52 protein-coding genes (2 of these 52 cut by a window edge) are annotated in these 55237 nt (G+C 68.2%); 27 read left to right on the forward strand and 25 right to left on the reverse strand.

What is annotated here, in order from left to right:
- Together AC3A6M_RS16450 and AC3A6M_RS16455 are read left to right on the forward strand one after the other, a co-directional pair.
- Positions 1-79, forward strand: the end of a protein-coding gene (locus tag AC3A6M_RS16450) for a cyanophycinase (RefSeq protein ID WP_487853803.1). It extends 1193 nt beyond the left edge of the window; 79 of the gene's 1272 nt are visible here — the last part of the coding sequence; its start codon lies off the left edge, out of view; its stop codon occupies positions 77-79.
- A gap of 228 nt (positions 80-307) precedes the next feature.
- Complete coding sequence (locus AC3A6M_RS16455) at positions 308-2716, forward strand: WD40/YVTN/BNR-like repeat-containing protein (RefSeq protein WP_487853804.1); 2409 nt, start codon at positions 308-310, stop codon at positions 2714-2716.
- A gap of 1 nt (position 2717) precedes the next feature.
- Here the strand turns inward: AC3A6M_RS16455 and AC3A6M_RS16460 are convergent, their stop codons facing one another.
- The 7 genes from AC3A6M_RS16460 to AC3A6M_RS16490 are packed head-to-tail and all read right to left on the reverse strand — an operon-like array spanning position 2718 to position 10351.
- Complete coding sequence (locus tag AC3A6M_RS16460) at positions 2718-3113, reverse strand: RidA family protein (protein WP_487853805.1); 396 nt, start codon at positions 3111-3113, stop codon at positions 2718-2720.
- Entirely contained in the window at positions 3113-4261 is a 1149-nt protein-coding gene (locus AC3A6M_RS16465) for an acyl-CoA dehydrogenase family protein (RefSeq protein ID WP_487853806.1), read from the reverse strand. Before AC3A6M_RS16465 ends, AC3A6M_RS16460 begins: the two co-directional genes overlap by 1 nt.
- A gap of 1 nt (position 4262) precedes the next feature.
- Positions 4263-5117 carry an enoyl-CoA hydratase family protein gene (locus AC3A6M_RS16470; protein ID WP_487853807.1) on the reverse strand — a complete coding sequence of 285 codons (855 nt, stop codon included), beginning with the start codon at positions 5115-5117 and terminating at the stop codon, positions 4263-4265.
- Positions 5118-5129: 12 nt separating this feature from the next.
- Complete coding sequence (locus AC3A6M_RS16475) at positions 5130-5531, reverse strand: MarR family winged helix-turn-helix transcriptional regulator (RefSeq protein ID WP_487853869.1); 402 nt, start codon at positions 5529-5531, stop codon at positions 5130-5132.
- Positions 5532-5572: 41 nt separating this feature from the next.
- Positions 5573-6331, reverse strand: coding sequence for an SDR family NAD(P)-dependent oxidoreductase (locus tag AC3A6M_RS16480; RefSeq protein ID WP_487853808.1), 759 nt, complete (start codon positions 6329-6331; stop codon positions 5573-5575).
- A complete protein-coding gene (locus tag AC3A6M_RS16485) occupies positions 6328-8718 on the reverse strand; it encodes a bifunctional salicylyl-CoA 5-hydroxylase/oxidoreductase (protein WP_487853809.1) in 2391 nt (796 codons plus the stop codon). The genes AC3A6M_RS16480 and AC3A6M_RS16485 overlap by 4 nt, the downstream gene beginning before the upstream one ends.
- A gap of 7 nt (positions 8719-8725) precedes the next feature.
- Positions 8726-10351, reverse strand: a complete 1626-nt coding sequence (locus AC3A6M_RS16490; protein ID WP_487853810.1) for a benzoate-CoA ligase family protein — start codon at positions 10349-10351, stop codon at positions 8726-8728.
- Positions 10352-10487: 136 nt separating this feature from the next.
- On the opposite strand from AC3A6M_RS16490, the gene AC3A6M_RS16495 reads away from it, so the two are divergent.
- Positions 10488-10865 carry a YybH family protein gene (locus AC3A6M_RS16495; RefSeq protein WP_487853811.1) on the forward strand — a complete coding sequence of 126 codons (378 nt, stop codon included), beginning with the start codon at positions 10488-10490 and terminating at the stop codon, positions 10863-10865.
- A 95-nt stretch (positions 10866-10960) separates the two neighbouring features.
- A complete protein-coding gene (locus tag AC3A6M_RS16500) occupies positions 10961-11914 on the forward strand; it encodes an IS1595 family transposase (protein ID WP_487853812.1) in 954 nt (317 codons plus the stop codon).
- 12 nt (positions 11915-11926) lie between these two features.
- Here AC3A6M_RS16500 and AC3A6M_RS16505 read toward each other — a convergent pair whose 3' ends face one another.
- Positions 11927-14122 carry a TonB-dependent receptor plug domain-containing protein gene (locus tag AC3A6M_RS16505; RefSeq protein ID WP_487853813.1) on the reverse strand — a complete coding sequence of 732 codons (2196 nt, stop codon included), beginning with the start codon at positions 14120-14122 and terminating at the stop codon, positions 11927-11929.
- A 198-nt stretch (positions 14123-14320) separates the two neighbouring features.
- On the opposite strand from AC3A6M_RS16505, the gene asd reads away from it, so the two are divergent.
- The gene (gene asd, locus AC3A6M_RS16510) at positions 14321-15181 is read left to right on the forward strand and encodes an archaetidylserine decarboxylase (protein WP_487853814.1); all 861 of its coding nucleotides are present in this window, start codon (positions 14321-14323) and stop codon (positions 15179-15181) included.
- 69 nt (positions 15182-15250) lie between these two features.
- Here the strand turns inward: asd and AC3A6M_RS16515 are convergent, their stop codons facing one another.
- Entirely contained in the window at positions 15251-15688 is a 438-nt protein-coding gene (locus tag AC3A6M_RS16515; protein ID WP_487853815.1) for a response regulator, read from the reverse strand.
- 235 nt (positions 15689-15923) lie between these two features.
- Here AC3A6M_RS16515 and AC3A6M_RS16520 point away from each other — a divergent pair, with 235 nt between their 5' ends.
- Positions 15924-16337 (forward strand): response regulator, encoded by a 414-nt coding sequence (locus tag AC3A6M_RS16520; RefSeq protein WP_487853816.1) that lies wholly within the window; start codon positions 15924-15926, stop codon positions 16335-16337.
- Positions 16338-16465: 128 nt separating this feature from the next.
- On the opposite strand, the gene AC3A6M_RS16525 is transcribed toward AC3A6M_RS16520, so the two are convergent.
- Positions 16466-17401 carry a LysR family transcriptional regulator gene (locus AC3A6M_RS16525; RefSeq protein ID WP_487853817.1) on the reverse strand — a complete coding sequence of 312 codons (936 nt, stop codon included), beginning with the start codon at positions 17399-17401 and terminating at the stop codon, positions 16466-16468.
- Positions 17402-17528: 127 nt separating this feature from the next.
- Between AC3A6M_RS16525 and AC3A6M_RS16530 the strand changes: the two genes are divergently transcribed.
- From AC3A6M_RS16530 to AC3A6M_RS16540, 3 genes are all read left to right on the forward strand, one after another.
- Positions 17529-18122, forward strand: a complete 594-nt coding sequence (locus AC3A6M_RS16530) for an FMN-dependent NADH-azoreductase (protein ID WP_487853818.1) — start codon at positions 17529-17531, stop codon at positions 18120-18122.
- 100 nt (positions 18123-18222) lie between these two features.
- Complete coding sequence (locus AC3A6M_RS16535) at positions 18223-19104, forward strand: pirin family protein (RefSeq protein WP_487853819.1); 882 nt, start codon at positions 18223-18225, stop codon at positions 19102-19104.
- 24 nt (positions 19105-19128) lie between these two features.
- The gene (locus AC3A6M_RS16540) at positions 19129-19602 is read left to right on the forward strand and encodes a hypothetical protein (RefSeq protein WP_487853820.1); all 474 of its coding nucleotides are present in this window, start codon (positions 19129-19131) and stop codon (positions 19600-19602) included.
- On the opposite strand, the gene AC3A6M_RS16545 is transcribed toward AC3A6M_RS16540, so the two are convergent.
- Positions 19583-20728, reverse strand: a complete 1146-nt coding sequence (locus AC3A6M_RS16545) for an acyltransferase family protein (RefSeq protein WP_487853821.1) — start codon at positions 20726-20728, stop codon at positions 19583-19585. The genes AC3A6M_RS16540 and AC3A6M_RS16545 overlap by 20 nt on opposite strands.
- Positions 20729-20831: 103 nt before the next feature.
- On the opposite strand from AC3A6M_RS16545, the gene AC3A6M_RS16550 reads away from it, so the two are divergent.
- Complete coding sequence (locus AC3A6M_RS16550) at positions 20832-21809, forward strand: succinylglutamate desuccinylase/aspartoacylase family protein (protein ID WP_487853822.1); 978 nt, start codon at positions 20832-20834, stop codon at positions 21807-21809.
- Between the two features lie 5 nt (positions 21810-21814).
- On the opposite strand, the gene AC3A6M_RS16555 is transcribed toward AC3A6M_RS16550, so the two are convergent.
- Genes AC3A6M_RS16555 through AC3A6M_RS16570 form a run of 4 tightly spaced genes read right to left on the reverse strand, consistent with a single transcriptional unit; the run spans position 21815 to position 25635 of the window.
- Entirely contained in the window at positions 21815-22093 is a 279-nt protein-coding gene (locus tag AC3A6M_RS16555; RefSeq protein ID WP_487853823.1) for a lipid-A-disaccharide synthase N-terminal domain-containing protein, read from the reverse strand.
- On the reverse strand, positions 22086-22940 hold the full coding sequence (locus AC3A6M_RS16560) for a phosphatase PAP2 family protein (RefSeq protein ID WP_487853824.1): 855 nt from the start codon (positions 22938-22940) through the stop codon (positions 22086-22088). The genes AC3A6M_RS16555 and AC3A6M_RS16560 overlap by 8 nt, the downstream gene beginning before the upstream one ends.
- A 5-nt stretch (positions 22941-22945) precedes the next feature.
- Positions 22946-24613, reverse strand: a complete 1668-nt coding sequence (locus tag AC3A6M_RS16565) for an ArnT family glycosyltransferase (protein WP_487853825.1) — start codon at positions 24611-24613, stop codon at positions 22946-22948.
- Positions 24610-25635 carry a glycosyltransferase family 2 protein gene (locus AC3A6M_RS16570; protein WP_487853826.1) on the reverse strand — a complete coding sequence of 342 codons (1026 nt, stop codon included), beginning with the start codon at positions 25633-25635 and terminating at the stop codon, positions 24610-24612. The genes AC3A6M_RS16565 and AC3A6M_RS16570 overlap by 4 nt, the downstream gene beginning before the upstream one ends.
- Positions 25636-25884: 249 nt before the next feature.
- Here AC3A6M_RS16570 and AC3A6M_RS16575 point away from each other — a divergent pair, with 249 nt between their 5' ends.
- Positions 25885-26661: a substrate-binding periplasmic protein gene (locus AC3A6M_RS16575; protein WP_487853827.1), complete on the forward strand. Its 777-nt coding sequence runs from the start codon at positions 25885-25887 to the stop codon at positions 26659-26661.
- On the opposite strand, the gene sugE is transcribed toward AC3A6M_RS16575, so the two are convergent.
- Positions 26662-26982 carry a quaternary ammonium compound efflux SMR transporter SugE gene (gene sugE, locus AC3A6M_RS16580; protein WP_487853828.1) on the reverse strand — a complete coding sequence of 107 codons (321 nt, stop codon included), beginning with the start codon at positions 26980-26982 and terminating at the stop codon, positions 26662-26664.
- Between the two features lie 169 nt (positions 26983-27151).
- On the opposite strand from sugE, the gene AC3A6M_RS16585 reads away from it, so the two are divergent.
- From AC3A6M_RS16585 to AC3A6M_RS16595, 3 genes are all read left to right on the forward strand, one after another.
- Entirely contained in the window at positions 27152-28216 is a 1065-nt protein-coding gene (locus tag AC3A6M_RS16585) for an alkene reductase (protein ID WP_487853829.1), read from the forward strand.
- Between the two features lie 202 nt (positions 28217-28418).
- On the forward strand, positions 28419-31064 hold the full coding sequence (gene pepN, locus AC3A6M_RS16590; protein WP_487853830.1) for an aminopeptidase N: 2646 nt from the start codon (positions 28419-28421) through the stop codon (positions 31062-31064).
- Positions 31065-31082: 18 nt separating this feature from the next.
- Complete coding sequence (locus AC3A6M_RS16595; protein ID WP_487853831.1) at positions 31083-31835, forward strand: hypothetical protein; 753 nt, start codon at positions 31083-31085, stop codon at positions 31833-31835.
- A 3-nt stretch (positions 31836-31838) separates the two neighbouring features.
- On the opposite strand, the gene AC3A6M_RS16600 is transcribed toward AC3A6M_RS16595, so the two are convergent.
- Positions 31839-32207 carry a hypothetical protein gene (locus AC3A6M_RS16600; protein WP_487853832.1) on the reverse strand — a complete coding sequence of 123 codons (369 nt, stop codon included), beginning with the start codon at positions 32205-32207 and terminating at the stop codon, positions 31839-31841.
- Between the two features lie 329 nt (positions 32208-32536).
- On the opposite strand from AC3A6M_RS16600, the gene AC3A6M_RS16605 reads away from it, so the two are divergent.
- Positions 32537-33034, forward strand: coding sequence for an acyl-CoA thioesterase (locus AC3A6M_RS16605; RefSeq protein WP_487853833.1), 498 nt, complete (start codon positions 32537-32539; stop codon positions 33032-33034).
- On the opposite strand, the gene AC3A6M_RS16610 is transcribed toward AC3A6M_RS16605, so the two are convergent.
- Complete coding sequence (locus tag AC3A6M_RS16610) at positions 33018-34265, reverse strand: AMP-binding enzyme (protein ID WP_487853834.1); 1248 nt, start codon at positions 34263-34265, stop codon at positions 33018-33020. The two genes, AC3A6M_RS16605 and AC3A6M_RS16610, sit on opposite strands and share 17 nt — an antisense overlap.
- 179 nt (positions 34266-34444) lie before the next feature.
- Between AC3A6M_RS16610 and AC3A6M_RS16615 the strand changes: the two genes are divergently transcribed.
- Genes AC3A6M_RS16615 through AC3A6M_RS16625 form a run of 3 tightly spaced genes read left to right on the forward strand, consistent with a single transcriptional unit; the run spans position 34445 to position 37927 of the window.
- On the forward strand, positions 34445-34837 hold the full coding sequence (locus tag AC3A6M_RS16615; RefSeq protein WP_487853835.1) for a phosphonate transporter: 393 nt from the start codon (positions 34445-34447) through the stop codon (positions 34835-34837).
- Positions 34834-36159, forward strand: coding sequence for a sensor domain-containing diguanylate cyclase (locus tag AC3A6M_RS16620; protein WP_487853836.1), 1326 nt, complete (start codon positions 34834-34836; stop codon positions 36157-36159). The genes AC3A6M_RS16615 and AC3A6M_RS16620 overlap by 4 nt, the downstream gene beginning before the upstream one ends.
- 1 nt (position 36160) lies before the next feature.
- Positions 36161-37927 carry a putative bifunctional diguanylate cyclase/phosphodiesterase gene (locus tag AC3A6M_RS16625; RefSeq protein WP_487853837.1) on the forward strand — a complete coding sequence of 589 codons (1767 nt, stop codon included), beginning with the start codon at positions 36161-36163 and terminating at the stop codon, positions 37925-37927.
- On the opposite strand, the gene AC3A6M_RS16630 is transcribed toward AC3A6M_RS16625, so the two are convergent.
- Complete coding sequence (locus tag AC3A6M_RS16630; protein ID WP_487853838.1) at positions 37924-38772, reverse strand: aldo/keto reductase; 849 nt, start codon at positions 38770-38772, stop codon at positions 37924-37926. The two genes, AC3A6M_RS16625 and AC3A6M_RS16630, sit on opposite strands and share 4 nt — an antisense overlap.
- A 140-nt stretch (positions 38773-38912) precedes the next feature.
- On the opposite strand from AC3A6M_RS16630, the gene AC3A6M_RS16635 reads away from it, so the two are divergent.
- Positions 38913-40061, forward strand: coding sequence for a DUF1565 domain-containing protein (locus AC3A6M_RS16635; RefSeq protein WP_487853839.1), 1149 nt, complete (start codon positions 38913-38915; stop codon positions 40059-40061).
- Between the two features lie 144 nt (positions 40062-40205).
- On the opposite strand, the gene arsC is transcribed toward AC3A6M_RS16635, so the two are convergent.
- A complete protein-coding gene (gene arsC / locus AC3A6M_RS16640) occupies positions 40206-40553 on the reverse strand; it encodes an arsenate reductase (glutaredoxin) (protein WP_487853840.1) in 348 nt (115 codons plus the stop codon).
- 172 nt (positions 40554-40725) lie between these two features.
- On the opposite strand from arsC, the gene AC3A6M_RS16645 reads away from it, so the two are divergent.
- Positions 40726-41352 (forward strand): 1-acyl-sn-glycerol-3-phosphate acyltransferase, encoded by a 627-nt coding sequence (locus AC3A6M_RS16645; RefSeq protein ID WP_487853841.1) that lies wholly within the window; start codon positions 40726-40728, stop codon positions 41350-41352.
- 15 nt (positions 41353-41367) lie between these two features.
- On the opposite strand, the gene AC3A6M_RS16650 is transcribed toward AC3A6M_RS16645, so the two are convergent.
- From AC3A6M_RS16650 to AC3A6M_RS16660, 3 genes are read right to left on the reverse strand one after another with little or no spacing between them, the layout of a single operon-like run.
- Complete coding sequence (locus tag AC3A6M_RS16650; protein WP_487853842.1) at positions 41368-41568, reverse strand: hypothetical protein; 201 nt, start codon at positions 41566-41568, stop codon at positions 41368-41370.
- Positions 41569-41625: 57 nt separating this feature from the next.
- On the reverse strand, positions 41626-43278 hold the full coding sequence (locus tag AC3A6M_RS16655; RefSeq protein WP_487853843.1) for a SulP family inorganic anion transporter: 1653 nt from the start codon (positions 43276-43278) through the stop codon (positions 41626-41628).
- A 13-nt stretch (positions 43279-43291) separates the two neighbouring features.
- Positions 43292-44755 (reverse strand): GGDEF domain-containing protein, encoded by a 1464-nt coding sequence (locus tag AC3A6M_RS16660; RefSeq protein ID WP_487853844.1) that lies wholly within the window; start codon positions 44753-44755, stop codon positions 43292-43294.
- 156 nt (positions 44756-44911) lie between these two features.
- Between AC3A6M_RS16660 and AC3A6M_RS16665 the strand changes: the two genes are divergently transcribed.
- The 3 genes from AC3A6M_RS16665 to AC3A6M_RS16675 are packed head-to-tail and all read left to right on the forward strand — an operon-like array spanning position 44912 to position 47293.
- Entirely contained in the window at positions 44912-45895 is a 984-nt protein-coding gene (locus AC3A6M_RS16665) for an SDR family oxidoreductase (protein WP_487853845.1), read from the forward strand.
- Positions 45896-45913: 18 nt separating this feature from the next.
- On the forward strand, positions 45914-47011 hold the full coding sequence (ku, locus tag AC3A6M_RS16670; RefSeq protein ID WP_487853846.1) for a non-homologous end joining protein Ku: 1098 nt from the start codon (positions 45914-45916) through the stop codon (positions 47009-47011).
- Positions 47012-47293: a hypothetical protein gene (locus tag AC3A6M_RS16675; RefSeq protein WP_487853847.1), complete on the forward strand. Its 282-nt coding sequence runs from the start codon at positions 47012-47014 to the stop codon at positions 47291-47293.
- Positions 47294-47449: 156 nt separating this feature from the next.
- On the opposite strand, the gene ligD is transcribed toward AC3A6M_RS16675, so the two are convergent.
- Together ligD and AC3A6M_RS16685 are read right to left on the reverse strand one after the other, a co-directional pair.
- On the reverse strand, positions 47450-50143 hold the full coding sequence (ligD, locus tag AC3A6M_RS16680) for a DNA ligase D (RefSeq protein ID WP_487853848.1): 2694 nt from the start codon (positions 50141-50143) through the stop codon (positions 47450-47452).
- A 113-nt stretch (positions 50144-50256) separates the two neighbouring features.
- Positions 50257-51951 (reverse strand): M28 family metallopeptidase, encoded by a 1695-nt coding sequence (locus AC3A6M_RS16685; RefSeq protein WP_487853849.1) that lies wholly within the window; start codon positions 51949-51951, stop codon positions 50257-50259.
- A gap of 130 nt (positions 51952-52081) precedes the next feature.
- On the opposite strand from AC3A6M_RS16685, the gene AC3A6M_RS16690 reads away from it, so the two are divergent.
- The 4 genes from AC3A6M_RS16690 to AC3A6M_RS16705 all read left to right on the forward strand — a co-directional run.
- Positions 52082-53347 carry a M28 family metallopeptidase gene (locus tag AC3A6M_RS16690; RefSeq protein WP_487853850.1) on the forward strand — a complete coding sequence of 422 codons (1266 nt, stop codon included), beginning with the start codon at positions 52082-52084 and terminating at the stop codon, positions 53345-53347.
- A gap of 119 nt (positions 53348-53466) precedes the next feature.
- A complete protein-coding gene (locus tag AC3A6M_RS16695; RefSeq protein ID WP_487853851.1) occupies positions 53467-53820 on the forward strand; it encodes a hypothetical protein in 354 nt (117 codons plus the stop codon).
- A gap of 101 nt (positions 53821-53921) precedes the next feature.
- Positions 53922-54866, forward strand: coding sequence for a D-2-hydroxyacid dehydrogenase (locus AC3A6M_RS16700; RefSeq protein ID WP_487853852.1), 945 nt, complete (start codon positions 53922-53924; stop codon positions 54864-54866).
- A gap of 56 nt (positions 54867-54922) precedes the next feature.
- Positions 54923-55237, forward strand: the 5' portion of a protein-coding gene (locus AC3A6M_RS16705; protein WP_487853853.1) for a group III truncated hemoglobin. The gene runs 66 nt beyond the window's last position; the window shows 315 of its 381 coding nt (coding positions 1-315); its start codon is at positions 54923-54925; the stop codon falls past the right edge of the window.

Raw genomic sequence — 55237 nt, forward strand, 5'->3', positions numbered from 1 at the left:
TGGCGATGGCTCGTCGCTGAACGGTCCCTATTATTACGGCACCGCGGATGGGGCGGTGCTGGGGAATGCCGTGCATTGAGATGGTCCGGCGCCCGGTCGCGGCCGGGCGCCGATCCTCGTGCCGATTCAAACCATTTGTCAATTGTCCTCGCATACTCAAGTCGCTTACGCCTGCTGAGTTGTTTTTTCGTCTACTTCACGAAAACTTACGGAACGCCCGAGCGGGAAAGCAGTAGCCTCGGCAGTTCCGCATCATGGCGGAATTGGCCGGCTGCGGACCACGACAACCACGACAAATGGAGACACGATGGCTTCGTTACTTTCAGGAAAATGGCTCGCCGCTATCCTTGCCGCAGCCAGTGCAGTATCCGCGGCCCAGGCCCAGACCGCGACCGATGACAGCGGCTACCGCAGCGCCCAGGATTTCCGCTCGTTCCAGAACGCGGGCGGGGACGAGGAGGCGCGTCCGACCGTGATGGGCCGGCTCGAATGGCTCAAGGCCCGCTATGGCGCTACCCTGCCCGCCGATTTCTCGCGCCGCATGGCGCAGGAATGGGCGAAGCAGCGAAGCACCTGGCCGCAGCTGGCCCCGGGCGCCACGCCGCCCGCCGGCGTGCCGCAATGGCAGTCGATCGGCCCGACCCGCGCCGTCAAGACCGAGAACGGCTACAAGCTGAGCGTGACCGACAGCGGCCGCGTGCGCAATATCCTCCCCCATCCGACCGACCCGAACACGGTCTACCTGCTGTCGTCCTCGGGCGGCATCTGGAAGACCACCAACTTCGAAGCGCCCTACCCGAGCTGGACGCCGATCACCGACAAGGTCATCACCACCAGCGGCGGCGCGGCGGCGCTCGGCCGCGACCCGCAGACGCTGTACTACGGCACCGGCGATCCTTTCGACGGCATCCCGCTGGTCGGCGGCGCCATGCTGAAGACCACCGACGGCGGCAACACCTGGTCGCCCTTCACCTTCCTCGGCAATTCGGGCATGGTGCTGGACGTCAAGGTCGACACCCGCGGCGCGAAAGACGTGGTGCTGGTGGCCACCGACGCCGGCGTCTATCGCTCGGCGGACGGCGGCAACACCTACGCCAGCGTGCTGAATGCCGGCCGGGTCTGGAGCCTGGCGCGCACGAATGTCGGCTGGCTGGCGACGGTCGCCACCAGCGGCTATTACAGCCCGGCCACGCTGTATCTCTCCAGCGACGGCGTCAACTGGTCGCCGCTGTCCGCGCCCAACCTGACCAACGGGGCCGGCCGCATCACGCTGGCGGTGGGTGCGCCGGGCGATGCGGTGGTCTACGCCTATGCCGCCCGCTCCTGCGACGCCGGCTGCGACCAGAAGGACCTGTACCGTTCGGCCGACGGCGGCTATACCTGGACCGCGCTGGGCCTGAAGACCAAGGCGCCGGTCAATCCGAACGAGGAAAACCCGACCATGGAGCTGATGGGCGGCCAGGGCTTCTATAACCACATGATCGTGGTCGACCAGACCGACCCGTCGCGTAATACCGTCTACCTGGGCGGCCAGCTCAACACCGGCAAGACCACCGACGGCGGCAAGACCTGGCGCCTGCTCACCAACTGGCTGGCCCAGTTCGGCATGCCCTACGCCCACGCCGACCACCATACCGCCGTGGTCTCGACCGCGGGCGGCAGGAAGCGCGTGATGTTCGGCACCGACGGCGGCCTGTTCCTCAGCTACGACGAGGGCAAGACCTGGACCGACCAGAAGAACACCGGCATCGTGGATCACCTGATCTATTCGATGGCGACCTCGGGCGCCGATCCGAACAGCGTGCTGGTCGGCCTGCAGGACAACGGCACCCGCATCCGTGCCGGCAACACCAGCGTGTTCAACCAGAGCTTCGGCGGCGACGGCTTCGGCGTGGGGTGGAGCCAGTCGAAGACCAACGTGACCGCGCTCGGCAGCTATGTCTACGGCTATATCTACTCGGCGCAGAAGGACCCGAACATCCAGCGCAAGTGGACCGACCCGGCCTTCGACGATGCGACCTGCACCTACAACGGCATCAACGCCTGCAACGCCTACTTCGTGACGCCGATCGCCACCCCCAGCGCCATGGCCGATCCGGGCGGGAAGACCTACTTCACCAACACCGCCAGCCTGGTCTACCGGACCGACGACGCGGGCGCGTCCTGGCGTCCTATCTTCAAGGGCAACACGGCCTACACCTACGTTCGCGGCGCGTCGCACAGCGTGGCGGTCAGCCCGATCGACCTGAACCATGTAGCGGCGGTCTCCCCCGGCGGTGCGCTGCTGCTGACTTCGGACGGCGGCGCCCACTGGGCCTTGCGCAGCACGCTGGTGCCGGGCCACAGCGGCTATAACAGCACCGTCGCCTGGGCCAACAATTCCGTGCTGTATGTCGGCTCGGAGAATCCGTTCGGCCAGGGCGTATGGGTGGTGAAGTCGACCGACGGCGGCGCGACCTGGAGCGCGGCCAGCAACGGCCTGCCGAACGTGCCGATCCAGAAGCTGCTGGCGGCGCCGAACGACTTGAGCGGCAACACGGTGTATGCGGCGACCTGGCTGGGCGTGTATCGCACCACCAACGGCGGCATCAGCTGGAGCCAGTTCGGCGCCGGCCTGCCGACCGTCGAGGTGAGCGACCTCTACATGCCGGCCGACGGCAGCTTCCTGCGCGCCTCGACCTACGGCCGCGGCGTGTGGGACTTGCCGCTGCGCTGACCTAGACTTCCGGCACGACGGCCGTCACCTCGATCTCGACCCGCGCCCTGTCTTCGATCAGGGCGCGGACTTCGACGGCCGTCATGGCCGGGTAGTGCTTGCCGATGATCTCGCGGTAGGCGGCGCCCAGCTCGCCCGAGGCGGCCAGGTACTCGCGCTTGTCGAGCACATACCAGGTCATGCGCACGATGTGTTCGGGCCGCGCCTGGGCCTCGCGCAGCACCTCGACCACGTTCAGCAGCGCCTGGCGCGCCTGCAGGGCGAAATCGTCGCTCTCGAAATGGCCCTGCGCGTTCCAGCCGATCATGCCGCTCACGAAGACCTGGCGGCCGCTGGCGGCGACGCCGTTCGAATAGCCGCGCGGGCGCGGCCAGCCCGGGGGTTGGAGGATGTCCATCAATGCTTCTCCTTCAGCAGTTCGCGCGCGATGATCAGTTGCTGCACCTCGGTCGCGCCCTCGTAGATGCGCAGGGCGCGGATCTCGCGGTACAGCTGTTCGGCCGGGTGGCCGCTCATGACGCCCAGGCCGCCGAACATCTGCACGGCCGCGTCGATCACCTGCTGCGCCGACTCGGTCGCCGTCATCTTCGCCATCGCCGCTTCCTTGGTGACCCTGGCGCCGCGGTCGCGCTGCCAGGCTGCGCGGTAGGTCAGCAGCGCGCTGGCGTCGATCCTGGTCGCCATCTCGGCGAGCTTGGCCTGCGTGAGCTGGAAATCGGACAGGGTCTGGCCGAACATCTTGCGCCGGGTGGCGTGCGCCAGCGCTTCGTCGAAGGCGCGCCGCGCGAAGCCCAGCGCCGCGGCCGCGACCGAGGTGCGGAACACGTCCAGGGTCGCCATCGCCACCTTGAAGCCCTGGCCGGCCTCGCCGACGCGCTGGGATGCCGGTATCCTGCAGCCGTCGAAGCGCAGGCGCGCCAGCGGATGCGGGGCGATCACCTCGATGCGCTCGGCGATCCCGAAGCCGGGGGCGCCGGCATCGACGATAAAGGCGCTGATGCCGCGTGCGCCCGGCGCCTCGCCCGTGCGTGCGAACACCACGTAGAAGTCGGCGATGCCGCCGTTCGAGATCCAGGTCTTTTCGCCGTCCAGCACATAGCTGTCGCCGTCCAGGCGCGCCGCGCATTGCATGGCCGCGACATCCGAACCGGCGCCCGGTTCCGACAGCGCGAAGGCGGCGATCGCCTCGCCGCGCGCGACCCGCGGCAGGTAATGCTCGCGCTGGGCCTCGCTGCCGAACAGGCTGATCGCGCCCGATCCCAGTCCCTGCATGGCGAAGGCAAAGTCGGCAAGGCCGTTGTGGCGCGCCAGCGTCTCGCGGATCAGGCAGATCGCGCGCGTGTCGATCGCTTGCGCATCCCCCGCGATCGCATGGCGCAGCCAGCCGCCCTCGCCCAGCAGGCGCACCAGCCGCCGGCAATCGTCATCGACGTCAGGCGAATGCACGCCGCGCACGTTCTGGGCCGCCCATTCGTCGAGCGCCGCTTCGAGGTCGGCGTGGCGGCCGTCGAAGAACGGCCACGCCAGGTAAGACTTGTCGGCCATCTCAATCCCCTTCGAAGACCGGTTTCTGTTTCGCCACGAAGGCGTGGTAGGCGCGGTGGAAGTCGTTGGTCGCCATGCAGATGGCCTGGGCCTGGGCCTCGGCTTCGATGGCTTCGTCAATCCCCATGTTCCACTCCTGCTGCAGCATCTTCTTGGTCATCCCGTGCGCGAAGCTGGGGCCTTCGGCCAGGCTGCGCGCGAGAAGCTGGGCCTCGGTCAAGACGGCATCCGGCTCGCACAGGCGGTTGAAGAAGCCCCAGCGTTCGCCCTCCTCGGCCGACATCGAACGCCCCGTGTACAGCAGTTCCGCGGCGCGGCCCTGGCCGATCAGGCGCGGCAAGATGGAACAGGCGCCCATGTCGCAGCCGGCCAGGCCGACCCGCGCGAACAGGAAGGCGGTCCTGGTGCGCGGCGTGGCGAGGCGCAGGTCGGAGGCCATCGCCAGGATCGCGCCGGCGCCGGCGCATACGCCGTCCACCGCCGCCACGATCGGCTGCGGGCAGGCGCGCATCGCCTTCACGGTATCGCCGGTCATGCGGGTGAAGGCCAGCAGGCCGGGCATGTCGAGCTGGGTGAGCGGGCCGATGATCTCGTGGACGTCGCCGCCGGAACAGAAATTCCCGCCCGCGCCGGCGATCACCACCGCCTTCACGTCGTCCGCGTAGGCCAAGGCGCGGAACAGGTCGCGCAGCTCGGCATACGAATCGAAGGTCAGCGGATTCTTGCGCTCCGGGCGGTTCAGGGTGATGGTGGCGACGCCGTTGGCGGCCTCGTACAGGAAATGCTCGGCGCTGTAGCCCGAGAGCTGCGCGCGGTTGCGCGGCAGCGAATGCGGGTCGCCCTGCAGGTAACGCATGGTGTGCTCCTTTTACTGATCGTTCAAATGCTGCTTCATCTTGTCGAGCAGCGAAATCATCAATGCCTTGTCGGCGGCGGGAATGTCGCCGAACAGCTCCGCGACCCAGGCTTCGTGCACGGCGGCCATCTCGGCGAAGGCGGCCTGGCCCGACGGGGTCAGCCTGACCACGAAGGCGCGGCCGTCCTGCGGATCGGGCACGCGCGCCACCAGTCCCTCGCGCTCGAGCTGGTCGGCGATGCCGGTGACGTTGCCGCCGGTGACCATCATGCGCTTCGACAGCTCGCCCATCCGCAAGCCATCCGGCTGGCGCTCCAGCTGGGCCATCATGTCGAAGCGCGGCAGGGTGATGCCGAAGCTGGTGCGCAGGCGGCTGCGGATCGCGCTCTCGACGCGCGTGGTGCAGACCATCATGCGCAGCCACAGCTTGAGCGCCTGGTGCTCTTCGCGCGGCTTCACATCACCTCCCCGCCGGCCACCGCGATCGACTGGCCGTTCAGGGCCGCGGCCCCGGGCATGCACAGCATGGCGACGGCATGCGCCACCTCCTCGGGCCGCACCAGCCGTCCCTGCGGATTGCCGGCCGCCAGTTCCGCGCGCGCCTGCGCCTCCGTACGGCCGGTCTTGCGCACGATGTTGGCCACGGCGTCCTGCACGATATCGGTCTCGGTATAGCCCGGGCAGACCGCATTCACGGTGATGCCCTTGTTTGCCAGCTCGAGGGCCAGCGCGCGCGTCAGGCCGACCAGTCCGTGCTTGGCGGCGCAATAGGCGGCGACGTAGCGGTAGCCGGTGAGCCCGGCGGTGGACGCGACGTTGACGATGCGTCCCCAGCCCGCTTCCAGCATCGCCGGCAGGGCCGCCTGGATGCAGTGGTAGGCGCCGCCCAGGTTCACGTCCAGCATGCGCTGCCACGTCGCCGCATCGGTTTTCAGGAATGCGCTCGACGCGGCCTGGCCGGCGTTGTTGACGAGGATGTCGGCCGCGCCCGCGCGCGCGAAGGCCCCGGCCACGCTGGCCTGGTCGGCCACATCCACCACCTGCCAGGCGACCCCGCCGCCCAGTTCGGCCGCCGCCGCTTGCAGCGCGGCCCCGTCGCGCGCCATCAGGGTCACGCGCGCGCCCTCCTCGATCAGCCTGCGCGCGACCGCCAGTCCGATGCCCCGGCTGGCGCCCGTCACCACCGCATGCTTGCCCTTGAGCGTGTCCATCATCCCTCCAGCAGCCGCGCCGCCACCTGCTGCGGCGACAGGCCCGTATTCGCGGCCGCGACCTGGCGTTCGCGTTCCAGGTTGCGCTCCAGTTGGGCCTTGCCGGCCAGGTACTGCTTCGGCCAGGCGATCGCCGTGAACCCGATCTTCGCCGCTTCCGTGAGGGTCCAGGCCGGATTCGCCAGGTGCGGCCGGCCCACCGCGCACAGGTCGGCGCGCCCGGCGGCGATGATGCTGTTGGCGTGGTCGGCCTCGAAGATGGAGCCGACCGCGATGGCGGGAATGCCGGCCTCGTTGCGGATGCGGTCGGCGAACGGGGTCTGGTACATGCGGCCGAACACCGGTTTTTCCTGCTTGCTGACCTGGCCCGACGAGCAGTCGATCATGTCGGCCCCCGCTTCCTTGAACAGGCGCGCGATCTGGACCGCGTCGGAGGGCGTGATGCCGCCCTCGACCCAGTCGTGGGCCGAGATCCGCACGCTCATCGGCTTCCCCGCCGGCCAGGCGGCCCGCATGGCGCGGAACACGCGCAGCGGATAGCGGCAGCGGTTTTCCAGGCTGCCGCCGTAATCGTCGGTGCGGCGGTTGGTCAGCGGCGAGATGAAGGACGACAGCAGGTAGCCGTGCGCGCAGTGCAGTTCGAGCCAGTCGAAACCCGCCTCCTCCGCAGCCAGCGTGGCGCGCACGAAGTCCGCTTCGACCCTTTCCAGATCCGCTTCGGTGGCCGCGCGCGCCACTTGCGACACGCCGGGCAGGTACTGTTCGCTTGATGCCGCGATCAGCGGCCAGTTATCGTCCGGCAGCGGCTGGTCGATCCCCTCCCACATCACGCGCGTCGAGCCTTTCGGGCCGGCGTGGCCGAGCTGGATGGCGATGCGGGCATCGGTCTGGCCATGCACGAAGTCGACGATGCGCTTCCAGGCCGCCGTGTGTGCGGGCGCGTACAGGCCGGGGCAGCTCGGGGTGATGCGGGCGTCGGCCGAGACGCAGGTCATCTCCGCGAACACCAGCGCCGCGCCGCCCAGCGCGCGCGCGCCGAGATGCACCAGGTGGTAGTCGCCCGGCACGCCGTCGACCGCGGAGTACTGGGCCATCGGCGAGACCACGATGCGGTTCTTCAGCACCAGCCCGCGCACGCGGAAGGGCGTGAGCATGGGCGGCACGCGCGCGCCCGCGGGCATCGGCAAAGGTAAAGCTGGAAACCCGGCCTGTGCGCATGCGCGCCGCGCGAACCAGTCCTCGAAACGCGCCACGTAGCCGGGGTCGCGCAGGCGCAGGTTCTCGTGCGAGATGCGCTGGCTGCGGGTGAGCATCGAGTAGGCGAACTGCTCGGCTTCCAAAGCGCTGTAGCGTTCGACGTTCTCGAACCACTCCATCGAATTGCGCGCCGCCGACTGGATCTTCAGGACCTCGACCGAGCGGCTGGCCTGGTAGGCGGCCAGCGCCGCACGCAGGTCACCGGGCTGCGCCGCACAGCAGCGCGCCAGCTCGATCGCATCCTCCAGCGCCAGCTTGGTGCCCGAGCCGATCGAGAAGTGCGCCGTATGCGCGGCATCGCCCATCAGCACGACGGGAACATTCCCATTCCAGTGCACCCACTCTTCGCAGACGATGCGCGGAAAGGCGATCCAGATCGCCGAGCCGCGCAGGTGGCCGGCGTTCGACAGCAGCGGATGGCCGTCCAGGTGTTCGGCGAACAGTCGCTCGCAGAAGGCAATGCCCTCTTCCTGCGGCATGTCGTCCAGGCCGGCCTTGCGCCACACCTCCTCCGGCGTCTCGACGATGAAGGTCGAGGTGTCGCCGTCGAACTGGTAGATATGGGCCTGGAACCAGCCGTGCTCCGTTTCCTTGAACACGAAGGTAAAGGCGTCGAACTTCTTCTTCGTGCCGAGCCACACGAAGCGGCAGCGGCGCGTCTCGACCGAAGGCCGGTAGGTATCGGCATGTCGGGCGCGGATGCGGCTGTTCAGGCCATCGGCGGCGATCACCAGGTCGGCCTTGTAGCGCGCGGCGATCGCCTGGTCGTCCTGCACGTCGGTCTCGAACACCAGCTCCACGCCCAGTTCCTCGCAGCGCGCCTGCAGGATGTTCAGCAGGCGCTTGCGGCCGATCCCGCAGAAGCCGTGGCCGCCCGACGTGACGCGGCTGCCCTTGTAGAAGACGTCGATGTCGTCCCAGTGGTTGAAGGCCTGCAGGATGGCGCGCGCGGTGGGCTCGTCGCTGGCCACCAGGTTGCCCAGGGTCTGGTCGGAAAACACCACGCCCCAGCCGAAGGTGTCGTAGGGCCGGTTGCGCTCGACCACGACGATGCGGTGGGCAGGATCCTGTTTTTTCATCAGGAGCGCGAAATACAGGCCGGCCGGGCCGCCGCCGATGCAAACGATATTCATACGGTGTTCAAAGCTCACGTAATTTGAAGCGCTGCAGCTTGCCCGTTTCGGTGCGCGGCAGCTTGTCGGTGAAGCGCACGGCGCGCGGGTATTTGTACGGAGCGATGCGCTCCTTGACGAAGTCCTGCAGCGCGCGCACCAGTTCGGGCGATTCGTCCACGCCGGGCTTGAGCACGACATGCGCTTCGACGATCTGGCCGCGCTCCTCGTCGGCGCGGCCGACCACGCCGCATTCGGCCACCGCCGGATGGCGCAGCAGCACGTCCTCGACTTCCGCCCCGGCGATGTTGTAGCCGGCCGAGATGATCATGTCGTCGGTGCGCGAACGATAGTAAAAGTAACCGTCGCCGTCCATCTCGTAGGCGTCGCCGGTCAGGTTCCAGCCGTTCAGCACGTACTTGCGCTGGCGCTCGTCCGCCAGGTAGCGGCAACCGGTCGGGCCCTTGACCGCGAGGCGCCCGATGACGCCGGGGCCGACCGGTTCTCCCTTCGCATCGAGGATGCAGGCGCGGTAGCCCGGCACCGGCTTGCCGGTCGCGCCGGGCCGGATGTCCGCGCCGCTGGCGGAGATGAAGATATGCAGGATCTCGGTGGCGCCGATCCCGTCGATCATGTCGATCCCGGTGGCGGCCTTCCAGGCGTCGCGGGTGGCCAGCGGCAGCGCCTCGCCGGCCGACACGCAGGCGCGCAGCGAATCCAGGTCGTGCTGCGGCGCCAGCGGCGTCATCTGGCGGTAGAAGGTCGGCGCCGTGAAGCACACGGTGGCGCGGAAGCGGTCGATCGCCGCCAGCAGGCCTTCCGGCGTGAGCCTTTCCAGCAGCACCCCGGCCGCGCCCACGCGCAGGGGGAACAGCAGCAGTCCGCCGAGGCCGAAGGTGAAGGCCAGCGGCGGCGTGCCGATGAAGATGTCGTCTTCGCGCGAGCGCAGCGTGTGCGCCGGGAAGCAGTCGCAGATCGCCAGCACGTCGCGGTGGAAGTGCATGGTGCCCTTCGGGACGCCGGTGGTGCCGGACGTGAAGCTGATCAGGCAGACGTCGTCGGCCGCCGTGTCCAGCGCATGGAAGGGTTGGTCGTGGCGCGCCATCAGCACCTCGATCCCTTCCGCATGGCCGGGATCGTCGAACCAGACCACCGGCGGATGGCCCGCCACCTGTTCCAGTTCGCCGGCCAGGGAGCGCGCGCACAGCACCGCGTTCACCTGCGCCTTGTCGAGGATGACGCCGAGCTCGCGCGCGCGCAGCAGCGGCATGGTCGGCACCGCGATCAGGCCGGCCTTGAGCACGGCCAGGATGCTGGCGGCCATCATCGGACAGTTCGCGCCGCGCAGCAGCACCCGGTTGCCCGGCACCAGGCCCATGTCGGTGCGCAGCACATGGGCGATGCGGTCGACCTGGCGCTGCAGTTCGGCATAGCTCCAGCTCAGGTGCTCGCCCAGCACGGCGGTGCGCGCGCCGCGGCCCTCGGCCACGTGGCGGTCGAGCAGCTCGGCCACGCAGTTCAGGCGCGCCGGGTACCGGAGTGCGGGAAGGTCGAAGATGAAATCGGGCCATTCGCCGGCCGGCGGGAGATGGTCCCGCGCGAAGCTGTCGACGTAGGCCGAAGGGCTCAACTCTGCAGCGGACAGGCTTGTCATTGGAGCGCTCCGGAGAAAAGGATAGGTCGGTGGGGCCGGCAGATACTTTAAACCTAAAGCAAATTCAAGACAAGCCAGGTTGTTTTTTTAATAAAGATCGGCGTATGATTCCCTGCACCTGACGAAAGGATGATCAATGGCCCTGAAAGACGAGATCCAGGCGGCGCAAGACCGCCTTGCCGACGCCGTGTCGGCGCGCGACGCCGAGCGCGCCGCATCGCTCTACTCCGAGGACGCACGCCTGATCCCGCAAGGCGCGCCCGCCTGCACGGACCGTGGCGCGATCGCCGCCTTCTTCGCCGGCGCCTTTGCCAACGGCATCGTCGGCGCGCGCTTCATCACCGAAGACGTGGACGGCGACGAGGCGCGCGCGAGCGAGGTCGGGCGTTACGAACTGTACGCCGCGGGCCCGGACGGCAACCAGGTCCGCGCGGCGGAAGGACGCTACCTCATCGCCTGGCGCAAGGCCGGCGGCGAGTGGCGCATCCACCGCGACATGTTCAACTCGCAGTAGGAGCAGCCTAGAACTTGGCGCTGTTCGCATTAAGTGTGGAATCTTTTTCGCAAGCGCCCGGTCCAACGTCGACCTGAACCGTTGACGGAGGCGCCATGCAAGCCCGGCAGTTCGAGCAATTTCTCCAGCGTCTACCGAGCCTCACCCGGCGCCAGCGCGGCCGGCTGCTGGCGCTGCTGCAATCGGCGGCCGGGCTGGACCGGGCTCTCGACGTCATCGAACAACCAGGACAGGCGCCTTGCTGCCCGCGCTGCCAGGCCGATCGTCCTTATCGTCACGGCCATGCGAATGGCCTGCAGCGTTATCGCTGCCGCATCTGCTTTCGTACCTTCAACGCCCTGAGCGGCACGCCGCTGGCCCGGCTGCGCCACAAATCGCGCTGGATCGACTACCTCGACGGCATGCTCGACTCGCGCAGCGTGCGCCGCGCGGCGCTGGAAACGGGCGTGGCCAGCGCCACCAGCTTTCGTTGGCGGCATCGCTTCCTCAGCGTGACCAAGGACGACCGGCCCGAGCGGTTAAAGGGAATCGCCGAAGCCGACGAAATGTATGTGCTCGAATCGCACAAAGGCGCCAGGAAACTCGACCGCCCGCCACGAAAACGTGGCGGCAAAGCGTCAAAGCGCGGCATTTCGAACGAGCAGATGTGTATTTTGGTCGCACGCGACCGCAGCGGGCAGACCATCGATGCCGTCACCGGCAAGGGCGCGCTGCGCAAGCAGCATTTGCTCGAGCACCTGGGACCGCGCATCGAGCGCGACGTGCTGCTGGTGACCGACAGCCATGCCGCTTATCCGGCATTCGCCCGTGAAGCCGGGATCGCCCATGAAGCCGTGAACGTGAGCGCAGGCATCCGCAAGCGCGGCGCCCTGCACATCCAAAACGTCAACGCCTATCACAGCCGCATGCGCGCCTGGCTGGTGCCGTTCCGCGGGATCGCCAGCCGTTACCTGTCCCACTACTTCGGCTGGCGCTGGGCGCTGGACGGGCAACGCATCGCCAGTGCGGACGCCTTCCTGAGAGCGGCGCTGGGCAGATTCAACACTTAACGCGAACAGCGCCTAGAACTTCATCTCCATCGTCGCCCGCACGCTGCGGTGCACCGGATTCAGCGTACGGCTGGTCTGGGTGCCCACGCCCGGCGTCGTGTAGCTGCTCTGGCTGATCGTGTCCTGGGCCAGCAGGTTCGCGGTCGCCACGCGCAGCTGCAGTTTCGGGGTGAACTTCCACAGCGCATACAGGTCGAGGTCGCGCCGCACCGACTGGTAGCTGACCTGGTTGCCCGAGATGCGCACGAAACCGCCGTTCTTGAAGACATAGCTGCCGCCCAGGGTCAGCGGGCCGGTCTTGTAATCGGCGCCCAGAGTGGCCGACAACGGGGTCTGGCCATCCAGGCGGTTGTCCGGTCCCGGCACCGATTCCACGGTCGACCAGTTGCGAGACAGGCTGGCGCGCAGGTCGAGGTTGGTGGTGGTCTGCATCACGGCCTTCAGCGGGAACTTGGCTTCCAGTTCGAGGCCGTAGGTGCGCGCGTTGCCGCTGTTGGTCGGCGACGAGATCCAGCGCGTGCCGTCGAAGCTCACCAGGTTGCGGATGTAGTCGGTGATGTGGCGGCTCGACACGCTGGCCGACAGCAGCGCGCCCTCGCCCCAGTAATGCTCGTAGGAGGCGTCGATGCCCAGCGCCAGCTCCGGCTTCAGGTTCGGGTTGCCGATCGAATCCGGTTCGGTCTGGCTGTTGTTGACCGAGGTGAAGCGGTGCGGAATGATCTGCTGCTGGCCCGGCGCCTTGTAGGTGCGGGTCACGGCCAGGCGCACCTGGTCGCCCTTGGTGCCCGGCAGCTTGTACAGGGTCTGCGCGATCGGGCTCAGGACCGACGACGTGTTCTTCACCCGCGCGTAGGTGTTCCCTTCGGTCGAGGTGCGGATCCCTTCCCAGCGCGCGCCCAGGTACACCGACCAGGCAGGCGTCACATTCCACTCGTCCTGTCCGTACACGGCCACGCGCGAGACCGTCGACTCGTAGAACTCGTCGCCGCCCGGCAGCGACACGGTCGGCGCCGCGGCGTCGCGTTCGAGACGCCTGTCGTCGCCGCTCTGGTAGCCGCCATCCCAGCCGAAGGCCAGCGCATGGCCTTCGAAGCGGCTGCTGGTGTACTTGCCGGTCGAGGTCAGCCCGCGCACGGCGGCATCGGACTCGATGAAGGCGCTCAGCGGCCTTGCCGCCGGGTTGCCGCTGCCGAAACGGTACATCGAGTTGCCGGCGCCGACATACAGGCCGCTCAGCTTGGCGTCCAGCTTGGCGCCGGATTCGAACTTGTGCACCCAGTTCAGCTCTTCGCGGAAGACGTGGTTATGGTTGGTCATGCTCTGGTCGAGCCGCGGATAGGCGGGCAGCGGACCGACCAGCGTGTCGATGTGCCCCGCTTCGACCTGGCTGAAATTGGCCCAGTTGGCGAAGGTCTGCGAGGTCAGCGCATCGCCATTCTCGAAGGTGTAGTTCAGGCGCGGCGTCAGGTTCACCACGCTGATCCTGGCGTCCTGCGGCGTGTTTCCCCGGCGCAGGCCGGTCAGGACGCCGGCCGTGTTGACGAAGGTTTCGGTGGTCTCGGGATGGTTGGTGAAGCGGTTCTGGAACACGTTCGCCGCAAACGAGTAGGACAGCTTGCCGAGCTTGTCGGACAGCTGCAGGCTGGCGGTCGGGCTGTTCATGGCGGCGCCGTGGCCGTAGCCGAGCTTCAGCTCGCGCTGGGCGGCCTTGACCGACTTCTTCAGCACGATGTTGACGGTGCCGGCGATCGACTGGGTCGAGAACTCGGCGCTGGCGGCGCGCAGCACTTCGATGCGCTCGATCACGTCGGGCGACAGCGAGCTGATGTCGAAGCCCTGGGGCGCGCGCTCGCCGTTGATCAGCACCTGGGTATAACCATTGCCGAGGCCGCGCATGCGGATCTCGCCGCCGCGGCCGCTGCCGCTGATGGTCACGCCCGGCACGCGCTTGAGCACGTCCAGCACATTGGTATCGCCGTATTTGACGATCTCTTCGTTGTTCACGACGATCTTGCTGGCGGTGTCGTCGCGGCGTGGATCGTAGGATGCGGCGGCGCCCTTCACCTCGACCTGCTGGATCTTGCCATCGCCGGCAGGCTTGACGTCGCTGGTGACGGGTCCCTGCTGGGCATGGACGGGTGTGGCCAGGGCGGCCGCGACGGCGGCTGCGGCCAGGCTCAGGCGGAACGGAATGCGGTAGGCTGGCATGTCAATCTATTCAAAGTTGAAATGGGACGGCCATTCTCCACCAGATTTCGCCCATTTCATTGCCAGCCCGTAAATATTTTTGATATGCATGCACCAATTTCGTATGCATGCATATTAAAAATGATGTCAAAATGCAACCATAGCCCACTTGGCCGGGCTGACCGTTATAATCAGACATCTTTTATTCGAGGTTTCCCCGTGTCCGATCGCATCAAAGTCCTGCCGCAATACCTGCTGCCCAAGCAGCGCCTGACGAACCTCGCCGGCCGTGTCGCCGGCGCCAAGGGCGGCTCGATGACGACCAGGCTGATCCGCTGGTTCGTCGGCAAGTACGAGGTCAACATGGACGAAGCCGAGAATTCGGACATCGCCAGCTACACCAGCTTCAACGATTTCTTCACCCGGCCGCTGAAGGCCGGCGTGCGGCCGCTCGCGGATGCCGCCTTCGTCTGCCCGGTCGACGGCGCGATCAGCCAGTTCGGCGCGATCGACGACCACCACATCCTGCAGGCCAAGGGCCACCGTTTCACCACCACCGAACTGGTGGGCGGCGATGCCGAACTGGCGAAGCAGTTCCAGCACGGCAGCTTCGCCAACCTGTATCTGTCGCCGAAGGATTACCACCGCCTGCACATGCCCTGCGACGGCAGGCTGACCCGCATGATCTACGTGCCGGGCGCGTTGTTCTCGGTGAACCCGACCACGGCGCGCGGCGTGCCCAACCTGTTCGCCCGCAACGAGCGCGTGGTCTGCGTGTTCGACTCGGCGCAGTACGGCCCCTTCGTGATGGTGCTGGTCGGCGCCACCATCGTCGGCAGCATGGCCACCGTGTGGCACGGCGTGGTGAACCCGAAGCGCCCGCAAAAGATCAGCGAATGGCGCTATGACGACCAGGACATCGTGCTGAAAAAGGGCGAAGAGATGGGCCGCTTCCTGCTCGGCTCGACCATCGTGATGCTGTTCAAGGCGAATACCATCGCCTTCAACCAGGACTGGGCGCCGGAGCGTTCGGTGCGGCTCGGTGAAAAGATGGGCGATTTCGTCGGCGCGCGCGCCTGAGCGGGCGCGCATGCGGGATCTGCGGTGCGCGGGACCGGGTACGCCGCTGCGTGCCCGTTGCCCGGCCGTCTAGCTTCGGAGCATCTGGAGAATGTCGTCGATCCTGTAGGGTTTCGCGGCAAACAGGTAAGGCCGTTCACGGTTCTTCAGCAGTTCGGGCACCACGTACCCGGAGGTCAGTACGATCTTGACCGTCGGGTACATATTGCTGACGGCGTCCGCCAGTTCAAGCCCGTTCATCCCGGGCATCATGATATCCGTGAACATCGCATCGATGTCCTTGTCGTCCTGAAGGATCCGCAGGGCTTCGTCCGCCGAGTGGGCGAGCACGACCTCCAGGCCGTTGGCGCTCAACAGGGTCGCCGCCAATTCCGCGCCGTCGGATTCATCTTCCACGAGAAGTAACTTGTGCAACATGCTGACCGGGCCGTCTGTCGACGACGTTCCGGAACGCGGCGATCGATTCTCGGGCAATTCGCCGCCAGTCTTTCCTGACGTGCTGTTCATATTCATTCTCCCGTGAGCGGATGATCTATTTTACCCATTCCTCCGGACGTTAATAGTGTAATTCGCCAACGCCCCAGCCAACTTCCAGGAAATGCCGGCAAAACATGCAGCCGGAATGAACCCGATTTACCTGCCATTCAAAAACCCGTTTGCCTTTTCAACTGGATTATAATCGCTCCGATTATTCCGCAATTCCAGATTTCAAACCACGAAAAGAATGCCCGGGGATGGAAGCATGAAGTATGCACTGGTTCTGGAAAAAGATACTGCGCGCTGCAACAAGACTTCCAACGTTCTTTCATCAATGGGCTACCTGATAACGCCGGTATTCAATCCCAAGAAAGCCTTGCATGCCGTCCATATGATCCAGTTCGATCTGATCGTTACCTGCACGGCAGTCAATCCCGGCGATCGGCGCTCCCTTACCGGCGAATTAAAACGCTGTTCGCCGGATTCCATCCTCATATTATTGGCCGACCCGGAAACCGGGCCTCATTTCAACAGCAACCATGACGGTACCGACGCAATCCTGGAACGGCCGCTGACAGTCCCCAGCCTCAACAACGTTCTCGATTTCAACCTTCATGACGGCTTCTCGGTGTCGGCTTTCGCCCGGCGATTCGAAAGGCGAAGCCGGGCGATCGATTAAGCGATGCCTTTCGCCTCCGGGCAAATACCATGGCCATTTCTCGCGGATAGATTCGGCAGCCAAACGAATCAACGGCGGATCGCGCCGGCAAGCAGCGGGTGCCGCGATGCCATGCATTGCGCCGCCGATCAGCCGTGCTGCACAGTCCGGCCCGCTTCCTGCCCGCGCGCCCGCGCGCAGCACGCCTCTTCCAGCATGTCCAGGAAAGCCCGCGTCTTGGCCGGCATCAGCCGCCGGCCCGGGAATACCGCCCAGCCGGTCGCGGCCGGGAATTCCCATTCCGGCAGCACCCGCACCAGCTCCCCGTCCTGCAGGTACGGCTGCACGAACAGCGTCGAACTGGCGGCGATGCCTGCGCCGCCGGCGGCGATGCGCGCCAGCAGCTCCGGTGAATTCGCGGTCAGTCGGGCCCGCACCGGGTGTTCCCAGCGCACCTTGCCGCGTTCCAGCACCCAGGGGGCGGCGCCGCCGTTGCGGCTCAGGATGCACAGCAGGTCGTGCCGGTTCAGGTCGTCCGGATGCTCGGGCAGGCCATGCTGGGCGATGTAGGAAGGCGCCGCGTACAGGCCGAAACGCTCCAGTGAGACCCGGCGCGCGTGGAGGCTCGAATCCTCGGGCAGGTCGCCCATGCGGATCGCGATGTCGAAACCTTCGGCCACCAGGTCGACCCGGCGCGGCGACAGGTCCAGCTCCAGCGACACCGCCGGATAGCGCGCCGTGAAGCGTGCGATCAGGTCGGTCAGGTAGAGGTTCGCGAAATCGCCCGGCATCGAAATCCGCAACTTTCCGCTGGGCTCGGCCTGGCGGTGCTGGGCCAGCGCCCCGGCCGCCTCGACCTCGTCGGCCACCTTGCGCGCGTGCTCGAGCAGGCTTTCGCCGAACTCGGTCAGCACCAGGCGGCGCGTGGTGCGCTGCAGGAGCCGCTCGCCGAGGCCGGCTTCCAGCAGCGCGATGCGGCGCGAGACCGTCGATTTCGGCAAGTCCAGGCGCTGCGCGGCCATGCTGAAACTGCCTGCCTCGACGATGCGCGCGAACAGCAGCATGTCGTTCGCTTCAATATCCATGATCGCTCCTGATTGTTCCATCGGTTGAATAATGTTATCCATTTTATCGTCTTCCGCACGATAGATGGAACCGTTAAAGTGTCTCCATCGACACACCAACCGATACTACAAACACCAAGGAGCCACCATGAACATTCTGCAGATCAATTCCAGCGTCCGCGGCGCCAATTCCGAATCGAGCCGCGTGGCCGGCAACATCGTCGCCAAACTGAGCGCGGCCAACCCGGGCGCCACCGTCACCGTGCGCGACCTCGGCGCCAACGCCCACCCGGTGCTGGACGAAGCCGCACTGGGCGCCCTGTTCACCCCGGCCGACCAGCGCACGCCCGAGCAGGCCGCGCGCGTGGCCCAGGACGATGCCCTGATCGCCGAAGTGCAGGCCGCCGACGTGGTCGTGATCGGCGCCCCGATGTACAACTTCGGCATGCCGATCCAGCTGAAAGCCTGGTTCGACGCCATCGCCCGCGCCGGCGTGACCTTCCGCTACACCGAGTCCGGCCCGGAAGGCCTGCTGAAGAACAAGAAGGTGTTCGTGGCCACGTCGCGCGGCGGCATCTACCCGGAAGACGCGGATCCGCAAGTGCCGCACATCCGCATGCTGCTGAACTTCCTGGGCATGAGTGACTCGACCTTCGTGTACTCGAACGCCCAGGCGATGGGCCCGGATGCGGCCGGCAAGGGCCAGGCCGACGCCGACGCCGCGGTCGCCGCACTGGCCTGATCGCAGGCCCGCAGCAGGGGCCTGCAGCAGCAGCCTGACGCATCGGCATGATGCGTGCGCCGCGGCCCCGGCCGCGGTTTTACTTCATGAGGAGATCGAGATGGAACAGCAAACGACAGTGATGACCGAAGAAGAACGCGTCGAACGCAGCCGCCGCATCGAGCGCGTGCTCGGCGGCCAGTTCGTGATGGATGGCGCCGGCGTCAAGATCAATCGCGTCCTGACCCAGACGCTGCAGCGCCGTCTCGACCCCTTCCTGATGCTGGACGCCTTCGGCAGCGACAAGGCGGGCGACTACATCGCCGGCTTCCCGGAGCACCCGCACCGCGGCTTCGAGACCGTCACCTACATGCTGGCCGGCCGCATGCGCCACCGCGACAGCGCCGGCAACGAAGGCCTGGTGAGCGACGGCGGCGTGCAGTGGATGACGGCCGGACGCGGCGTGGCCCACTCCGAGATGCCGGAGCAGACCGAGGGCCTGATGGAAGGCTTCCAGCTGTGGCTGAACCTGCCCGCGAAGGACAAGATGAGCGCGCCCTGGTACCGCGACATCCCGCACGAGGAAGTGCCGCGCTTCAGCCTGCCCTCCGGCGCCGCCGTGAAGGTGATCGCCGGCAGTTCGCACGGCGTGGATGGCGCCGTGCAGCGCGAAGCGACCCAGCCGCTCTACCTCGACATCGCGCTGCCGCAAGGCGCCGAATTCGAGCAGCCGCTGCCGGCCGGCCACAACGCCTTCTTCTACGTCTACCGCGGCGAGGTCGTGGTCGACGGCAAGGCGGTGCCGCAGGCGCGCATGGCCATCCTCGACAATGCGAAGGAGGCCGATGGCGTGCGCATCAAGGCGGACGTGGACAGCCGCCTGGTCCTGATCGCCGGGCGCCCGCTGAACGAGCCGATCGCGCAGTACGGTCCCTTCGTGATGAACACGAACGCCGAGATCTTCCAGGCGGTCGAGGATTTCCGCGCGGGCCGCTTCGCCTGACCGCTGTTCGGCTACACTAGCGGCATGCCGCTGCTACCTGTCATCTCCAACCTGCTCGGGCGCGCCAGCCGCGCGCTCGGGCTGGAAACCATCGACGCCTTCCCGCCGGGTCATCGCTACGCCGACACCCGCTGGGACAAGGCCTATTTCGACATCCCTTCCGACTACAAGCCCGAGCGCATCGAGCAGGCCATGTCCGAGGCGATCGCCAACACGCCCAGCGTGTTCGCCTGGATCCAGCACCCGACCCCGCGCATGCAGCGCGCCCTGCTCGGCGTCATCCACGCCCGCCTGCGCCGCGGCGGCACCCCGCCGAACGAGCTGCTGGCGATGCTGATCGACGCCTACGCCAGTCCGCGCACGCAGGAAGCCGTTCCCGGCCTGCGCGCGGCGATCGCCAGTACCGACGGCTATGATCCCTCGATGCGGGTGGCGCACCTGGCGGCCTGGCTGGCCGACATGCCGGCCGCCTTCGACGTCATCGAAGCACGGCCCTGACCTGCTCCGGCGCGGCGCCGTTGTCCGGCACATGGCGCGCGCGCAGCCGCATGAACGGCGTCTCGACCAGGCGGTACAGCAGCCACCCGGCCAGCACCGAAGCCGCCAGCGCCGCCGCGATGACCAGCGGGTGCTCCGGACCATAGCCGGCTTGCGCCAGGGACTGCGCGACCAGCATGGCGACCTGCTTGTGCACCAGGTAGAGCGCGTACGACCAGCGCGCCAGCGGCGAGGCGCCCGGCACGCGGATGCGGTGCAGCGGCGACTCCGGGGCCAGCGCCGCCAGGATCAGCAGCGCGCAGCCCAGCGCCAGCAGCGGATAGCCGAACACGGTGGCCCCGAATCCATAGTGGTCGGCCAGGAACCAGCGCAGCGCCACGCCGCTCACCAGCAGGCCCGCCGCCAGCAGCAGCCTGCCCTGTCCCATGAGGCGCGCCCATATCCCGCCATGGAAATTCCTCAGCAGGGCCAGCGCCACCCCGGCCAGCAATTCGTCGAAGCGGCAGAAGCTCGAGTAATAAATGAACTTGTAGTAGAAGTGCAGCCAGTTGGCTTCATCCTGCCCGCTCAGCCAGGCGCCGGCGCGCACCGCCATGCCCGCCGCGAATGCCAGCGCGAATGCCGCCCAGGCCCAACGGCGCCCGAGGCTGCGCCTGCCCAGCGCCACCGCGATCAGCGCGCAGGCCGGCAGCAGCAGGTAGAACTGCTCTTCGATGCACAGCGACCAGGCGTGCGAAAAGGCGGTGCCCGGCTCCAGGCCGATGTTCTGGGTGAAGCTGAGATACTTCCACAGCGGCAGCATCGGCGTGCCGCCGCGGAAAGCCGGCCACAGCGCATACAGCGCCAGCACGGCATAGAAGTTCGGCAGCGTGCGCAACAAGCGGCGCGCGTAGAAACGCCCCAGGCTCAGGCCGCCCGGGCGGTGCAGCGCCTGGAAGATCTGGTTGCCGATCAGGTAGCCGGACAGCGCGAAAAACAGGTCGACGCCGACCCAGCCGATCTCGCCGACCCAGCCGAAGGTGTCGCCGCCGCTGACGAACAGCACGTAATGGTGCAGGACCACCAGCGTCACGGCGAGCGCGCGCAGGGTGTCGAGGCCATGGATGCGGTCGGAAGCGCGGCTCATGTGGAAGATCGTCGACGAAAACGCCGGATGATGCCACGCGCCTCCCCTCGTGCCAAGGATTCCCGATAAAATGCCCGCACCGATATTTCCTTGGAACACAAGCATGACCTCTGCCGCAAGCCAGCTGCATTTCAAATCCGTCAACTATACGGGCCAGGGGCCGGGCCCGCGCGTCATCATCATGGGCGCGACCCACGGCAACGAGACCTGCGGCACCCAGGCCATTACCCGCGTGATGGCGGAACTCGACGCCGGCACGCTCCACATCGCCAACGGCAGCGTGACCTTCGTGCCGATCGTGAATCCGCTGGCCTATGCCAAGAACACCCGCTCGGGCGACCGCAACCTGAACCGCGACCTCTCGCCCAAGGAAAATCCGCAGGACTTCGAGGACCGCGTCGCCAACTGGCTGTGCCCGCTGCTGGCCCAGCACGACGTCCTGCTCGACCTGCACTCCTTCAACGCCGCCCACGGCGAACCCTTCGTGATGGTCGGCCCGCTCGACAACGACGGCACGCTGGAACCCTTCAAGCACATGCGCGAAGAACGCGCGCTGGCGCGCCGCTTGGGCGTGCGCCGCTTCGTGACCGGCTGGATGGCGGCCTATGGCGGCGGCGTGCAGCGCCGTTCGCGCGGCGACGCCGCCGAACTGAAAACCGTGCTGCGCTACGGCATGGGCACCACCGAATACATGCGCAGCACCGGCGGCTACGCGCTGACCCTGGAGTGCGGCCAGCACCTCGACCCGCAGGCGCCAGAAGTCGCCTACCGCGCGATCATGAACACCCTCGCCCACCTGAAGCTGATCGACGCCCCGGCGCCGGAACCGGTCCCGTTCGACGAGATGGAAGCGCTGCAGATGGTGGTCGTGCACGACAAGCTCGACGCCGGCGACCGCTTCACCCGCACCTGGGCCAGCTTCGACCCGGTGCAGGAAGGCGACCAGATCGGCGTGCGCGCCGACGGCAGCCCGGTGACCGCCGAGTTCTCGGGCCGCATCCTGTTCCCCGACGTGAACGCCGGACCGAACCAGGAGTGGTACTACCTGACCCGTCCGAATCCGCAGTTCGGCCGCGAGTAAAGCGCTCAGCTGCCGGCTTCCCGCACCCGTTCCGCCCGGATCAGGTGCAGGTTGCGCAGGTAAATCGCCACGCCCAGCCCCTGGCCGGCGACGAATACCGGATCGCGCCGGTGCAGCGCATACGCGAGCAGCACCAGCGCGCCCACGATGCTGAGGTACCAGAACGCGACCGGGATCACGCTGCGGCCCCGGCGCTCGCTGGCCAGCCACTGGATCACGAAGCGTCCCATGAACAGGGCCTGGCCGCCGAAGCCGACCAGCAGCCACCAGCCGTCCTCAGCCATCCGCCCTCCCCTTGGCCGGCTGGCGCCACGGCGCGCGCCGCCAGCGATGGCGCCACCGAACGCGCCAGCGCAGCAACCAGCGCAGCCGCGGCAGCATCCACGCCATTTCCCACGCACCCCAGGCCAGCGACACGCAGCCGACCGCGCGCTGCGCCGGCAGCACCGCCGGGACGCGGATATGCTGGCTCACCAGCAGCGCCGCGGCCACCCCGGCCAGCAGCAGGCCGGCCAGGAATCCGCCCACGCCGGAGGTGCGCCAGCCCCTGCGCCCGTGCATCGCCAGCCCGAGCCAGGCGCCCAGCCAGCCGCCCAGCATGCCCCACAGGATGTCGACCGGCCAGTGCACGCCGACCATGATGCGCGACAGGCCGACCAGGGTGGCGAGCAGCAGGAGCAGCGCGCGCAGCAGCCGGCTGCCGGTCCCGCCCATCGACCAGATGCCGGCCATGGCGAAGGCCGCCGCCGCGTGCCCGGACGGGAAGGACACATGCCGGTATGCCGGCCCGGCCTGGTAGAACTGCTCCGGCGCCAGCACCGACAGCGGGCGCGGCAGGTCGATGAACTGCTTGGTCAGCTGGGTCCAGAGGCCGGCGAAGACGGCGGCGAGCAGCGCCGCCCAGAAGCAGTGCGGCAGGCGCCGGATGCAGGGCAGCACCAGCGCCAGCGCCACCGCGCCGTCGCCCAGCATGGTGAGGTGCAGCCAGAACAGCGGGCCGAGCGGGTGGCCGGCGTGGTTCAGTACCAGGAAGGCGGCGCGGTTGGCGCCCGCCGCCAGGACCAGCACCAGCAGCGCCAGCCCGGCGGCCGGCGGCAGCCACACCCAGGGGGAACGCAGCGGCGGCGCCATGGGATTCAGTCCGGCATGCGCGCCAGCACGATGCCGCCCTTGCGGTACAGCACCTGGACCGGACCCAGGCCGGCCAGCGCGTCGCTGCGGGTCAGCACCACCTGGCCGCGGGGCGGCAAAGCGGCGAGCGCCGGCGCGGCAGGCGTGACCGCGCCGCGGTAGACCGAGAAGCTGGGCACGTTGATGCGCCAGCCATGGACGTCCCAGCCGGCGCGCCGGGCCAGCAGGGCCGCTTCCTTGACCGGCCCCTGTTGCAGTTCGGCCAGCGCCGGCAGCAGCAGGCCGGCCAGCGCCAGCGAACACAGCACGCCGCTTGCGGCCAGGCGCCGCCACAGGCAGGCGCCGCGCCACAGGGCCAGCCCGAGCGCCGCCGCCAGCAGCACCAGGGCGCCGGCCTGCCAGGCCGTTCCGAATACCCCGGTCCGGCCGAGGGCCTCGCGCAAATAGGGGTTGCGGCTCTCCGGCGCCAGCACCGCCAGCAGGCGCGGCAATGCCGCCACCAGCGCGAGGAACAGCAGGGGCGGCGCGAACGCCAGCAGGTTCGAGCGCAGCGCATGCCGCTCGCGCGCCATCAGGACGAACAGCGGCGTCGCCCCGTACAGCAGGTAGTGCGGCAGCTTGGTGCCGGCCAGGGAAAAGAACAGCAGCACGAACAGGAACCAGCACCACAGGAAGGTGTCGAGCGGTGCAGCCTGCATGCGGCGCAGGCCGGGCAAGGTGCGCAGGAACAAGCCGCTATACGGCAGCAGCAGGACCGGGATCACCGGCAGGTAGTACAGCAGGCCGCCGCCATGCCCCTGCAGCGGCGCCAGGAAGCGCTCGACGTTGTGGCGCAGGAAGAAACCGGCCAGGAAGGCATCGCCGCGCCGTTCGAATTCCAGCAAATACCAGGGCATGGCGACCGTCAGCAGGATCGCCCAGCCGGCCGGGTCGCGCGCGGCGCGCCACCACTCGGCCACCCTGCCCTGCAGCGCAAACGCGAGCAGGCTGGCGCAGCCGGGCACCAGCAGCGCCACCGGCCCCTTGGTCAGCAGCCCGAGGCCGATCCACAGGAAGATGCGCCGGCGCCAGGCCGGGCGCGGGTCGCCGGCGTAACGGACGATATCGAACATGCTCAGCGCCAGGAACAGGTTGAGCAGCGCATCGGCGGTCGCGCCGCGCCCGATCACGGCGACCCCCGCGCTGCCGGCGGCGATGAAGGCCGCGGCGTAGCCGGCGTCGCGGCCGAGGAAGCGGCGCGCGAACGCGAGGATCGCCGCGATCCAGGCGCAGGCCGCCAGCGCGGACGGCAGGCGCAGCGCGAATTCGTCCAGCCCCAGCAGCCGTACGGAAGCCGCCTGCAGCCAGTAGATGAGGATCGGCTTGTCGTAGCGCGGCTGGCCGTTCAGCCAGGTGGAGAGATAGTCGCCGCGTTCGAGCATCTCGCGCGTGGCTTCGCCGAAGGCGCCCTCGTCGACGTCGAACAGCGGCACCGCGCCGAGCCCGAAGAACAGGCCGAGGAAGGCGGCGCCGGCCAGCACCAGCGGCAGCAACAGCGGGGGCAACGGCGGGGGCAACGGCGGGGGCAACGGCGGGGCCGCCGCCTGCGCCGGACGCGCCAGCCGTGCCGGCCGGCCGCGCGCGCACCGGGCCGGCGGCGGCGACGCGCCCTCCCTGGCCGGGCCGCCGCTCATGGCTGCCGCGCCGCGCCCGCGCGCGGCCCCGCGTCCGTGACGGCGCCGCCCGCGCCGAAGCCGGCGTCGCCGCCGAGGGTTTCGCGCACCAGGTAGGTACGGGCGGCGCCGACCTCGAAATAGGTGCGCGCCAGTACCTCGGTGACGATGCCGGTGCACACGAACTGCACGCCGATCGCCACCAGCAGCACCGCCAGCAGCAGCAGCGGACGGTTGGCGATGGCTTCGCCTTCGCCCAGCTTGAGCCAGCCCAGCCAACCGAGCGCCGCCACGCCGGCGAAGGCGCAGGCCAGGCCGATGCGTCCGAAGAAGTGCCCGGGACTGGCGCGGAAGCGCACGAAGAAATACATCGACAGCAGGTCGAGCAGGACCTTGAAGGTGCGCGACAGGCCGTATTTCGAGCGCCCGTAGAGGCGCGGGAAGTGGCTGACCTCTTCCTCGCGGATGCGGTCGGGCGAGGTCACGGTGGCCATCCAGGTCGGGATGAAGCGGTGCATTTCACCGTACAGCCTGACCTCGCGCAGCACTTCGGTACGGAAGACCTTCAGCGAGCAGCCATAGTCGTGCAGCCTGACGCCGGTGACGGCGGCGATCAGGCGGTTCGCCAGCATCGACGGCAGCCGGCGCAGCCAGAAGCCGTCCTTGCGCGCGCGGCGCCAGCCGACCAGCAGGTCGAGGTTTTCGTCGAGCAGGCGGCGCACCATGCGCACGATGTCGTGCGGATTGTTCTGCAGGTCGCCGTCCATGGTGGCGATCACGCTGCCGCGCGCGGCGTCGATGCCGGCCTGGGTGGCGGCGGTCTGGCCGAAGTTGCGGCGCAGGATCACGGCGGCCACGTGCAGGGGACTGGCGCCCACGGCCTCGCGGATGCGCTCGGCGGTGCGGTCGCGGCTGCCATCGTCGACCAGGATCAGTTGCCACGGCCAGGGGCAGGCCGCCATCGCCGCCTGGACCTGGGTGGCCAGCGGCAACACGTTGTCTTCCTCGTCGTGCATCGGCACGACCAGCGACAGGCTATGCATGGCAGGCCCCGGCGGGCCGGCCGGCGGCGCTGGCGAACAGGATCATCCTTTCCTCCCGGGTCCTCGGATGGGGCGCAGCCGCCCCGGTTCGCCACCGAGTTTAGGGAGCCGGCACCGCGGCCATGCCGAACGGATCAAACGTGCGCGCTGTGCGCTGTAGAGGTAAGGTTTCGGGGGTAATTGATCGGCGCGCGCCGGGAAGTCGCTTCGTGCGACAATCCGGTGCCTGCAGGAACAACAACGATAACAATGGATGACATCGGAAAAAGGCCGGGGCGGTCCGCCCGCCTTCTGGCGCTCTCCCTCGGGCTGGCGTCCTGCGCCGGCGCATGGGGCATGGAGGTGCGCGTGGCCGCGCAGGAAGGCATTGCGCCGAAATGGATCGCGCTGCCCGGGCGCGCCGCCGGCATCTGCCCGGACATCATGGCGGCGGTCGAGCGGGTCGAGCCGCGCCTGCACTTCGCCGGCTATCGCCGCAGCCGCTCGCTGCCCGGCATCGAGGCCGGCCTCGAATCGGGCAGCCTGGACGCCGCCTGTGCGCTGGTCGCCACGCCGCGGCGCCGGGCGATCGCGGTACAGGCCGGCAAATCGGTGTATGTGGTGCGCCACGTGCTGGCGGCGCGCGCCGGCGACCAGGCCGTCGTGCGCGACATGCAGGACCTGGTACGCCTGGGTGCGCTGGTCACCAGCCAGCGCGGCTCCTCGTTCACCGAAAACCTGAAGCGGGCCGGGGTCCGGGTCGACGACGCCAGCGACGACAACCGCCTCAACCTGCGCAAGATGCTCGGCGGCCACGGGCGCTTCGCCTACCTCAACGAACTGAGCCTGCAGAACCAGATCCGCTCCGAAGGCCTGGGCGAGCGGGTGCGCGTGCTGCCGGCGGTGCTGGGCGCCGAGCCGACCTATTTCTGGGTCAGCCGCAAGGCCGATCCCGCCCTCTCCGAACTGCTCGGCAATGCCATCGACAAGCTCAAGGCCGACGGCGAACTGGGCCGCATCTACGCGCGCTGGAAGGCCTCTCCCTGATCAGGCCGGCGTCAGCAGTTTCAGTCCGGCGATGCCGGCCACGATCAGGCCGATCGACAGCAGGCGCAGCGCGCCGGCCGGTTCGCCCAGCATGATCATGCCGAACACGGCGGTGCCGACGGTGCCGATCCCGGTCCATACGGCATAGGCGGTGCCGAGCGGCAGCGCGCGCAGCGCCAGGCCGAGCATGCCGACGCTGCCGGCCATCGTCGCCAGGGTGAACACGGACGGCCACAGGCGGGTGAATCCGGCGGTGTACTTCAAACCCACGGCCCAGGCCACTTCCAGCAGTCCGGCAACGACCAAATACGCCCAGCTCATCGGCTTCTCCGCTCATCCACACATGAAAGGGCCGCAAGTATACCACCGCGGCCACGTCCCGATTTGTGACTGCCAAGCAAAAATGGGACGGTCCCGGCAGGATTTTCCGGTGTGGCGTAAGATGAGCGCCGCTTTACTGAATTCCGAGTCAACAAGAACAGGAGTACTGATGACTACATTGTTTGACCCCTTGAAAGTCGGCGCGCTGGAGCTGCCGAACCGCATCGTCATGGCGCCGCTGACCCGCTCGCGCGCGGTCGGCGAAGGCCGCGTGCCGAATGCCCTGATGGCCGAGTATTACGCGCAGCGCGCCTCGGCCGGCCTGATCCTGTCGGAAGCGACCTCGGTGACGCCGATGGGCGTGGGCTATGCCGACACCCCGGGCATCTGGTCCGACGAGCAGGTCGAAGGCTGGAAACACGTGACCGATGCCGTGCACAAGGCCGGCGGCCGCATCTTCCTGCAGCTGTGGCACGTGGGCCGCATCTCTGACCCGCTGTTCCTGAACGGCGAGCTGCCGGTGGCGCCCTCCGCCATCCAGCCGGCCGGCCATGTCAGCCTGGTGCGCCCGATCAAGACCTACGTGACCCCGCGCGCGCTCGACCTGGAAGAGATTCCCGGCATCGTTGCCGCCTACCGCAAGGGCGCCGAGAATGCGAAGAAGGCCGGCTTCGACGGCGTGGAAGTCCACGGCGCGAACGGCTACCTGCTCGACCAGTTCCTGCAGGACAAGACCAACCAGCGCACCGACGCCTACGGCGGCCCGATCGAGAACCGCGCCCGCCTGATGCTGGAAGTCACCGACGCCTGCATCGAGGTCTGGGGCGCCGACCGCGTCGGCATGCACCTGGCGCCGCGCCGCGATTCGCACGACGTGGGCGACTCGACCCCGCTGGAAACCTTCGGCTACGTCGCGCGCGAACTGGGCAAGCGTGGCATCGCCTTCATCTGCGCGCGTGAAGCGATCGGCGACGACCGCCTCGGCCCGGCGCTCAAGAAAGCCTTCGGCGGCGTCTACATCGCCAACGAAAAGCTGACCAGGGAAAGCGCCGAACAGCTCCTGACCAGCGGCGACGCCGACGCGGTCGCCTGGGGCCAGTGGTTCATCGCCAACCCCGACCTGCCGGAGCGCCTGAAGCGCAATGCGCCGCTGAATCCGGCCCGCCCGGAGAAGTTCTACGCCCCGGGTCCGGAAGGCTATATCGACTATCCGGCGCTGCAGGCCAACGCCTGAGCCAGTCCCTCTCTGCCCTTCGCCATATGCATGCATATGCCGAAGGGCATTTTCTTCCGCATACAGGCCCTTCCGGCAGCAAAAATTCCTCGTTCCGGCCTCCATACCGATACGAATAATATTGCTGACATGCTATTCTTGCGCGATCCGTTCCGGCAGCCACCAGCCGCCGGCATTGTCGTCAATCGTCGCAAGGACTTCCGTGAAACCCTCCGCTCTTCGCCTGATGCCGCTCGCCATCGCCACCGCGCTGGCCTTCGCTCCCGCCACCTACGCCAACGCCGCTGCCGCGCCCCGCGCCGAGAACGCCTTCCTGTCGCAGGCCGATGCCGCCGCGCGTTCGGCGCGCGTCTCGAACGTCGACTACGTGCTGGACTTCACGTTGACCGGCAAGGAGAGCTTCGGCGGCACCACGACCCTGAGCTTCGACCTGAACGACGCCTCGTCCCCGCTGACCATCGACCTCGACAAGGCCACCGTCAAGTCGGTCACCGTCAACGGCAAGAACGTCACCCCGCAGTACAACGGCTGGTTCGTGACCCTCGCCGCCGCCGACCTGGTCAAGGGCCGCAACACCGTCGCCATCGCCTACGAGCGTCCGCACAGCACCAACGGCGAAGGCCTGCACCGCATGGTCGACCCGGTCGACGGCCGCGTCTACACCTATTCCCACTTCGAGCCGGCCGCCGCGCACCAGATGTTCGCGGTGTTCGACCAGCCCGACCTGAAAGGCAGCTACCAGGTCAACGTGACCGCGCCGGCCGACTGGGAAGTGATCTCGACCACCCGCGAAACGAAGGTCGAAGCCAGCAATGACGGCAAGCGCTGGACCTTCCCGAAGTCGAAGAAGCTGAGCCCCTACAACTTCTCGATGCACGCCGGCCCCTACAAGAAATGGGAAGACACCAGCGGCAAGTACCCGATGCGCCTGTTCGCGCGCCAGTCGGTGGCATCGCAGATCAAGCCGGCCGAGTGGTTCAAGTACACCAGGGCCGGCCTGGCCTTCTTCGACGATTACTTCGGCATCCCCTACCAGTTCGAGAAGTACGACCAGATCCTGGTGCCGGACTTCCTGTACGGCGCCATGGAAAACGCTGGCGCCATCACCTTCGCCGAGCACGGCTTCATGTACAAGGCCGACATGACGGCCGAGCAGCGCCAGCGCCTGGCCGCCGTCATCATGCACGAGATGGCGCACCAGTGGTTCGGCGACCTGGTCACCATGAAGTGGTGGAACGGCCTGTGGCTGAACGAAAGCTTCGCTTCCTTCATGGGCACCTTGGCGACCGCCGAAGCCACCGAGTTCAAGGACGCCTGGCGCGCCTTCTACTCGCAGGGCAAGCAGGGCGCCTATTCCCAGGACCAGCGCTCGACCACCCACCCGATCGAAGTGCCGGTGCCGTCGACCCGGAACGCGTTCGACAACATCGACGCCATCACCTATTCCAAGGGCGCATCGACCCTGATGCAGCTGCGCCACCTGCTGGGTGCGGACGTGTTCCGCAAGGGCGTGCACAACTACCTGGTCAAGTACCAGTACCGCAACGCCACGCTGGACGACTTCATCGGCAGCCTGGGCGACGCCGCCGGCCGCGACCTGAAGGGCTGGACCAGGGACTGGCTGTACCAGCCGGGCGTCAACACCATTGCCGCGAACTACAGCTGCAAGAACGGGAAGATCGCTTCGTTCAGCCTCGACCAGACGGCCACGAAGCAGTTCCCGACCCTGCGCGAACAGCGCGTGCAGGTCGCCAGCTTCCGCATGGACGGCAAGGAGCTCAAGCTCGACAAGAACGTGGCCGTCACCTACAAGGGCGCGAAGACTGCCGTGCCGGGCATGGTCGGCGCCGCCTGCCCGGACCTGGTATACCCGAACTTCGAGGACTGGGGCTTCGTGAAGGTCCAGCTCGACAAGCGCTCCTTCGACACCGCGCGCGCCAGCCTGGCCAGCGTCGACGATCCGCTGCTGCGCGCCATGCTGTGGCAGAGCCTGTGGGACGGCGTGCGCGACGCCAAGCTGCCGCTCAACGAGTTCATCAGCACCGCCCTGAACAACGCCCCGCACGAACAGGACTACACCCTGCTGGGCGACGTGCTGGGCAAGGTCGGCGCCGCGCGCCACTACCTGAGCGCGATGGATCCGAACGGCGCCTACGCGATCCAGGCCGGCCGCCAGCTCGAAGACATGGCCTGGAATGCCGCCGTCGCCGCGAAAGGCAACGACGACTTCCAGCGCCGCTGGTTCGGCACCTACGTCAACCTGGCCGGCTCGCGCCCGGCCCTCGACCGCCTGGCCGCCCTGCTGGACGGCAAGCAGACCCTGGACGACCTGGCCATCAACCAGGACCTGCGCTGGTCCATCATCGCGCGCCTGAACCGCTTCGACTACCCGGGCGCGGCCGACCTGGTGAAGGCCGAGCAGGAGCGCGACAAGTCCGACAGCGGCCAGGCCGCGGCGCTGGCGGCGACCGTCATGCGCCCGGACCCGGCGGTCAAGAGCGAGTGGCTGGGCACGATCCAGGACACGAAGACCAAATTGCCGTTCTCGAAGGTGCGCACGGCGATGGGCAGCCTGTATCCGACCGAGCAGAAAGCGCTGGCCGAGCAGACCGCCGACCAGCGCCTGGCGAAGCTGCCGGAGCTGGACAAGAACGCCGGCCCGGTCTACATGCGCGCCTACGGTCCGAGCATGATCCCGGCCAGCTGCACCCCGGCCAGCGTCAAGCGCCTGCAGGCGGCCAGCACGAAGATGACGGCGCTGTCGGCCGGCACCCGGCGCGCCCTGCTCGACACGCTCGAAGAAGACCAGCGCTGCGTGGCGATCAGGCAGGCCATGACGGTCAAGTAAACGCTTTTTCAAGCACGCATGGACCACGGCGCCGGCGCGGCAGGTTTCCCCTCCAGGAACCGGACCGCGCTGGCGCTGGTTTTTTTCATGCATATGCTGGCGCTGCTGGCCTGGATGCAGCAGCGCCAGCAGCGTTTTTCGACGCCGGAGGGACCGCGGCTCCTCACGATCCTGCTGCAGCCGCAGCGGCTGCGGCCTGCGAACCCGGTCCCTGCGCCCTCTCCCCCGTCCACGCTGCCGGCCCGTGCCGCGCACCCGCCTGCGCGCATGCCCGCGCCGTGGCCGCATCCGCTGCCGCCCGCGACGGATGCGGCGCCGTCTCCAATTCCCGCACCCGAACCGGCCGCGCCGGCGCCGTCCCCGGCCGCGCCGCGCCTGGAAGACGCCCGTGTTCCCGCCGACGTCCGGCAAGCGATCCGCGAACAGCAGCAAGCCGAAGGCGGCTTTGCCCTCGGCCTGTCGAAGCGCCAGGCCGGCCGCATCGACCGCGAACTGCGCAAGGGGAAATCCGGCGTGCCGGAAGAGCCGGATACGCCGATGGGACGGTTCCGGCGCGGGCTGGAAGCGGCCCACGTCGAGCGCTCGATGAGCGTGCAGGAAGACAGCTATACCTCGCCGGACGGCGTCATCGTCTACCGCAAGCGCATCGGCAATACGACCATCTGCCGGCGCAGCGGCAGCATCAATCCGCTGGGCATGCGCGGCATGCTGTTCGCCAACGAGGCCGGCGATGTGCCTTGCCCCAAGGGCGTGCAGTGGAAGAAGGACTGAGGTTCAGCGCTTGCCGCCGGACTTCTCGCCGCCCGCCGCGGGCTGACCCGGCGCCCGCGGCGGCGCGCCGCACATCTCGGCCACGCGCTCCCAGGCGCCTTCGGCCTGGCAGCCGAGCGGCGGATTCTCCTGCAGCAGCTTGCCCAGCTCGACCGGCTTCATCGGGTTGACGCTGACGTTCGGATTGAGCTTGATGCACATGACGTCCTGCCATGCGGCCTGGACGTTGCGCGGAATGGGCATCGGCCCGCGCAGCTTGCCGGCCGCGGCCTCGCAATCCGTTTTCGTGCGGAACTCACCGCGCAGGTTGGCCTGGTCGAGCGTGACGTCCAGGCCCGACTGCAGATACAGCAACAGGATCATCGTGTACATGTTTCCCTCGTGTTGGACGTGTGCTTGACCACGTTTCTGTCTTCTTGTTCCCCGGCGCACGCCTGAGTTGCATCAGCCCGGCGCCGCCGTCCGGCATTCAGCCTGTGAGTTTTCAACGCGGATGACATACAAGGTGCTTGGGCGATACGGTGTTCTCGCGCCCCTGGCCGGGATCTGGCAGCGCGCGGCTCCGACCACCAGCCCTTGCTGCTCGAACTGGGCTAGCGCCATGTCCGCTGTATTGACAGTATCGCAAACTGCGTCCTGGCGTGTCGCATGGACCAACGGTAGAATGGCCGGCCCAACCGTCACCGCCAGGAAGGACTGCCTTGAACTGGGATTATCCGGACCCCTTCGTGCTGCCGCGCGTGCCCCAGGCCGCCGATATCGATGGGCTGAACCACACCAACAATGCCGTCTACGTGCGCTGGTGCGAGCAGGTCGGCTGGGCCCATTCGGAATCGCTCGGGCTCGGCCTCGACGATTACCATCGCCTCGACCGCGCGATGGCGATCCGGCGCGGCGAATACGATTACATCCTGCCCACCTTCGAACACGAAGCGCTGACCCTGGCGACCTGGCTGGTGGGCGGCGACGGCAAGCTGTCGATGGAGCGCCGCTTCCAATTGGTGCGCAACAGCGACGGCGCCACCGTGCTGCGCGGGCGCTGGGACCTGGTCTGCATCGAACTCGCGAGCGGCCGGCCGCGCCGCATGCCGCAGGAATTCCTGGACGCCTACATGCCGGCGATTACCGCCGCCGCGACGCCGGATTCCACGCCGGGTTGCACGCCGGGTTCCGCGCCGGGATCTACGCCAGGTCGATGATCCAGTCGGCCGGCTTGCCGCTGGCCTGGCGCGGCAGGCGCTCGCCGAAGCTGAGCGCGGCCGGGCGCTCGGGCGTCGCCAGGCGCTCGGCGCACCAGGCCAGCAGTTCGGACCGCAGCGCTTCGAGGGCGGCATCGCCGGCGCCGGCCGGCAAGTCCGCCGGGACGACGAAGGCTTTCAGGCGCCGGCCCTCGTCCGGCCGCATCAGGCGCACGGCAGCGTCCGCGACCCGCGGGTGCATGCGCAACACCTCGGCCACATAGGACGGGAACACATTCACGCCGCCGACCTGCACCGCCGCGTCGATCCGCCCGGCCGGCAGGAAGCGGCGCTCTCCCTCCCACTCCAGCTTGTCCTGCAGCGGATAGCGGGCCGTGCCGCCGTCCGGCAAGGCGCGCGCCAGTTCGCCCGGCGCCTCCAGGCGCGACCAGTAGGGCAGCAGCTTGAACGGCGCGCCGGCTTCCTCGCGCCAGCCGACCCCGGCCGTCTCCGAACTGCCGTACACCTGCAGCAGGCGCAGGCCGGCCTCGGCCAGCGCGCGCGCCAGCGGGTCCGGGCACGGCGCGGTCGAGCTGACGCCCGCCACGCCGGCGGCAAAGCGCGGCGCCAGGCGCGCGGCCTGCTCCCACCAGCCCGGATGGGCCACCAGCAGGTCGCCGGGCCGCGCCTCGCGCAACAGGGTGCCGGGCGCGGCCAGGCGCAAATCCAGAACCTCGGCGCCATGGCAGGCGCGCGGCAGCAGCACCGTGAACAGGAAACCGTAGATGTGGTGGCTGGGCACCACGCTCAGGATGCGCCTGCGGCCCGGCAACAGGCGCGCCAGTTCCAGGGTTTCCTGCCACAGCAGCGCGAGCGCATGGGTGCAGCGCTTCGGGCTGCCGGAACTGCCCGAAGTGCGGAAGGTCAGCGCCGCTTCTTCGTCCGCCGCGGCGGCGCGCAGGCCGGCGCGGGCGGCCTCCACCCAGTCGTCCAGGCCGGGCCGGGCCAGCAGGCGCGTGTCGACGTCGGCGCGCTCCAGGTGCAGGGCCTCGGCCAGCGCCGTGCCCATGCCCAGCAGTTCGAGCGAATCGACGCCGAGGTCGCGCACGAAGTCCAGGCCGCGCGGCCACGGCAGCGGCGCCGTGCCGCGTCCGGGCCGTGCCTGGACCAGTTCGGCCGCCAGCAGGTCGCTCACGAAGCGCCGTATGGCGGCATCGTCTTCCCACCAGTCGGGCGTGGCTTGGTTCGTCATGTCATGTATATAGGTGAAATGGGCGCCCGGATGGTGCCGGCAGGCGGCGCGCCTGTCAAATCCAGGAGCGCCTGGGGCAATGTCACATGTTCGCACGATTGATTTGACAGATGGTGAACGCCATGTCACCATCCCTTTCTTGTCTGCAACACTTTTCCCTTATTCGCAAACACGCCGCCATGAATGCCGCCACCGATCTGTCCTTTACCGCGCCCGGCCTGCATGGCCTGCTGGCGCAACTGAGCCCCGAACAACTCGACCGCCTCGATTTCGGCGTGATCGGTTTCGATGGCGCCACCCATGTCAGCCGATACAACCGGACCGAGTCCGAGGCCGCCGGCCTGACCGCCCCGCGCGTGCTGGGCCAGCCGCTGTTCACCAATGTCGCGCCCTGCCTGAACAACTTCATGGTGGCCCAGCGCTTCGAGGATGCCCAGGATGAAGGCTGCGCGCTGGACGACACCATCGACTACGTGCTGACCCTGCGCATGCGCCCGGTGAAGGTGACGTTGCGCCTGCTGGCCGAACCGGGCAGCGATCAACGCTACGTGCTGGTCCAGCGCAAGCCGTGAGCGGCGACGCGCACGCCCGGCTGGCGGCCGAGCACGAGGCGCTGATCCAGTTCCTCTACCTGGCCCCGGTGGGCCTGGTACAGACCGGCATCGACGGCGAGATCGTGATGATCAACCCGATCTCGGCCCAGCTCCTGATGCCGCTGTCGCGCGACGGCAGCCTGGCCAACCTGTTCACCGCGCTGCAGGACGTGGCGCCGGAACTGCGCCACCTGTGCGCGATGTTCGCGCGGCCGAGCGGCATGATCTGCGACGGGCTGCACATCCACCTGAACGGCGGCGCGTCCGGCAAACGCCTGCGGGTGCCGCAGGTGCTCTCGCTCAGCCTCGTGAAGCTCGACGACGCGCGCCTGATGGCGGTGCTGCAGGACGTCAGCGAACAGGTGCGCCGCGAACGCCAGCTGCGCCAGAGCGACGCCTGGCTGAATGCCCTGCTGACCAGCATCAGCGACTATGCGCTGGTGGGCCTGGACCGCGAGGGCCGGGTCAGCTGCTGGAACGAGACCATCGGCCGCGTGACCGGCTTCAGCCCGTCGGTGGTGGGGCGGCCGTATTCGGTGTTCTACCCCGACGATGCGACCACGCCGGAACGCGCGCACGACCGCCTGCGCGAAGCCGACGACAACGGCTGGAGCCTGGAGGAAGGCCCGCGCCTGCGCGCCGACGGCAGCCAGTTCTGGGGCAGCGCCATGATTTCGCCGCTGCCGGACCGCGATCCTGAACCGGCCGACGACACCGAGCCGGCGTATTGCCTGGTCCTGCGCGACATCGGCGACAAGCGCGAGCTGATCGACCAGCGCCGCAAATCCCTGTTCTGCGACGAGCTGACCGGCGTCGCCAACCGCCGCGCCTTCTTCGAGGCGGCCGAACTGGAGCTGACGCGCAACCGCCGCACGCCGCGCCCGACCGCCCTGATCCTGTTCGACGCCGACCACTTCAAGCGGATCAACGACCGCCACGGCCACCCGGCCGGCGACGCCGTGCTGCGCCAGCTGGGCGCGGCCCTGGCGCTGACCTTCCGCCAGATCGACGTGGTGGCGCGCGTGGGCGGCGAGGAATTCGCCGTGCTGCTGCCCTCCTCCACCCTGGCCGGCGCCGCCGCCGTCGCCGAGCGCCTGCGCAGGCTGGTGGAAGGCCAGCCGGCCACGTTCGAGGGCAAGCCGATCGCCTACACGGTCAGCGCCGGCGTCGCCGCCATCGACGATGGCGAGACGCTCGACCTCGATACCCTGATCAAACGCGCCGACCAGGCCCTGTACGCCGCCAAGGCCAAGGGGCGCAACCGGACCGAGTGCTGGAGCCCGCGCGCCGATGCAGCCTGACATGCACACCGAACCGAACAAGCACGATGCCTACGAAGCCCTGGTGCAGTTCCTGTACCGGGCCCCGATCGGCCTGGTGCAGGCGAGCCTGGACGGCACCGTCGACATGCTGAACCCGATGTCGTCCAGCCTGCTGATGCCGCTGGTGCGCGACGGCAGCATGGACAACCTGTTCACGGTGCTGCAGGGCGTGGCGCCGCAACTGCGCGAACTGACCGGGAACTTCAGCGAGCCCTCGGGCGCGGTCTGCGAAGGCCTGCGCCTGCAACTGGGCGACGCCGCGGCGCCGCAGTGGCTGTCGCTGTCGGTGCTGAAGCTCGACCCGACCCGCCTGATGGCGGTGGTCACCGACGCCACCCACGAAGTGCAGCGCGAGCAGGAACGCATGGCGCGGCGCCTGAAGACGGCGGCCCGCACCGATGCCCTGACCCGCATGCCGAACCGCGAGGCGCTGCTGGAACAGGCGCAGCAGATGCTGGCGCGGCTTCCGGGCAGCGGCGCGGGCGGGACCGGCTTTGCCCTTCTGTTCCTGAATTGCGACCGCTTCCGCCAGATCAACGACGCCCTCGGCCAGGCCGCCGGCGACCGCCTGCTGGTGCAGATCGGCGAGCGCATCCGCGCCACCCTGCGCCCGCCCAGCGACCGCATCGATCCGAACGCCGGCGCCGGCCAGATGGCGGCCCGGGTCGGCGCCGACGAATTCGCCGTGCTGCTGGATGGCCTGCGCTGCCGCGAGGACGCCGAGCGGATCGCCGCGCGCCTGCTCGACGCGCTGGGGCGCAGCTACCAGCTGCCGGGCGGCCAGGTCGTCGACTGCAGGCTCTCGATGGGCCTGGTGTGGGGCGCGGACGCCGGCGGCTTCGCGGGTGAGATGCTGCGCGACGCCAGCATCGCGATGGTCGAGGCCAAGCGCGCCGGCGGTGCGCTCTGCACGGTGTTCGAGCCGGCCATGCGCGAACGCGCGGCGCGCCGTGCCGACATCGAATCCGAGCTGCGCCAGGCCCTGGCCGGGGATGAGCTGTTCGTGGTCTACCAGCCGGTGGTCGGGCTGCGCCCGGACGGCGGCACCGACCTGTCGGCCGGGGTCGAAGCCCTGGTGCGCTGGCGGCATCCGCAGCGCGGCGTGGTGCCGCCCGTCGAATTCATCCCGGTGGCCGAGGAATCGGGCCTGATCGGCGCGCTCGGCGACTTCGTGCTGCGCCGCGCCTGCCGCGATTTCATGGCCTGGCAGCGCGAACTTGGGGCACAGGCGCCGCGCCTGCTGGCGGTGAACCTGTCGCGCGCCCAGCTGGGACAGACCGACTGGCCGTCGACCGTGCGCGCCATCCTCGACGAAGCGGGCATGCGCCCGGCCCAGCTGCAGCTCGAAGTGACGGAAAGCCTGGCGGCACAGGACCAGCAGGTGCAGGACCGGCTGCACGAACTCAAGGCGCTCGGCATCACGCTCGCGCTGGACGATTTCGGGACCGGCTATTCCTCGCTGTCGAGCCTGCACCAGCTGCCGGTGGACACGGTCAAGATCGACCGTTCCTTCGTCTGCCAGGCCGACACCAGCCACCACCACCGCGTGCTGATCGAAGCCACCGTCAAGGTCGCCGAGAGCCTCGGCATGAGCACCGTGGCCGAGGGCATCGAGACCGAAGCCCAGGCGGCGGCCGTGCGCGGCCAGCAGTGCGCCAAGGGCCAGGGCTACCTGTTCAGCCGCCCGCTGGCGTCGAACGCGCTGCTGGACTGGCTGCGCGCCGGCATCCAGCGTCCCGCCGTCTAGCGCATCGCCAGCGGCCGGCGCCGGCTCGGCGCCGGAAAGCCCGCGTCGAGCTGGGCCAGGTCCTCCGGACCCAGCACCAGGTCGAGCGCGGCGCGGTTCTTGCGCACGTGCTCTAGCCGCACCGCCTTCGGGATCACCACCACGCCGTCCTGGCGCAGCAGCCAGGCCAGCGCCACCTGGGCCGGCGTCACCCCATGCCGGCGCGCGACCGCGCCCAGCTGCGGATTGCCCAGCAGGCCGCGCTGCTCGCCCGGGTTCGACTCCAGCGGAGAATACGCCATCACCGGGATCCGCCGTTCGCGGCACCACGGCAGCAGCTCCCATTCGATGCCGCGCTGGCTCAGGTTGAACAGCACCTGGTCGGTCGCGACCAGTTCGCCGCCGGGCAGCGCGGCCGCCTCCAGCATGTCGTCGAGGTCGAAATTGCTGACGCCGAAATCGCGGATCTTGCCCTGCTCGCGCAGGCGCACGAAGGCCTCCAGCGTCTCCGCCAGCGGCACGTTGCCGCGCCAGTGCAGCAGATAGAGATCGATGCAATCGGTGCCCAGGCGGCGCAGGCTGCGCTCGCAGGCCGCCTGCACGCCCTTGCGGTCGGCGTTGTGGGGATAGACCTTGCTAACCAGGAACACCTCGCCGCGGCGGCCCGCGATCGCCTCGCCCACCACTTCCTCGGCCCCGCCCTCGCCGTACATCTCGGCCGTGTCGATCAGCGTCATGCCCAGGTCCATTCCCAGGCGCAGCGCCGCCACCTCGTCCCGCCGCGCGGACGGGTCCTCGCCCATATTCCAGGTGCCCTGGCCGAGCACGGGGATCCGATTACCCGACGGCAATAGCAAAGCCTTCATGGCCTCTCCTTTCGCGTAAAAACCGACGATACCCCAGGCACGGCGCTTGTGCGCGCTCAAGAGCGAGATTGAGGCAGGCGGGCTTGCGCGCCACTCCGCGGCGCACACTTGGCCGGTTAGCTGCTGCATGCCTCGCGACCATGACACTGACACGCTGGCTTTCCGTTTTACTCGCCGTCGTCCTGGCCGGCTGCACCGTCAGGGACGACCACACGGTGGCGGTCACGCCCCAGGTCGTGCCGACCGAACTCTGGGTGGCGCCGGACGGCCTGGACAGCAATCCCGGCACCCGCGCCGCGCCGCTGCGTTCGCTGGCGCGCGCGGCGCAACTGGTCACGCCCGGCACCACCGTCAACGTCCTGCCGGGCACCTACCAGGGCGGCTTCCACACCGGCGTCAACGGGCTGGCCAACGCGCGCATCGTGTTCCGCTCGACGGAACGCTGGCAGGCCCGCCTGGTGCCGCCGGCCGTGTCGCGCAGCGCCATGGCCTGGGACAACCGCGCCAGCTACGTCGACATCCAGGGCTTCGAGGTCGACGGCAGCGCCCACATCGCCGGACAGGCCTGGACGACGGGAATCCGCAGCGGCGGCGCCTACAACCGCGTCGCCTTCAACCACGTGCACGACATCGCCACCACCCTGCCCTGCAACGGCAAGAACGGCGCCGGCATCGGCCTCGACCGAGAAAGCGATGGCAACGGCGTGGGCATGGTGTCGATGGCGGTGGGCAACAGCGTGCACAACATCGGCGCGCCCGGCTGCCGGGACGTGCGGGGCATCGCGATGGACACGCCTGGAACGGTGCGCAACAACATCGTCTACCGCGTCGCCGGCTCCGGCATCCACCTGTGGCCGGATGTCCACAAGGTCATCGTGGTCAACAATACGGTCGCGGCCACGGGCACCGGCATCCTGGTGGACGGCGGCGGACGCCACGGCAAGGGATCGAGCGACTACAACCACGTGTTCAACAACATCGTGTTCGACAACCGCACCGGCATCGCGGAACTGGGCGCGTCGGGCAGGCACAACAGCTACCGTCACAACCTGGTGTACGGCAACCGGGACGCGGACTGGCATTTGGCCGAGGGCATGCGCCATTCCGGCACCGTCGCCGCGGCGCCGGGCTTCATCGGCTACTCCCGCATCGGCACCCCGGATTTCCGCCTGGCGGCGGATTCGGCGGCCATCGGCAAGGGCCTCGAGCATGGCGCCGATGGCCCCGACTTCTACGGCAAGCCGCGCGGCCGGCTTGACGCGGTCGATCTCGGGGCATGTCAACACTGAGGCAAGCTGCGCTTTCGCCATCCTCCCCGCTCTAGTCAAGCAATCAAGATTGCTATCATCCAGCAATTATTGTGCTATTCTCGATCCGGAGCTGAACCGCGCGACCCAACTGGAAGTCGTCGATGCACTGGTTGCCAAGCTCAATCACAGGATCTCGTTCAGCACCTCAGCCGGCCGGCACAGGCGCACACCCTTCGGCGTGATCACGAAAGGCCGGTTGATCAGGATCGGGTTCGCCACCATGGCGTCCAGCAAGGCATCGTCGCCGACGTCCGGCTTGTCCAGGCCGAGTTCGCCGTACAGGGTTTCCTTGCTGCGCACGGCGTCGCGCACGCCCAGGCCGGCCCGGGCGATCATGTCCCTCAGCTGCTCGCGCGCAGGCGGCGTCTCCAGATAGTTGATCACTTCCGGCTCATGGCCGGCCTCGCGGATCATGCCGAGCGTGGTGCGCGAGGTGCCGCAACGCGAATTGTGAAAAATCTTGATGTCCATTTCTTCAATCCCTTCTTGAACGGTGCGTGAGTCTTGTTGCTCAGGCAAGGCATGATACCGACGGCGCTACAACGCTTCCAGTTTTTTTGCTTGTCCGGCGATTTTTCCCGCTATAGAATCCCCGCTTTATTTTCCGGGGCGCAATGGAAGAATCCCGGTTGAAAGAGACACAATGCAAGAACACCTGATGCGCCCGCCGGCGCTGCCGACCTGGGGCCAGCGCACCGCGCTGCGCTTGCTGAACATGATCGGCTGGAACCTGTACTTCAAGCCCCTGCCCGGCCCGCATGGCATCGCGGTGGTCTATCCGCATACCTCGAACAACGACTTCTTCGTCGGGCTGCTGGCCAAGTGGGCGGTCGGGCTGCAGTTCCGCTGGCTGGCCAAGGATTCCCTGTTCCGCGGCCCGATGGGCGTGGTGATGCGCTACTGGGGCGGGGTGGCGGTCGACCGCAGCGCCCCGCAGGGCGCGATCCGGCGCCTGGCCGAGAACATGCTGGCTTCGAAATGGTTCTGGCTGGCGATCACGCCGGAAGGCACGCGCGGCTACCGTCCCTACTGGAAGAGCGGCTTCTACCGCATCGCGCTGGCGGCCGGGGTGCCGGTGCTGCTGGTGGCGATCGACTATGGCAAGAAGGTCGTCGACGTCACCAAGACGATCACCCTGACCGGCGACGAGGCGGCCGACATGGCGGCGATCGCCGCGGCCTATGAAGGCGTGCAGGCGATGTATCCGAAGGACGCGGCGCCGATCCGCCTGGCCGAACCCGGCTCGGACGAGGCCCGCAGGCAGGCCTGAGCCGTCAGGTCCGGCTCAATGCCGCTGGCGCCGCGCCCTGCGCGCGGTGACGACGCTGCGTGCCCGGCCAAGTCCCCGCTTCCAGAGCGCCAGCTCGATGAACATGGCCGAGGCCAGGGTCGCCCAGGCCAGGGCGATGTCGATGCCGGAACGCATGCCGATGGCGAACAGCAGGACGGCGGATGCCAGCAAGACCAGGGTGGTTCGGCTAACCATGCTTCTCTCCAGAAAGTAGTCGACGGCTCCATACTGCCACAGCTGGCCCGGGAGCGCTCAAACCGACCAGGATTCGCCTCCTGAAGAGAGGGTGTGCCAGGCATTCGCGGTGCTCAGGAACACCTGGCCGCTGAGCCGCTCCAGCAGGCTCGATTGCTTCAGCCGGTCCATCACCGGCCCCTTCACCTCGGCCAGGTGCAGGCGCACGCCGCGCTGGGACAGGGCCGCGTTCAGGTCCAGCAGGCCGAACAGCGCCGAGGTGTCGATCGCGTTCACGGCCGACAGCACCAGCACCAGCTCGCGCGTGCCGGGATGCAGGTCGATCTCTTCCTCGACGCGGGCATTCACCGCTTCCACGTTGCCGAAGAACAGGCCGGCGTCCACGCGCAGCAGCAGCACGCCGCTGCGCGTCTCGGCGTCGTAGCGCTCGATGTTACGGAAATGCTCGGTGCCGGCGATGCGGCCCAACACCGCGATGTGCGGCCGGCTCTCGCGCCAGATCATCGCGCCCAGCGACAGCAGCAGCCCCACCACTACCCCGGCTTCGACGCCGAGCAGCAGCACGCCGCCGGCGGTGGCCAGCAGGGCCAGCGCGTCGGCGCGGTCGTAGCGCCAGGCGGTGCGCAGGGTCGCCGTTTCCAGCATGCCGAGCACGGCGACGATGATGGTGGCGGCCAGCACCGGCAGCGGCAGCAGCGCCAGCCAGCCGGTCGGCAGCACCAGGGCCGCGCCCAGCAGCGCCGCCGCGATCACCCCGGACAGCTGGGTGTTGGCGCCGGCCGCGAAGTTCACGGCCGAGCGGGACAGGCTGCCGGTGACCGGGAAGCCGCCGCTCAGGAAGCTGCCGACGTTGGCCGCGCCCAGGCCGACCAGCTCGGCGTTGGTCTGCAGCTTCTCGCCCTTGCGGGCCGCCAGCGCCTGGGCCCCGGACATCGAAATCAGGAAGCACATGAAACCGATCAGGAGGGCCGGCTTGGCCAGCTGCTGCCAATGTGCCGCGGACGTCGCCAGGTGCAGGCCCGGCAGGCCGGCCGGCACCTGGCCGATCACGCGCACGCCGATCCGGTCGAGGCCGAGCGCGGCCACCACCACGATGGAGCCGGCCACCAGCAGCATCGGCGCCAGGCGCGCGCCGACGTCGGCGGCGGTCGGCGACAGGCCGCAGCGCTGCAGCAGGCGGGCGCCGTAGCGGCGCGCCAGCACCAGCAGCGCCAGCGCGCCCAGTCCCAGCGCGGCGCTGGGCCCGTGCCAGTGCGGCAGCCGCGCGCCCAGCAGGGTGCCGAGCTGGTCGTAGGCGATCAGGATCGAGGAACCGATGGTGAAACCGTTCATCACCGGGCGCGAGAAGAAATTGGCGAGGAAGCCCACCCGCAGCAGGCCGCAGGCCAGCAGCACCAGTCCGGACAGCAGGGCCAGCTGGGCGGCCAGCACATCGTGCAGCGCGCTGCCGGGCGCGGCCAGCGGTTCGAGCATCGCCGCCGTCATCAGCGAGATGATCGCCATCGGCCCCACCGATTGCGTGCTGCTGGTGCCGAACAGCGCGTACAGCAGCGGCGGCACGATGCTGGCGTAGATCCCGGCCACCGGCGGCAGGCCGGCCACCAGCGCGTAGGCCATGCCCTGCGGGATCATCATCATGGCCACCACCACGCCCGCACCCAGATCGCCCGCCAGCCACGCGCGGCGGTAACCCTTCAACCAGCCCAGCATGGGAGTCCCCCGCTCACTGCATCGCCAGTTCGACGCAATTGCGCCCTGCCCGCTTGGCGCGCGCCATGGCGGCGTCGACGCGCACGGTCAGCGAATCGGCGCTTTCCTGCTCGCCCAGCTGGGCCACGCCGAGGCTGACGGTGACGCGGTCGCAGCCCGGCACGGCGGTCTGCTCGACCGCGTGGCGGATCTTTTCGGCCATCCGGAGCCCGTCGATCGCGCTGGTGTGCGGCGCGATCACGTGGAATTCCTCGCCGCCCGAGCGCACCAGCACGTCGCTCGAGCGCAGCACCCCGCGCACGCAGTCGGCCACGGTGCGCAGCGCCACGTCGCCGACCGGATGGCCGTAGGTGTCGTTGATGGCCTTGAAGCGGTCGATGTCGAAGGACAGCAGGGCCAGCGGGGTGCGGTAGCGGCGCGCGCGCCGCACTTCCCGTTCGAGCAGCTCTTCGCCGTGGCGGCGGTTCGCGACCCCGGTCAGGGCGTCGGTGGTCGACACATAGGTCAGGCGCGCGAGCAGCTGTTCGCTTTCGAGGTTCATGTCGATCAGGCGCAGGCCCAGCGCGGCCAGGTCAGCGCAATCGCGCAGGGTGTCGAACACTTCCGGCGCCAGCGGGTCCGCGTGGTCCAGCAGCAGCGACAGCGCGCCGCGCGGGGCGCCCGGACCGTCGGCCGGGACCGGAATGCCCAGCGCCTGCGCCACGCCGTGGGCGCGCAGGCTCTCTTCGAGGGCCGGTTCGGCGGCCTGCGCCAGCGTATCGAGCAGGGCCGGCTCGCCGCCGGCGGCGGCCAGCAGGCCGGGGAAGGCATGGCGCAGCGGCGCCTGCAGCAGCCGTTCGCTGCGCTGCAGGAGCGTGCCCAGGCGCAGCCCGGCGGCCGCGCCGCGTCCGGATTCGGCATCGAGCTGCAGGTCGCCGTCCGCGGCCATGCGGAACAGCGCGGCGTGCAGCACGCCCGGCCACGCCAGGACCGCCTGGCACAGGCGTTCGCCGAGGGTCGACTCGTCATCGCCCTCCTCGAGCGCGGCCTGCACGCGCGTGCGCAAGGCCAGCAGCGCGCGCAGGGCATCGGCGTCGACCGCCGGAGCCCAGCCGGACGGCGTGTCGAGGCAGCGCCGCACGGCCGCCTGCAGGCGCGCCGGCTCGGCCGGCGTGATCGCGTACGCGGCCGGGCCGAAGGTGTTCAGCAGCGGCAACCAGCGTGCGTTGGCGAAGGGGCACAGCAGCAGGGTCGGGGCACCGGCGCGGCGCGCCAGCAGCCCGCCCAATGCGCCGAGGTCGATGCCCGGCTCGAAGCGTTCGAGGTCGATCACCAGCAGGTCCGGCGCGGCCGCGGCGACCAGTTCGGCGGCCATGTCGGCGCTGTCGGCCAGGTCGAGGCGCCCGAACAGCGGGCCGCAATCCCGGGCGAACCCGGCGCGGCGCTGCGCCATCGGGCTGAGGTAGATCCCGGTCCTTCCTCCATCCTGCTGCGACATCCTGCACTCCTCAGACTTCGTTACAGCCTGAAGTTTGCCACAAAGCACTTAGCCCGCCTAGCAAATGTGGCGCTGTGTGTGGAAGCGCACGGTAGCGAAGCCGGGCTGGCGGGAATACTGCTGGATCATGTAACGCGAATGCACAAGGAGATCGGCATGGCAAACCAGGACGATGTGGCGAACAAGCAGAAGGCGATCCAGAACCGCCAGGACCAGCGGGACGGCAGCATGCAGAAGGAAGGGCAAGGCAGCGGAAGTGGCGGCGACAGCGCGGCCCAGACCGGCGTGAACCAGCCGTCCGGCGACTTCCCCGCCCAGCACCTGGCCAAGCCCGGCCTCGAGGCGCAGATGGAACTGAAGCCGAAGTTCATGGCCGAGCAGTACAAGGGCAGCGGCAAGCTGGCCGGCCAGGTCGCGATCGTCACCGGCGGCGACTCCGGCATCGGCCGCGCGGTCGCGATCCTGTTCGCGCGCGAGGGCGCCGACGTCGCCATCCTCTACCTGAACGAGCACGAGGACGCCGCCGAGACCCAGCGCTATATCGAGGCCGAAGGCCGGCAGTGCGTGACCGTGGCCGGCGACGTCAAGGACATGGAGTTCTGCCAGCAGGCGGTCGACCAGATCGTCGCCAGGTTCGGCCGCCTGGACGTGCTGGTCAACAATGCCGCCTTCCAGGAACACGCCGAATCGCTGCTCGACCTCGACGAAGACCGTTTCGACGAGACGATGAAGACCAATATCTACGGCTACTTCCACATGGCCAAGGCCTGCCTGCCCTACATGAAGCGCGGCGCGGCGATCGTCAACACCGGTTCGGTCACCGGCCTGAAGGGGTCGAAGAAGCTGCTCGACTACTCGACCACCAAGGGCGCGATCCACGCGTTCACGATGTCGCTGGCCGCCAACCTGCTGGACAAGGGTATCCGCGTGAACTGCGTGGCGCCGGGCCCGGTCTGGACGCCGCTGAATCCGGCCGACCAGTCGCCGGAAGACATCACCAAGTTCGGCCAGCAGACCACCTTCGGCCGCCCGGCCCAGCCGGAAGAGCTGTCGCCGGCCTACGTGTACCTGGCGTCGAACGTGTGCTCGGGCTATGTGACGGGCGTGGTGCTGCCGATTACCGGTTCGGTGGGCGAATAAACCTTCAAGGAGATTGCGATGGCTCGCAGCATGTGGAAGGGAGCGATCAGTTTTGGACTGGTCCACATCCCGGTCGAACTGTACCCCGCAACCAGCGAACATAGCCTGGACCTGCACATGCTCGACCGTCGCGACTTTGCGCCGATCGGTTTCAAGCGCTACAACAAGAACACCGGCAAGGAAGTCTCCTGGGACGACATCATCAAGGGCTATGAATACGCGACCGACGAATACGTGGTGCTGTCCGACGAAGACCTGCGCCGCGCCAACCCGGAAGCCACCCAGACCATCGACATCCTGGCCTTCGTCGACGCCGGGCAGGTGCCGCTGCTCTACTACGAGCAGCCCTACTACCTGGCCCCCGGCAAGGGCGGCGACAAGGTCTATGCGCTGCTGCGCGAGACCCTTCGCGATGTCGGGAAGATCGGCATCGCCAACGTCGTCATCCGCGTCAAGCAGCACCTGGCGGCGCTGGTGTGCGTCGACGACGCCATCGTCCTCATCACCCTGCGCTACCCGGACGAGATCCGCCCGACCGACGAACTGAAGATCCCGGGCGAGCACTCCAAGGCGGCCATGGTGACGGCCAAGGAACTCCAGATGGCCAAGGCCCTCGTCGAAGGCATGAGCGAGAACTGGAAGCCGCAGCAGTACCACGACACCTACCGCGAAGACGTGATGGCCATGATCAAGAAGAAGATCAAGGCCAACCAGACCAAGACCATCACCATGCCGGAGCCGGAGGAAGAGAAGCCGAAGAAATCCAACGTCATCGACCTGGTCTCGCTGCTGCAGGCCAGCCTGGGCAGGAAGCCCGGCGCCGCGCATGCCGGCGACGATGACGACGACGACGAACCGCCGCCGCGCAAGTCGCGCAAGCCCTCGCACGACGAGGACGAGGATGCCGACGAGACGCCGCCGCCGCGCACGCGCAAGCCGGCGTCGCACCCGACCGTGCGCGCGCGCGCCACCGCGGCGAAGAAGCCGGCCGCGAAGAAGGCCGCGGCCAGGACCAGCACCGCAGCAAAAAAACCCGCTGCCAAGAAAGCCGTCGCCAAAAAAGCCGCCGCCGCCGGCGCGGCCAAGGCGCCGGCCCGGCGCAGGAAGGCGGCCTGAGTGGATTGGGATACGCTGATCGACTTCCTGCAATGGCCTGCCATGGCGGTCACCCTGGGCGCCGCCTTCCTGGTCGGCGCGCGGCACGCCAGGCGCCGGATCTTCGGCTTCTATACCTTCATCCTGTCCAACCTCATGTGGATCGTGTGGGGGGTGCATGACGAAGCCTGGGCGCTGATCGCGCTGCAGGTGGGCTTGTGCGCGATGAATGTGCGGGGGATCGTGCGCAACCACAGGGAGGCGGAGGCGGAGACGGGGGAAGAAGCGGCCTGCAACCCATGACCGTCGTTCCCGCGCAGGCGGGAACCCAAGTTTGTGTATGAGATACGGGCTTCGGTCATGGCGCCGAGAGCCGCCGACCACGAACTCCGGACGATAACTTGGCCCCCCGCCTGCGCGGGGGCGACGGGCGCCTGCCGCGGGCCGCCCCTCTTTTTCCTATTTCGCCTTGAACCCCAGCGCCTTCATCGCCTTGGTCAGCGTCACCGCACTCTCCTCGTAATCCTCCCACGGCGTATTCCCCACCGCCAGCCGCTCGCCCACCGTGCGCACCGTCCAGTGCGCGCCCGAGCTCAGCTCCGGCAGCTCTTCCCAGCGCACCGGCACCGAGATGCCGAGCCCGGGCCGCACGCGCGCCGACCAGGCCGCGACCGTGGTCGCGCCGCGGCCGTTGCGCAGGTAGTCGATGAAGATGCGGCCGACCCGGTTCTTGGCGCCGCTCTTGTCCGAGAAACGGTCCGGCAGGGTCTTGGCCAGGTGGGTCACGATGGCGTGCGAGAAGTCCTTTACCGTGTCCCAGTCCAGCTTGGGCTTGAGCGGCACCACCACGTGCAGGCCCTTGCCGCCGCTGGTCTTCAGGAACGGGTTCAGGCCCAGCTCCTGCAGGAAGGCGCGCACCACCTGGGCCGCTTCCTGCACCGCCGGCCACTCGATGCCCTCGCCCGGGTCGAGGTCGAACACGAAGCGGTCCGGCGTGTCGTAGCGTTTCTCGACCGCGTTCTGGCTGTGGATCTCGACCACGTTCCACTGGGCGCAGGACAGCAGGCCTTCGACCGTGTCGATGCGGGTCATGCGCGGGTGGTCGGGATCGAGGGCCTGGTCGAGCTGGCCCACGCCCGGCATCTTGCGGGTGTCGACCACGTGCTTCTGGAAGAACAGCTCGCCGCCCACGCCCTCGGGCGCGCGCACCAGCGAGACCGGGCGGCCCTTCAGGTGCGCCATCATCAGCTCGCCCACCAGCGCGTAGTACTCGACCAGTTCGAGCTTGGTGACGCCGCTCTGCTTGTCCATCACGCGCTCGCCGTGCGTGACTTTGAACGAGGCGGGCATCCCAGTGGGAGGCACGCCTGGAATCCCGCTGCCGGCCGGCGCCGGCGCAGCCTTCGATGCCTTGCTGCCGGCGCGCTTGCGCGGCGCCGGCTTCGCTGCCTCTTCATCGTTCTTCACGGTCGCGGTCTCCTGCACATGTTTCGCCTGTTCGCGCACGACGCTCCTGGCCGGCTTGTCCTTGCGCAGGCCCTGGAACACGGGGTGGCGGATCGAGTTGGTCGCGGTCCATTCCGAAAAACTGACTTCGGCCACCAGTTCCGGCTTGACCCAGTGGTTGCCGCGGCCGGGCACCGCGCGCGGCGGGAAGGGATTGTCATCGGTCTCGATGGCTTCCAGCGTCTCGCGCATGTGGCGCAGCGAGGCGCCGTTGAAGCCGCTGCCGCAATTGCCGGCGTAGCGCAGCACGCCATCCTTGTCGTAGTAGCCGAGCAGCAGCGAGCCGATGCCGGTGCGCGCGCCCTGCGGATCGGTATAGCCGCCGATCACGAATTCCTGGCGCATCCCGCATTTCAGCTTGATCCATTCGGGCGAGCGGCGCGTCACGTAGCGCGAGTCGCGGCGCTTGCCGATCACGCCCTCCAGGCCGATCTGGCAGGCCGCCACCACCAGCTGGCTCGGGTCGGTGCCGAATTCGCTGGAAAAGCGCACGGTGTCGGACGGCTTTGCGGCCAGCACTTCCTGCAGCAGCGGGCGCCGTTCGTCGAGCCGCACGTTGCGCAGGTCATAGCCTTTCATGTAGGGCGCGTCGAAGATGAAGTAGACGATCTGGGCGCGGTTGGAACCGTCGAAGGCCAGCTGCAGCAGGTTGAAATTGGGTTTGCCGTTCTCGTCGTGGACCACGATCTCGCCGTCGTACCAGCCGTCCGGCAGCTTCATGCGCTTGATCTCTTGCTGCAGCGGGCGCAGTTTATCCGTCCAGTCGTTGCCGTTGCGGGTGATCAGGCGGATATCCTTGCCCTTGTCGGCGACCCGGGTCACCATCCGGTAGCCGTCGAACTTGATCTCGAAGATCCATTCCTCGGGGCGCTCGGGCGGAGCGTCGACCAGGGTCGCCAGCTCGGGCGTGAGCGTTTCGGGCAGCTCGGCCTTGACCGCGCCCTCGGGCATGGCGCCGCGTTTTGCGGTCTTTGCCGCGGTCTTTGCCGCGGGCTTGGCGGAGGTCTTCGCGGCGGTCTTCCTCGCCGGCTTCGCTTCCGCCTCCAGCATCGCCACCTTGGCGCGCGCCGCGTCGCGGTCTTCCGGCGCGCCCGGCATCGGCAAGTCCTTGACGCTGTCCGGCATCTCGTCGACCACCGAGAACTCGGACGCCGGCCGCATGTACTCGTCGTTCTCCTTGATCAGCAGCCAGGGCTCCTGCTTGTCGTCCTCATGGCCGCGCAGGCGCACCAGCACCCAGCGGCCGTGCATCTTGTGGCCGTGGATCTCGAACTTGAGTTCGCCCTTGGCATAGCCCTTGCGCGGGTCGCCGATCGGCTCCCAGGTGCCCTTGTCCCAGACGATGACCTCGCCCGCTCCGTATTGCTTGGGCGGAATCGTGCCTTCGAAATCGGAATAGGAGATCGGGTGGTCCTCGACGTGCACGGCCATGCGCCTGTCGTGGCTGTCGAAGCTGGGGCCTTTCGGCACGGCCCAGCTCTTCATGGTGCCGTCGAGTTCGAGGCGGAAATCGTAATGCAGCCTGGTGGCCCAGTGCTTCTGGATCACGAAGGTCAGCGCGCCCTTGCTGGCTTCGCCGCCTTCCGCGGGTTCCGACGTGATCGAAAAATTCCGCTTGGCCTTGTATTCCTTGAGTGCGTCCGGCATGGCATCACCTGTACATCAGCAGCAATATCGCCAATGTACCGGGCTGCTGCGGGCGCGACTGTACGGCAGTTAACCGTCGCGCCCTGCACTCGATCGATCACTCAGTCGAGCAATTACTTTCGCTCGGCTGCGCTGCGGTCGCGCGCCGCGCGGAATTCCGAGTCCTTCGCCCAGTTCGGCCAGGCGTTCGAATCGGCCAGTTCGCGGCCCACGGCGTACAGGATGCCCAGGTCGCGCGCCATGCCCTCGAAGGTCCACTCGCGCTGCCATTCGTCGGACGGCTGGTGGTAGTTTTCCTTGACGTAGCGGTCGGCCTCCTTCTTGCCGGCAGCGACGCCGCCCTGCTCCCAGTGCTCGCCCGAACCGAAGGAAATCGCCGGTACGCCGCGCTTGGCGAACGGGAAGTGGTCGGAGCGGAAGAAGTGGCCGGCTTCCGGTTTCGGATCCGGCGAGTAGCTCAGCTTCGCCAGTTTCGCCTTGTTCACCAGGCGGTCGAGCAGTTCCAGCCTGGCGCTGCCGGAGATCGTGAAGTCCTTGGCCTTGCCGTGCGGGTCGAGCGCGTCCATATTGATCACGCCGACCGTCTTCGCCAGCGGATAGACCGGGTTCGCCGCATAGTATTCCGAGCCCAGCAGGCCTTTTTCTTCGGCCGTCACGGCCAGGAACACCACGCTGCGCTGCGGCGCCGGGGCGGCCGCGTAGACGCGCGCCAGTTCCAGCAGGGCCGCGATGCCGGTCGCGTTGTCGACCGCGCCGTTGTAGATGCGGTCGCCTTTCGCATCCGGCAGGCCGACCCCGAGATGGTCCCAGTGGCCGCTGTAGACCACGTACTGGTCCGGATGCCGGCTGCCCTCGCGCACCGCGATCACGTTCTTCGAGGTGATCACCTGGGCGTCGACGGCATAGCGGCCGGACATCGAGATACCTGGCAGCTCGACCGGCTTGAAGTTGCGCGACTGCGCCGATTTCTTCAGCTTGTCGAAGTCCAGGCCGGCGCGCTTGAACAGGTCGGCCGCCAGGTCGCGCTGGATCCAGGCCTCGACCGGCGCATGGGCCTCGAGCGGGTTCTTGCGCACCACGTCGTACATGACGTTGGTGTTCGAGTTCTTCACGGTCGCCCAGCCGTAGGAAGCCGGGGCCGTTTCGTGCACGATCAGGGTGCCGAGCGCGCCGCGGCGGGCCAGCTCTTCGAATTTGTAGGTCCAGCGGCCATAATAGGTCATGGCCTTGCCGCCGAATTCGCCCTTGCCCGTCTCGAAGTCCGGGTCGTTGATCAGGACCACGGCCAGCTTGCCCTTCAGGTCCTGGCCCTTGAAGTCGTCCCACTTGCGCTCCGGCGCGGTGACGCCGTAGCCGACGAACACCAGCGGCGCGTCCTTGAATTCGACGCTCTTCGCGCCCGTCATCGCGGCCCGCACGGCGATCTGCTCGCCCTGGGTCAGCGCTTCTTCCTTGCCTCCGCCCTTGATGCTGACCTCGACCGGTCCCTTGATCTCGAAACGGCCCAGCGGCACGTCCTGGGTCCAGCCGCGCTTGCCGTCGACCAGGTCGCCGCCCGGCTTCAGGCCGGCCGCCTCGAACTGGTTGATCAGGTAGGCGACGGTCCTGGTCTCGCCCGGCGTGTTCGGGCCGCGGCCCTCGAACTCGTCCGATGCGAGCACCTTGACGTCCTGCGACAGGTGGGAAGCTTCGATCTGCACGGCCTGCGAAGCGGGCACGGCAGGTTTGACGGCCGGGGCGGCATGGGCCACTGCGGCCAGCGCGGCCAGCACGGCTGCGGAAAGGATGGTGAGGGAAGTGGTCTTCACGGCGTCTGGTTTTCTTGGTTGGTGGAAATGCCAGATGAGTATCCTTTGAATAATTTCCAATGTCAAACAGGCATCAATCGTGCGCATCGCATATAGTGGCGCTTTTATCCGCACCCGCCAGAGAGGTCTCGTGAAACCGTCCGCCGTGCTCGCCCCTTCCTCCCTCGTCCTCATCCTGGCGCTGGCCCTGCCCGCCGCGCATGCGCAGACCGCTCCGGCGGCGCCAGCCGCAGCGGCAGGCGCGGCGCCCGATCCGGTCGCCAGCCTGGTCGGCCAGCTCGACCTCGGGCGCTACAAGGACACCATCCGCGGCCTGGCCCGCTTTGGCGACCGCCGCCAGGGCACCGAACGCAACCGCAAGGCGATCGACTGGATCGAAGCCCAGCTCGAGTCCTTCGGCTGCGCTACCGAGCGGATCCGCTACGACTACGTGCCGGTGCCTCGCGTTCCCGTCAGTCCGCGTGTGGCCGCCCCGCAGGGCGGGCGCGGCGGTCCGCCCGGCCAGGGCGGCAGCACGCTGTTCGGCACCCGCGCGCCGACCAGCGTCAACGAGAACCCGCTGGCCCAGCCCGACGAGCGCCTGCGCGCGCTGAACGCCGAACAGCCCGATCCGAAAGGCGGCCCGCGCGAAGAGGTCTACTGCACCAAGGTGGGCAGCACCCGTCCCGACGAGATGTACATCGTGGCGGCCCACATGGACGGCATGGGCTATGGCGAAGCGGCCAACGACGACGCCTCCGGCACCGCCCTGGTGATGGAACTGGCGCGGATCCTGAACGCACCCGGCGTCACGACCGAGCGCAGCATCCGTTTCGCGCTGTGGAACAACGAGGAGACTGGCCTGAACGGCGCCTCGGCCTATGTCGCCCAGCGCAAGGACCTGCAGGGAATCGAATCGCCGAAGGGATCGGGCCGCTATCCGGAGCCGCGCTGGCTGGGCATGGTCCAGCACGACATGATGATGTTCGACCACGGCATGCCGGTCGCCCATGTCGACGCGAATGGCAGGACGGTGACGGCCCCGCCGCCCGAACAGCGCCGCGAAGCCGACGTCAACATCGAGTTCCAGGCGAATTCGCGCCAGGCCGAGGGCGCCCAGAAGCTGGCCTGGGCCTTCCGCGCCGCCAACGACAAATACGCTTCCGACTACCCGGCCGCGGTCGGCCCGCACATGACGAACACGGACTCGACCCCGTTCATGGACCTGGTGCCGTCGATTTCGCTGCGCGAGAACGAGCGCGGCCAGCAGATCGGCGCCGGCTGGAACCCGCACTGGCACCAGCCGACCGACCTGGTGTCGACTTTCAGCGACAAGGATTACCTGCTTGGGCTGAATGCCGCCCAGACCACGCTGGCGGCGATCGCCAAGCTGGCCGGGGCCAAGTTGCAACAATGAAAGCCAAATGTAAATAAATGTAAAGACGCGTCAACTGGCTTACTGATGGCCGCGTTGAGGGACCAGCAGCACCCGGGAATGTCCCACATGTCAACGACAACACTGAAGGAAACATCGCCATGAGCAAAATCGTCGCTACCCTGATCGCCGGTCTGTTCGCCACCTCGGTATTCGCCGCCCAGTCGACCGCAACGTCGCCGACCACGACGACGACCCCTGCCGCCAAAGCCGATGTCAAAGCCGACAAGGATGTCGCCAAGGCAGAAGCCAAGGAAATGAAAAAGGCAGCCAAGGCCGATGCCAAGGTAGAGAAGAAGGAAGCCGAAGCCAGCTCGGACGTCGCCGTCGCCAAGGCCGACGCCGCCAAGACCAAGGCCAAAGCACACAAGAAGGCCGCAAAGGCCAAGGCGGACGCAGCTGCCGACAAGGCCGCTGCCCACGCAGACCAGAAGGCCGACGCGGCAGCTCACTAAGCCCAGCGGCTCAAGCCCCTCCACCTCGAAAGACAGGACTAGCTCCTGTCTTTTTTTCGTCAGCAATCTACAATGACGGTTCCCCATCGACCGGAACCGCCATGCACAAGATCGTCTTCCTCGACCGCGACAGCCTGATCGCCACCATCCGTCCACCCGCCTTCGAGCACGCCTGGCAGGATTATCCGGCCACCGCGCCGCACGAAGTCGTGGAGCGCCTGCGCGGGGCCACGGTCGCGATCACCAACAAGGTGCCGCTGCGCGCCGCCGAGATCGCGCAGCTGCCCGACCTGAAGCTGGTGGCGGTGGCCGCGACCGGGACCGACAACGTCGACCTGGCTGCCTGCCGCGAGCGCGGCATCGCGGTCTGCAATATCCGGAATTACTCGGTGGTGTCGGTGCCCGAGCACTGCTTCGCCCTGATGCTGGCGGTGCGCCGCAACCTGATGGCCTACGCTCTCGATGTCGCCGCCGGGCGCTGGGAGCAGTCGACCCGCTTCTGCCTGCTCGACCACCCGATCGCCGACCTGGCCGGCAGCCGCCTCGGCATCCTCGGCTACGGCGCGCTGGGCCGGCGCGTGGCGCAGATCGGCCGCGCCTTCGGGATGGAGATCGCGGTCGCCTCGCGCTCGAAGGTAGCCGAGCCCGACCTGGTGCAGCTGCCCCTGGCCGAGCTGCTGGCGACGTCCGACGTGGTCAGCCTGCACCTGCCGCTCACCGAGCAGACCCGCCACATGATCGGCGCGGCCGAGCTGGCGTCGATGAAGAAGAGCGCCATCCTGATCAATACCGCGCGCGGCGGCCTGGTGGACGAGGCGGCGCTGGCCGAGGCGCTGAAGAACGGCGTGATCGCCGGCGCCGGCTTCGACGTCCTGAGCAAGGAGCCGCCCGTGCCCGGGAACCCGCTGCTGAAACTGAACCTGCCGAACTTCGTGCTGACCCCGCACGTGGCCTGGGCCAGCGGCGGCGCGATGCAGACGCTGGCCGACATGCTGGTCGAGAATATCGACGCCTGGGCGGCCGGCAACCCGAAGAACCTTGTTTAACTAACGCGTCGTCGTTCCCGGCACTGCCGGAAACGCCCCCCGCGCAGTCCCCAAGTATGGATTCCAACGCAATCACCCCGTCGACCATCGTCCAGCTGGTCGACACCTTCTACTCCCGCGTGCGGGAAGACGCCGTGCTGGGCCCCGTGTTCGAGGCGAAGCTGGCCGGCCACTGGGACGAGCACATGCCGCGCATGTATGCGTTCTGGACCAAGGTCCTGCTCGATACCGGCGAATTCCAGGGCAACGTGTTCGGCAAGCACATGGCCTTGAGCGGCATCGGCAAGGAACACTTCGTCCGCTGGCTCACCTTGTTCAAGATGACCGCGATCGAAGTGTTCGGACTGGAAGGCGCCGAGCCGGCGATCCTG

This window comes from Telluria sp. Soil_C_11, assembly GCF_057657395.1.

Excerpts from the sequence above, each read along its gene's own strand:
- AC3A6M_RS16475 (WP_487853869.1), bottom strand. The coding sequence starts at position 5,531 with ATGATGGTCTGCACCACGCGCGTCGAGAGCGCGATCCGCAGCCGCCTG.
- AC3A6M_RS16635 (WP_487853839.1), top strand. The coding sequence starts at position 38,913 with ATGACACTGACACGCTGGCTTTCCGTTTTACTCGCCGTCGTCCTGGCC.
- AC3A6M_RS16505 (WP_487853813.1), bottom strand. The coding sequence starts at position 14,122 with ATGCCAGCCTACCGCATTCCGTTCCGCCTGAGCCTGGCCGCAGCCGCC.
- ligD (WP_487853848.1), bottom strand. The coding sequence starts at position 50,143 with ATGCCGGACGCACTCAAGGAATACAAGGCCAAGCGGAATTTTTCGATC.
- AC3A6M_RS16485 (WP_487853809.1), bottom strand. The coding sequence starts at position 8,718 with ATGAATATCGTTTGCATCGGCGGCGGCCCGGCCGGCCTGTATTTCGCG.
- sugE (WP_487853828.1), bottom strand. The coding sequence starts at position 26,982 with ATGAGCTGGGCGTATTTGGTCGTTGCCGGACTGCTGGAAGTGGCCTGG.
- AC3A6M_RS16525 (WP_487853817.1), bottom strand. The coding sequence starts at position 17,401 with ATGGATATTGAAGCGAACGACATGCTGCTGTTCGCGCGCATCGTCGAG.
- ku (WP_487853846.1), top strand. The coding sequence starts at position 45,914 with ATGGCTCGCAGCATGTGGAAGGGAGCGATCAGTTTTGGACTGGTCCAC.
- AC3A6M_RS16495 (WP_487853811.1), top strand. The coding sequence starts at position 10,488 with ATGGCCCTGAAAGACGAGATCCAGGCGGCGCAAGACCGCCTTGCCGAC.
- AC3A6M_RS16575 (WP_487853827.1), top strand. The coding sequence starts at position 25,885 with ATGGATGACATCGGAAAAAGGCCGGGGCGGTCCGCCCGCCTTCTGGCG.
- AC3A6M_RS16645 (WP_487853841.1), top strand. The coding sequence starts at position 40,726 with ATGCAAGAACACCTGATGCGCCCGCCGGCGCTGCCGACCTGGGGCCAG.
- AC3A6M_RS16595 (WP_487853831.1), top strand. The coding sequence starts at position 31,083 with ATGGACCACGGCGCCGGCGCGGCAGGTTTCCCCTCCAGGAACCGGACC.
- AC3A6M_RS16520 (WP_487853816.1), top strand. The coding sequence starts at position 15,924 with ATGAAGTATGCACTGGTTCTGGAAAAAGATACTGCGCGCTGCAACAAG.
- AC3A6M_RS16695 (WP_487853851.1), top strand. The coding sequence starts at position 53,467 with ATGAGCAAAATCGTCGCTACCCTGATCGCCGGTCTGTTCGCCACCTCG.
- AC3A6M_RS16600 (WP_487853832.1), bottom strand. The coding sequence starts at position 32,207 with ATGTACACGATGATCCTGTTGCTGTATCTGCAGTCGGGCCTGGACGTC.
- AC3A6M_RS16500 (WP_487853812.1), top strand. The coding sequence starts at position 10,961 with ATGCAAGCCCGGCAGTTCGAGCAATTTCTCCAGCGTCTACCGAGCCTC.
- AC3A6M_RS16540 (WP_487853820.1), top strand. The coding sequence starts at position 19,129 with ATGCCGCTGCTACCTGTCATCTCCAACCTGCTCGGGCGCGCCAGCCGC.
- AC3A6M_RS16615 (WP_487853835.1), top strand. The coding sequence starts at position 34,445 with ATGAATGCCGCCACCGATCTGTCCTTTACCGCGCCCGGCCTGCATGGC.
- AC3A6M_RS16490 (WP_487853810.1), bottom strand. The coding sequence starts at position 10,351 with ATGACAAGCCTGTCCGCTGCAGAGTTGAGCCCTTCGGCCTACGTCGAC.
- AC3A6M_RS16535 (WP_487853819.1), top strand. The coding sequence starts at position 18,223 with ATGGAACAGCAAACGACAGTGATGACCGAAGAAGAACGCGTCGAACGC.
- AC3A6M_RS16470 (WP_487853807.1), bottom strand. The coding sequence starts at position 5,117 with ATGCGTTACCTGCAGGGCGACCCGCATTCGCTGCCGCGCAACCGCGCG.
- AC3A6M_RS16480 (WP_487853808.1), bottom strand. The coding sequence starts at position 6,331 with ATGATGGACACGCTCAAGGGCAAGCATGCGGTGGTGACGGGCGCCAGC.
- AC3A6M_RS16560 (WP_487853824.1), bottom strand. The coding sequence starts at position 22,940 with ATGGCGCCGCCGCTGCGTTCCCCCTGGGTGTGGCTGCCGCCGGCCGCC.
- AC3A6M_RS16700 (WP_487853852.1), top strand. The coding sequence starts at position 53,922 with ATGCACAAGATCGTCTTCCTCGACCGCGACAGCCTGATCGCCACCATC.
- AC3A6M_RS16530 (WP_487853818.1), top strand. The coding sequence starts at position 17,529 with ATGAACATTCTGCAGATCAATTCCAGCGTCCGCGGCGCCAATTCCGAA.
- AC3A6M_RS16585 (WP_487853829.1), top strand. The coding sequence starts at position 27,152 with ATGACTACATTGTTTGACCCCTTGAAAGTCGGCGCGCTGGAGCTGCCG.
- arsC (WP_487853840.1), bottom strand. The coding sequence starts at position 40,553 with ATGGACATCAAGATTTTTCACAATTCGCGTTGCGGCACCTCGCGCACC.
- AC3A6M_RS16665 (WP_487853845.1), top strand. The coding sequence starts at position 44,912 with ATGGCAAACCAGGACGATGTGGCGAACAAGCAGAAGGCGATCCAGAAC.
- AC3A6M_RS16565 (WP_487853825.1), bottom strand. The coding sequence starts at position 24,613 with ATGAGCGGCGGCCCGGCCAGGGAGGGCGCGTCGCCGCCGCCGGCCCGG.
- AC3A6M_RS16655 (WP_487853843.1), bottom strand. The coding sequence starts at position 43,278 with ATGCTGGGCTGGTTGAAGGGTTACCGCCGCGCGTGGCTGGCGGGCGAT.
- AC3A6M_RS16570 (WP_487853826.1), bottom strand. The coding sequence starts at position 25,635 with ATGCATAGCCTGTCGCTGGTCGTGCCGATGCACGACGAGGAAGACAAC.
- AC3A6M_RS16455 (WP_487853804.1), top strand. The coding sequence starts at position 308 with ATGGCTTCGTTACTTTCAGGAAAATGGCTCGCCGCTATCCTTGCCGCA.
- AC3A6M_RS16660 (WP_487853844.1), bottom strand. The coding sequence starts at position 44,755 with ATGTCGCAGCAGGATGGAGGAAGGACCGGGATCTACCTCAGCCCGATG.
- AC3A6M_RS16625 (WP_487853837.1), top strand. The coding sequence starts at position 36,161 with ATGCACACCGAACCGAACAAGCACGATGCCTACGAAGCCCTGGTGCAG.
- AC3A6M_RS16550 (WP_487853822.1), top strand. The coding sequence starts at position 20,832 with ATGACCTCTGCCGCAAGCCAGCTGCATTTCAAATCCGTCAACTATACG.
- AC3A6M_RS16465 (WP_487853806.1), bottom strand. The coding sequence starts at position 4,261 with ATGGCCGACAAGTCTTACCTGGCGTGGCCGTTCTTCGACGGCCGCCAC.
- AC3A6M_RS16545 (WP_487853821.1), bottom strand. The coding sequence starts at position 20,728 with ATGAGCCGCGCTTCCGACCGCATCCATGGCCTCGACACCCTGCGCGCG.
- AC3A6M_RS16515 (WP_487853815.1), bottom strand. The coding sequence starts at position 15,688 with ATGAACAGCACGTCAGGAAAGACTGGCGGCGAATTGCCCGAGAATCGA.
- AC3A6M_RS16650 (WP_487853842.1), bottom strand. The coding sequence starts at position 41,568 with ATGGTTAGCCGAACCACCCTGGTCTTGCTGGCATCCGCCGTCCTGCTG.
- AC3A6M_RS16610 (WP_487853834.1), bottom strand. The coding sequence starts at position 34,265 with ATGACGAACCAAGCCACGCCCGACTGGTGGGAAGACGATGCCGCCATA.
- AC3A6M_RS16630 (WP_487853838.1), bottom strand. The coding sequence starts at position 38,772 with ATGAAGGCTTTGCTATTGCCGTCGGGTAATCGGATCCCCGTGCTCGGC.
- AC3A6M_RS16555 (WP_487853823.1), bottom strand. The coding sequence starts at position 22,093 with ATGGCTGAGGACGGCTGGTGGCTGCTGGTCGGCTTCGGCGGCCAGGCC.
- AC3A6M_RS16460 (WP_487853805.1), bottom strand. The coding sequence starts at position 3,113 with ATGGACATCCTCCAACCCCCGGGCTGGCCGCGCCCGCGCGGCTATTCG.